Annotated in this window: 58 protein-coding genes and 1 tRNA gene (1 of these 59 only partly in view); 33 read left to right on the plus strand and 26 right to left on the minus strand. The window is 70.6% G+C overall.

Annotated elements, in window-relative coordinates; genetic code table 11:
* Window positions 1-193: 193 nt before the first annotated feature.
* Window positions 194-1,048 carry a hypothetical protein gene (locus AB0881_RS20720; RefSeq protein WP_366618847.1) on the plus strand — a complete coding sequence of 285 codons (855 nt, stop codon included), beginning with the start codon at window positions 194-196 and terminating at the stop codon, window positions 1,046-1,048.
* 35 nt (window positions 1,049-1,083) lie between these two features.
* Here AB0881_RS20720 and AB0881_RS20725 read toward each other — a convergent pair whose 3' ends face one another.
* Window positions 1,084-1,716 carry a 2'-5' RNA ligase family protein gene (locus AB0881_RS20725; protein ID WP_366618848.1) on the minus strand — a complete coding sequence of 211 codons (633 nt, stop codon included), beginning with the start codon at window positions 1,714-1,716 and terminating at the stop codon, window positions 1,084-1,086.
* A complete protein-coding gene (locus tag AB0881_RS20730) occupies window positions 1,713-3,029 on the minus strand; it encodes a hypothetical protein (RefSeq protein ID WP_366618850.1) in 1,317 nt (438 codons plus the stop codon). Before AB0881_RS20730 ends, AB0881_RS20725 begins: the two co-directional genes overlap by 4 nt.
* 673 nt (window positions 3,030-3,702) lie before the next feature.
* On the opposite strand from AB0881_RS20730, the gene AB0881_RS20735 reads away from it, so the two are divergent.
* The 10 genes from AB0881_RS20735 (at window position 3,703) to AB0881_RS20780 (ending at window position 10,866) form a co-directional block, all read left to right on the plus strand.
* Entirely contained in the window at window positions 3,703-4,095 is a 393-nt protein-coding gene (locus tag AB0881_RS20735) for a hypothetical protein (RefSeq protein ID WP_366618852.1), read from the plus strand.
* Window positions 4,096-4,162: 67 nt separating this feature from the next.
* Complete coding sequence (locus tag AB0881_RS20740; protein ID WP_366618854.1) at window positions 4,163-4,894, plus strand: GntR family transcriptional regulator; 732 nt, start codon at window positions 4,163-4,165, stop codon at window positions 4,892-4,894.
* Window positions 4,895-5,023: 129 nt separating this feature from the next.
* Complete coding sequence (locus AB0881_RS20745; protein ID WP_366618856.1) at window positions 5,024-5,452, plus strand: plasmid replication, integration and excision activator; 429 nt, start codon at window positions 5,024-5,026, stop codon at window positions 5,450-5,452.
* Window positions 5,452-5,739, plus strand: a complete 288-nt coding sequence (locus AB0881_RS20750; protein ID WP_366618858.1) for a hypothetical protein — start codon at window positions 5,452-5,454, stop codon at window positions 5,737-5,739. Before AB0881_RS20745 ends, AB0881_RS20750 begins: the two co-directional genes overlap by 1 nt.
* Window positions 5,736-6,011: a hypothetical protein gene (locus tag AB0881_RS20755; RefSeq protein WP_366618860.1), complete on the plus strand. Its 276-nt coding sequence runs from the start codon at window positions 5,736-5,738 to the stop codon at window positions 6,009-6,011. Before AB0881_RS20750 ends, AB0881_RS20755 begins: the two co-directional genes overlap by 4 nt.
* Window positions 6,008-6,217 (plus strand): hypothetical protein, encoded by a 210-nt coding sequence (locus AB0881_RS20760; protein ID WP_366618862.1) that lies wholly within the window; start codon window positions 6,008-6,010, stop codon window positions 6,215-6,217. The genes AB0881_RS20755 and AB0881_RS20760 overlap by 4 nt, the downstream gene beginning before the upstream one ends.
* A gap of 86 nt (window positions 6,218-6,303) precedes the next feature.
* On the plus strand, window positions 6,304-7,761 hold the full coding sequence (locus AB0881_RS20765; protein WP_366618864.1) for an FtsK/SpoIIIE domain-containing protein: 1,458 nt from the start codon (window positions 6,304-6,306) through the stop codon (window positions 7,759-7,761).
* The gene (locus AB0881_RS20770) at window positions 7,758-9,449 is read left to right on the plus strand and encodes a replication initiator (protein ID WP_366618866.1); all 1,692 of its coding nucleotides are present in this window, start codon (window positions 7,758-7,760) and stop codon (window positions 9,447-9,449) included. The genes AB0881_RS20765 and AB0881_RS20770 overlap by 4 nt, the downstream gene beginning before the upstream one ends.
* On the plus strand, window positions 9,446-9,694 hold the full coding sequence (locus tag AB0881_RS20775; RefSeq protein WP_366618868.1) for an excisionase family DNA-binding protein: 249 nt from the start codon (window positions 9,446-9,448) through the stop codon (window positions 9,692-9,694). Before AB0881_RS20770 ends, AB0881_RS20775 begins: the two co-directional genes overlap by 4 nt.
* A complete protein-coding gene (locus tag AB0881_RS20780) occupies window positions 9,694-10,866 on the plus strand; it encodes a tyrosine-type recombinase/integrase (protein ID WP_366618870.1) in 1,173 nt (390 codons plus the stop codon). The genes AB0881_RS20775 and AB0881_RS20780 overlap by 1 nt, the downstream gene beginning before the upstream one ends.
* 84 nt (window positions 10,867-10,950) lie before the next feature.
* On the opposite strand, the gene AB0881_RS20785 is transcribed toward AB0881_RS20780, so the two are convergent.
* Window positions 10,951-11,024: transfer RNA gene (locus tag AB0881_RS20785), tRNA-Gly, on the minus strand.
* A gap of 98 nt (window positions 11,025-11,122) precedes the next feature.
* Here AB0881_RS20785 and dcd point away from each other — a divergent pair.
* The 4 genes from dcd (at window position 11,123) to AB0881_RS20805 (ending at window position 14,914) form a co-directional block, all read left to right on the plus strand.
* Complete coding sequence (dcd, locus tag AB0881_RS20790; protein ID WP_366618872.1) at window positions 11,123-11,698, plus strand: dCTP deaminase; 576 nt, start codon at window positions 11,123-11,125, stop codon at window positions 11,696-11,698.
* 237 nt (window positions 11,699-11,935) lie between these two features.
* Window positions 11,936-13,144, plus strand: coding sequence for a glycine betaine/L-proline ABC transporter ATP-binding protein (locus AB0881_RS20795; protein ID WP_366618874.1), 1,209 nt, complete (start codon window positions 11,936-11,938; stop codon window positions 13,142-13,144).
* The gene (locus tag AB0881_RS20800) at window positions 13,134-14,003 is read left to right on the plus strand and encodes a proline/glycine betaine ABC transporter permease (protein WP_366618876.1); all 870 of its coding nucleotides are present in this window, start codon (window positions 13,134-13,136) and stop codon (window positions 14,001-14,003) included. Before AB0881_RS20795 ends, AB0881_RS20800 begins: the two co-directional genes overlap by 11 nt.
* A gap of 26 nt (window positions 14,004-14,029) precedes the next feature.
* Entirely contained in the window at window positions 14,030-14,914 is an 885-nt protein-coding gene (locus AB0881_RS20805) for a glycine betaine ABC transporter substrate-binding protein (protein ID WP_366618878.1), read from the plus strand.
* 49 nt (window positions 14,915-14,963) lie between these two features.
* Here AB0881_RS20805 and AB0881_RS20810 read toward each other — a convergent pair whose 3' ends face one another.
* Window positions 14,964-15,722, minus strand: coding sequence for a ZIP family metal transporter (locus tag AB0881_RS20810; RefSeq protein WP_366618879.1), 759 nt, complete (start codon window positions 15,720-15,722; stop codon window positions 14,964-14,966).
* Between the two features lie 80 nt (window positions 15,723-15,802).
* Window positions 15,803-16,603 (minus strand): hypothetical protein, encoded by an 801-nt coding sequence (locus tag AB0881_RS20815; RefSeq protein ID WP_366618881.1) that lies wholly within the window; start codon window positions 16,601-16,603, stop codon window positions 15,803-15,805.
* A 103-nt stretch (window positions 16,604-16,706) separates the two neighbouring features.
* On the opposite strand from AB0881_RS20815, the gene AB0881_RS20820 reads away from it, so the two are divergent.
* Complete coding sequence (locus tag AB0881_RS20820; protein ID WP_366618883.1) at window positions 16,707-18,353, plus strand: BTAD domain-containing putative transcriptional regulator; 1,647 nt, start codon at window positions 16,707-16,709, stop codon at window positions 18,351-18,353.
* Window positions 18,354-18,384: 31 nt separating this feature from the next.
* Here the strand turns inward: AB0881_RS20820 and AB0881_RS20825 are convergent, their stop codons facing one another.
* From AB0881_RS20825 to AB0881_RS20845, 5 genes are all read right to left on the minus strand, one after another.
* Window positions 18,385-20,526 carry a (Fe-S)-binding protein gene (locus AB0881_RS20825; protein ID WP_366619030.1) on the minus strand — a complete coding sequence of 714 codons (2,142 nt, stop codon included), beginning with the start codon at window positions 20,524-20,526 and terminating at the stop codon, window positions 18,385-18,387.
* Between the two features lie 320 nt (window positions 20,527-20,846).
* Window positions 20,847-21,995 (minus strand): CU044_5270 family protein, encoded by a 1,149-nt coding sequence (locus AB0881_RS20830; RefSeq protein ID WP_366618885.1) that lies wholly within the window; start codon window positions 21,993-21,995, stop codon window positions 20,847-20,849.
* On the minus strand, window positions 21,992-22,576 hold the full coding sequence (locus tag AB0881_RS20835; protein ID WP_366618887.1) for an RNA polymerase sigma factor: 585 nt from the start codon (window positions 22,574-22,576) through the stop codon (window positions 21,992-21,994). The genes AB0881_RS20830 and AB0881_RS20835 overlap by 4 nt, the downstream gene beginning before the upstream one ends.
* A gap of 82 nt (window positions 22,577-22,658) precedes the next feature.
* Entirely contained in the window at window positions 22,659-23,870 is a 1,212-nt protein-coding gene (locus tag AB0881_RS20840) for an acetyl-CoA C-acetyltransferase (protein ID WP_366618889.1), read from the minus strand.
* A 92-nt stretch (window positions 23,871-23,962) separates the two neighbouring features.
* Complete coding sequence (locus tag AB0881_RS20845) at window positions 23,963-24,862, minus strand: LysR family transcriptional regulator (protein ID WP_366618891.1); 900 nt, start codon at window positions 24,860-24,862, stop codon at window positions 23,963-23,965.
* A gap of 126 nt (window positions 24,863-24,988) precedes the next feature.
* Here AB0881_RS20845 and AB0881_RS20850 point away from each other — a divergent pair, with 126 nt between their 5' ends.
* Both AB0881_RS20850 and AB0881_RS20855 read left to right on the plus strand, forming a co-directional pair.
* A complete protein-coding gene (locus AB0881_RS20850) occupies window positions 24,989-26,509 on the plus strand; it encodes a 3-hydroxyacyl-CoA dehydrogenase (RefSeq protein WP_366618893.1) in 1,521 nt (506 codons plus the stop codon).
* Window positions 26,510-26,769: 260 nt separating this feature from the next.
* Window positions 26,770-27,339: a dihydrofolate reductase family protein gene (locus AB0881_RS20855; RefSeq protein ID WP_366618895.1), complete on the plus strand. Its 570-nt coding sequence runs from the start codon at window positions 26,770-26,772 to the stop codon at window positions 27,337-27,339.
* Here AB0881_RS20855 and AB0881_RS20860 read toward each other — a convergent pair.
* Window positions 27,318-27,881 carry a dihydrofolate reductase family protein gene (locus AB0881_RS20860; RefSeq protein ID WP_366618897.1) on the minus strand — a complete coding sequence of 188 codons (564 nt, stop codon included), beginning with the start codon at window positions 27,879-27,881 and terminating at the stop codon, window positions 27,318-27,320. The two genes, AB0881_RS20855 and AB0881_RS20860, sit on opposite strands and share 22 nt — an antisense overlap.
* Before the next feature lie 95 nt (window positions 27,882-27,976).
* Window positions 27,977-28,738: a class I SAM-dependent methyltransferase gene (locus tag AB0881_RS20865; protein ID WP_366618899.1), complete on the minus strand. Its 762-nt coding sequence runs from the start codon at window positions 28,736-28,738 to the stop codon at window positions 27,977-27,979.
* Between the two features lie 99 nt (window positions 28,739-28,837).
* On the opposite strand from AB0881_RS20865, the gene AB0881_RS20870 reads away from it, so the two are divergent.
* Both AB0881_RS20870 and AB0881_RS20875 read left to right on the plus strand, forming a co-directional pair.
* Window positions 28,838-29,419: a TetR/AcrR family transcriptional regulator gene (locus tag AB0881_RS20870; protein WP_366618901.1), complete on the plus strand. Its 582-nt coding sequence runs from the start codon at window positions 28,838-28,840 to the stop codon at window positions 29,417-29,419.
* 38 nt (window positions 29,420-29,457) lie between these two features.
* The gene (locus tag AB0881_RS20875; RefSeq protein ID WP_366618903.1) at window positions 29,458-30,594 is read left to right on the plus strand and encodes an epoxide hydrolase family protein; all 1,137 of its coding nucleotides are present in this window, start codon (window positions 29,458-29,460) and stop codon (window positions 30,592-30,594) included.
* 25 nt (window positions 30,595-30,619) lie between these two features.
* Here AB0881_RS20875 and AB0881_RS20880 read toward each other — a convergent pair whose 3' ends face one another.
* Entirely contained in the window at window positions 30,620-31,099 is a 480-nt protein-coding gene (locus tag AB0881_RS20880; RefSeq protein WP_366618905.1) for an NUDIX domain-containing protein, read from the minus strand.
* 158 nt (window positions 31,100-31,257) lie between these two features.
* On the opposite strand from AB0881_RS20880, the gene AB0881_RS20885 reads away from it, so the two are divergent.
* Window positions 31,258-31,710 (plus strand): hypothetical protein, encoded by a 453-nt coding sequence (locus tag AB0881_RS20885; RefSeq protein WP_366618907.1) that lies wholly within the window; start codon window positions 31,258-31,260, stop codon window positions 31,708-31,710.
* A 60-nt stretch (window positions 31,711-31,770) separates the two neighbouring features.
* Here the strand turns inward: AB0881_RS20885 and AB0881_RS20890 are convergent, their stop codons facing one another.
* Both AB0881_RS20890 and AB0881_RS20895 read right to left on the minus strand, forming a co-directional pair.
* Entirely contained in the window at window positions 31,771-32,361 is a 591-nt protein-coding gene (locus AB0881_RS20890; protein ID WP_366618910.1) for a histidine phosphatase family protein, read from the minus strand.
* Between the two features lie 40 nt (window positions 32,362-32,401).
* A complete protein-coding gene (locus AB0881_RS20895; protein ID WP_366618912.1) occupies window positions 32,402-33,610 on the minus strand; it encodes a PEP/pyruvate-binding domain-containing protein in 1,209 nt (402 codons plus the stop codon).
* Window positions 33,611-33,670: 60 nt separating this feature from the next.
* On the opposite strand from AB0881_RS20895, the gene AB0881_RS20900 reads away from it, so the two are divergent.
* Together AB0881_RS20900 and AB0881_RS20905 are read left to right on the plus strand one after the other, a co-directional pair.
* A complete protein-coding gene (locus AB0881_RS20900; RefSeq protein WP_366618914.1) occupies window positions 33,671-34,066 on the plus strand; it encodes a DNA-binding protein in 396 nt (131 codons plus the stop codon).
* On the plus strand, window positions 34,063-34,698 hold the full coding sequence (locus tag AB0881_RS20905) for a transcriptional regulator (protein ID WP_366618915.1): 636 nt from the start codon (window positions 34,063-34,065) through the stop codon (window positions 34,696-34,698). Before AB0881_RS20900 ends, AB0881_RS20905 begins: the two co-directional genes overlap by 4 nt.
* A 27-nt stretch (window positions 34,699-34,725) precedes the next feature.
* On the opposite strand, the gene AB0881_RS20910 is transcribed toward AB0881_RS20905, so the two are convergent.
* From AB0881_RS20910 to dnaK, 7 genes are all read right to left on the minus strand, one after another.
* A complete protein-coding gene (locus AB0881_RS20910; protein ID WP_366618917.1) occupies window positions 34,726-36,102 on the minus strand; it encodes a hypothetical protein in 1,377 nt (458 codons plus the stop codon).
* 144 nt (window positions 36,103-36,246) lie between these two features.
* On the minus strand, window positions 36,247-37,197 hold the full coding sequence (locus AB0881_RS20915) for a YafY family protein (protein ID WP_366618919.1): 951 nt from the start codon (window positions 37,195-37,197) through the stop codon (window positions 36,247-36,249).
* Between the two features lie 79 nt (window positions 37,198-37,276).
* Window positions 37,277-39,883, minus strand: a complete 2,607-nt coding sequence (gene clpB / locus AB0881_RS20920; RefSeq protein ID WP_366618921.1) for an ATP-dependent chaperone ClpB — start codon at window positions 39,881-39,883, stop codon at window positions 37,277-37,279.
* Between the two features lie 24 nt (window positions 39,884-39,907).
* Entirely contained in the window at window positions 39,908-40,360 is a 453-nt protein-coding gene (locus AB0881_RS20925; protein WP_366618923.1) for a helix-turn-helix transcriptional regulator, read from the minus strand.
* Between the two features lie 7 nt (window positions 40,361-40,367).
* Entirely contained in the window at window positions 40,368-41,543 is a 1,176-nt protein-coding gene (gene dnaJ / locus AB0881_RS20930) for a molecular chaperone DnaJ (RefSeq protein WP_366618925.1), read from the minus strand.
* A 115-nt stretch (window positions 41,544-41,658) separates the two neighbouring features.
* Window positions 41,659-42,309 (minus strand): nucleotide exchange factor GrpE, encoded by a 651-nt coding sequence (gene grpE, locus AB0881_RS20935; protein ID WP_366618927.1) that lies wholly within the window; start codon window positions 42,307-42,309, stop codon window positions 41,659-41,661.
* Entirely contained in the window at window positions 42,306-44,174 is a 1,869-nt protein-coding gene (dnaK, locus tag AB0881_RS20940; protein ID WP_366618928.1) for a molecular chaperone DnaK, read from the minus strand. Before dnaK ends, grpE begins: the two co-directional genes overlap by 4 nt.
* A 282-nt stretch (window positions 44,175-44,456) precedes the next feature.
* Between dnaK and AB0881_RS20945 the strand changes: the two genes are divergently transcribed.
* From AB0881_RS20945 to AB0881_RS20955, 3 genes are all read left to right on the plus strand, one after another.
* Window positions 44,457-45,062, plus strand: a complete 606-nt coding sequence (locus AB0881_RS20945) for an RNA polymerase sigma factor (protein WP_366618929.1) — start codon at window positions 44,457-44,459, stop codon at window positions 45,060-45,062.
* Window positions 45,059-46,201, plus strand: coding sequence for a hypothetical protein (locus tag AB0881_RS20950; protein WP_366618931.1), 1,143 nt, complete (start codon window positions 45,059-45,061; stop codon window positions 46,199-46,201). Before AB0881_RS20945 ends, AB0881_RS20950 begins: the two co-directional genes overlap by 4 nt.
* Before the next feature lie 129 nt (window positions 46,202-46,330).
* Window positions 46,331-46,915: a Uma2 family endonuclease gene (locus tag AB0881_RS20955; protein WP_366618933.1), complete on the plus strand. Its 585-nt coding sequence runs from the start codon at window positions 46,331-46,333 to the stop codon at window positions 46,913-46,915.
* Window positions 46,916-46,973: 58 nt separating this feature from the next.
* Here AB0881_RS20955 and AB0881_RS20960 read toward each other — a convergent pair whose 3' ends face one another.
* Window positions 46,974-47,321 (minus strand): hypothetical protein, encoded by a 348-nt coding sequence (locus tag AB0881_RS20960; RefSeq protein ID WP_366618934.1) that lies wholly within the window; start codon window positions 47,319-47,321, stop codon window positions 46,974-46,976.
* The gene (locus tag AB0881_RS20965) at window positions 47,318-47,614 is read right to left on the minus strand and encodes a hypothetical protein (RefSeq protein ID WP_366618936.1); all 297 of its coding nucleotides are present in this window, start codon (window positions 47,612-47,614) and stop codon (window positions 47,318-47,320) included. The genes AB0881_RS20960 and AB0881_RS20965 overlap by 4 nt, the downstream gene beginning before the upstream one ends.
* 231 nt (window positions 47,615-47,845) lie before the next feature.
* On the opposite strand from AB0881_RS20965, the gene AB0881_RS20970 reads away from it, so the two are divergent.
* From AB0881_RS20970 to AB0881_RS20990, 5 genes are all read left to right on the plus strand, one after another.
* Window positions 47,846-48,220: a hypothetical protein gene (locus tag AB0881_RS20970; RefSeq protein WP_366618938.1), complete on the plus strand. Its 375-nt coding sequence runs from the start codon at window positions 47,846-47,848 to the stop codon at window positions 48,218-48,220.
* Entirely contained in the window at window positions 48,217-48,657 is a 441-nt protein-coding gene (locus AB0881_RS20975) for a MerR family transcriptional regulator (protein WP_366618940.1), read from the plus strand. Before AB0881_RS20970 ends, AB0881_RS20975 begins: the two co-directional genes overlap by 4 nt.
* A gap of 207 nt (window positions 48,658-48,864) precedes the next feature.
* On the plus strand, window positions 48,865-50,202 hold the full coding sequence (locus AB0881_RS20980; protein WP_366618941.1) for a hypothetical protein: 1,338 nt from the start codon (window positions 48,865-48,867) through the stop codon (window positions 50,200-50,202).
* A 378-nt stretch (window positions 50,203-50,580) separates the two neighbouring features.
* Window positions 50,581-51,918 carry a hypothetical protein gene (locus AB0881_RS20985; protein ID WP_366618942.1) on the plus strand — a complete coding sequence of 446 codons (1,338 nt, stop codon included), beginning with the start codon at window positions 50,581-50,583 and terminating at the stop codon, window positions 51,916-51,918.
* 30 nt (window positions 51,919-51,948) lie between these two features.
* Complete coding sequence (locus tag AB0881_RS20990) at window positions 51,949-52,944, plus strand: hypothetical protein (protein WP_366618943.1); 996 nt, start codon at window positions 51,949-51,951, stop codon at window positions 52,942-52,944.
* A 75-nt stretch (window positions 52,945-53,019) separates the two neighbouring features.
* On the opposite strand, the gene AB0881_RS20995 is transcribed toward AB0881_RS20990, so the two are convergent.
* Window positions 53,020-53,604 (minus strand): hypothetical protein, encoded by a 585-nt coding sequence (locus AB0881_RS20995; RefSeq protein ID WP_366618945.1) that lies wholly within the window; start codon window positions 53,602-53,604, stop codon window positions 53,020-53,022.
* A 10-nt stretch (window positions 53,605-53,614) separates the two neighbouring features.
* Complete coding sequence (locus AB0881_RS21000) at window positions 53,615-54,211, minus strand: hypothetical protein (protein ID WP_366618947.1); 597 nt, start codon at window positions 54,209-54,211, stop codon at window positions 53,615-53,617.
* A gap of 210 nt (window positions 54,212-54,421) precedes the next feature.
* Between AB0881_RS21000 and AB0881_RS21005 the strand changes: the two genes are divergently transcribed.
* Window positions 54,422-54,883, plus strand: coding sequence for a hypothetical protein (locus AB0881_RS21005; RefSeq protein WP_366618949.1), 462 nt, complete (start codon window positions 54,422-54,424; stop codon window positions 54,881-54,883).
* A 94-nt stretch (window positions 54,884-54,977) separates the two neighbouring features.
* Window positions 54,978-55,140 carry the 5' portion of an NAD-dependent epimerase/dehydratase family protein gene (locus AB0881_RS21010; RefSeq protein WP_366618951.1) on the plus strand. Its footprint extends 143 nt past the window's final position, so the window shows 163 of its 306 coding nt (coding positions 1-163); it begins with the start codon at window positions 54,978-54,980; its stop codon lies off the right edge, out of view.

Raw genomic sequence — 55,140 nt, forward strand, 5'->3', positions numbered from 1 at the left:
CCGGGCCGCCGGTCGGTGACCGGCGCCCACGCCGCACGCGCCGACCGGCGGAGCCGGGCGGCCGGTGCGGCGACGCGAGCGCCGCCGCCCCTTGATCTCAAACAGCCCAATTCGGCAGGGATGTCGTTAAGGATCTTGCGAGATTGTGTCGCTGTCGCGCGACATCTACCCATCATCCGATATGATCTCAATCATGAGGCAGAGTCAGATAGATATCCTGCTAGAGAAGAGTAGAGAGCTAGAGGTTCTGGCATCAAAGATTCAAATTGCACCGCGCCGAACGGCGTCCAGGCCCTCGATCGATAGGCTAATCACAAGCTATCATGAATGGTATGCGCAGGCGCTGGACATTATTCCCGATGAATTCAAAGATCGCTTCAGGGATGAATTTGAGGGCGGCTTTTTCATTCACAAGATCAAGGCTTTTTTGGAGGCTCCTGGCGAAGCCAGTATCACATACGACCCAAAGATTTCGAGTGACGAGAATGAATACTGGGTCAATCCCTTCGAGAAAACCTTTCGCGCTCCGCTGATTCGACAGCGGCAAGTGCTGGCCGAGGTACGCCAGAAGATCGAGGGTACCGGCTCCATGAGCCAGCACATTCTATTGATTGAGCAGCTATGTAGGAACTTTCCGGAGTTCCTTGAACCTCTGCAGGACAGACCGCGAGAGCGGCCGTCGTTCATTGTGGAGGATGAATACGACGTCCAGGATGCACTTCACGCCTTGTTGCGAATCTTCTTCGATGACGTAAGGCCGGAAGACTTCGTTCCGGAGTACGGCGGAGCTAAGTCCCGCGTGGACTTCCTACTCAAAGCCGAGCGTATCGTCATTGAAGTAAAGATGACTCGAAAAGGCCTTGCAGCGAAGGAAATCGGCGAGCAGTTGATCACGGATATTGCTCGCTATAAATCCCATCCCGACTGTGGCGCGCTTGTAGCTTTTGTCTATGATCCCGACCGGAAGATCAAGAATCGAAGAGCCCTGGAAAGTGATCTCACGAGGCGCCATGATGGGCTGAGTGTCTACGTATATATAGTGCAATAGGCGCATTTACCGGCGACAACGTAGGGGCCGACTATTCAGCGGCGGCCCAAGAGTGGGGCGCGGCCTATGGGGTGCCAGTCCCATAGGCGTTCGGGGCCGCGTTGGTCGACCAAGGTTAGGGCTTCGATGGTGATGGGGCAGCTTGGGAGTTCTCGGCCGAGGGCGGAGATGATCGGTTCGGCGGGTTGCTCGGCCTCGCTGTAGACCAAGGTGGCGTGTGGAGTCCATCGACTCGGGCCCTCGGTGTGGCCTTCGCGTCCGGTAGCTTTGAGGGTGGCGGTCTGGACGGCTTCGCGGACTTGGTCCAGGTGCTCCGTGGGACGGACTGCGAGGGCGATGGCCTCTGGGTGGTAGTAGAGGCGGTCCAGCGTGACGTCAATGGGCGGGATCTTGGCGAGCAGTGCTGATGCGGTGGTGAGCATGTCTCGTTGCTGCTCGTCGGTGATCTCGTCGGATGGGCCGGCTACCAGGGTGGTGATGTGGAGCCACTCGGGCGGGGTCATGTGCAGGCCGGAGAAGCCGGCGAGTCGCTCCCGGGCGGTTCGGGCGAGGTCGCGTGCGCCTGGGTGGTCGCCAATGAGGATGTGCCAATAGATCGTGCCCTGTCCGGGGCCGGGCTCCGCGCGGTTCTGCCAACGGTTGACCATCCGCGTGGGCAGTGGACTCATGAACTCTCCTGGTCGGGATCGTCGGTCAGAGCTGCGGCGTTGAAGTCGTGGATCTGCTGCCTGAGCTGGACTGCAAGGGCACTGCCTTGGAAGCGTGGACGGCTGAGGCGGCGGTCCAGGTCCACGAGGTAGCGCGTGATGGTCGTCAGACGCATTCCGGGGTCCACCGTCATCATCTCGGCGAGTTGCTCGGCGGTGCCTTCGAGGTCGCCCTTGAGAAGGTGCGCCACTCCGGTCCCGACGCGGACTTGAGCCCAGATGGCAGGGGCGATCGGGGCGCCTGCCTCCCATGCGTTGTCGGCCATGTCGGCGGCGGCCAATGCTCCATCAAGGTCGCCTGTCCGCGTGGCCACTGACAGCGCGAAGAGGGCTCGGCGTTCGGCTGGGAAGGACCAGACCGATAGGTCAGTGGCGCTGTCGTGGACGGCTTCGGCGGACTGCTCGGCGCGGGTCACGGCTTCGCGGGCCCTGGTCTTGTCTCCGAGGAGAGCGGCGGCGTTCGCCTCGTACCACGCGAGTTGGGTCTTCATCGGGGTGAGCGGGCTGGCCTCGTAGCCTTGGCGGGCGAGGTCTGCGGCTTCGATGTAGCGGTTCTGCCATCGGGCCGTCTTCGCCAGGGCGTACCAGGCGTACGACTCGTCGGCTCCCGCCTCCCGGGCGAACATGAGCGCGGCGGCGGCGTAGTCCTCGGCGGCCTGGTCGAGATTGACGTCTCCGAAGATCACGGCGGCATGCGCGAGTAGGTCAGCGTCGATCCGCAGTAGCTCACGGGTGTGCCGGAAGCGGTGGTGACCGCCTTCCAAGAGGTGCTGCGTGCGGCGGTGGAGGTTGACCACCTCGGTGAGAAGCCGCTTGGCGGGCACCTGCGTGTGAGACGTGGCGAGAGACGATGTCGACCGGGCAAGCTGCGCGATCACCTCGTCCGTCGTGTCGCTCGCGGTGACCCAGCGAGTGAGGCGGGCGAGATCGGCGGGACTGGCCAGGTCCTCCGCGTCAGCGATGCCGGTCTCTGGTCCTGCGGGAGTGAGAGGGACGATCCCTGCGCGGGTGCGGTTCTTCTTCCGCTTGGCCGGCGGGATGAAGCCGAGTTGCTCTGCTCCTCGACCGGTGAGTTCTTGAAGGGCCCTGCGGTACGGCGGGTGCGGCCAGAGCACTTCGCCGCGTTCCCAGCGTCGCAACCGCTCCTCGTCGCACAGGAGACCCTGCTCAAGGGCCGTGGGGGTGCGGTTGAGCGCCTCGGCCATCTCCGCGCGGGTGGCGAAGTTGGCCTCTCGCCATGCAGTCAGTTGCGTGTTCGGGGTCGCGTCGGACATCCGGCCTTGCCTCGCAGGGACGCAAAAGGGGGGCGGAAAGGGGGCTGGTTGGCGGTCCTGACGGAACGTCGTGACTGGTTGTCTTCCTGACAAGCACACCGTACGACATCCGATCACAGTTGATCATGCGGTTGTCAGGAGGAAACGACCGGTGACGCGGCGACCCGAAGCGAACGAGCCGAACCGAGAGACCGTCTGCATCTCCTGCGAGGGACGTGGGTGGAAGTGGGTCTCTCCCCGTTCCGCGTTGTTGGTGCGGCGCGGAACGTCCGGCCAGGGGCCGGAGCGCGGTCGGAAGCCCTGTCGTACGTGCGGCGGTTCTCGGCGGGCTGAGGCGGCTTAGAGCTGCGGGCCGATGGCGCGGGTGCGGGCGGCTGTTGTTCGTGCCTGTTCCCCCGTGCGGGCCGAACGGGGAGGACAGTCGTGTCCCCCGCGCCATCGGTTCCGCTTCCAGACGGGGTGGTGGCGTGACACCGGCACAGGCGATCGAACGAGACTTTCCGGGCGTGTCGGCGTGGTACGGCGTTCACACGGAACGCTGGTGGGCGTTGGTGTGGGGCGGCCGATGGTGGCTGCTGGAGGCACGGACAGCGGAGCAACTGGCGGAGACGATCGCGGCGGCTCGGCGGTGGCCTGCGACCTTGGGGTTCGGTTCTGCGGGCGGGATTTCGTGGTGACCGTCTCTCCGGAGATCGAAGATGCCACGGAGGAGTACCGGCAGTGGCGGTCGGGGCTGGTCGCAGAGGCGCCGTGGTCTCCTGACGGCGAGGACGAGTTCCACGGGCCGCACGTGGCGATGCGGCGGGCAAGCTTCGAGGCGATCGAATGGCAGAAGCTCCCTGAATGGGACACGCCCGTTCGGGGGCCAGCGGCTCGGTTGCGGGTGCTGGCGCAGACCTGCGAATGCCGTGCAACGGTGCATGCGTTCTGCGCGCTGGGCGGGGCGTACTTCATCCGCCGAACGCTTCGCGGTCCTGATGGCGAGCAGTCGTGGGACTCGCCTCATACCCGGCAGCGCAAGGCAGAGCGGCTGTGGTGGCTGTTGTTGCGTGGTCAGGCCCGTTGAAGGTGTGACAGCGGTAGGCACCCGGGCTACGCTGGGACTTCTCGTATTGTCGAGCTGTTGGCAGGTCATGATGCCGGATGACGCTTCGTACGCGCCGAAGTACGTCCAGATCATAGAGACGTTGCGGCGCCGTATCGCGGACGGCACGTACGCCGTGGGCGAGTTGCTGCCCTCGGAAGCCAAGCTCCTCAAAGAGTTCGGGACCTCTCGCCCAACGGTCGTGCGAGCGTTGAACGAGATGGCGCTGCGCGGCGAGATCGAACGTGAACACGGCCGGGGCACCTTCGTGAAGGCTCCCCCTGCGTCGGCGAGCGAACACAGCCGGTCGGGGCTGAGCGTGCTGGATCGCCACGAGACGGAAGCCGCGGTGCAGCTCGTCTCGGTCGGCCGGCGGGCTGCTCCGGGCGGGATCGCAACGCTCCTTGGCCTCGCTGAGTCGGCACCTGTCCTCCTGCGTCGCCTTGTCGGCACGTACGACTCCACTCCGAGTGACCTGGTGTCGTTGTGGGTCCCCCTGGACGTTGCGCAGTCGACCGGACTGGAGCAAGAGGGGCCGCTCGCCGTGTCGGCGCGGCAACTGCTAGCCGCCGGACTGAGTGCACGTCTGGTCCGCATCGATGAACGCATCGCGGCGCGTCGTGCGACCAGCGAGGAACGCAAGTTGCTCAAGCTCGGGGCAAACGAACCCGTGCTGGTCGTGGTGGGCTCGGTGCTTGACGCTGCCCAGCGGACGGTCCTGGTAGTTGAGGTGGTCCTGCCTGGCAGCATGCACGAACTATCGGACAGCTATCCAATCTAGTGTGATTCAGATCACACGATAAGTCGAGTTGCGCTCTTTCGGATCGCCTCCTCGGCACGTAACGTCTTCCTCAGAGCTACTCGACAAGACGAGTAGGCGACAAGACGGCGAGCCGTCAGGAGTGATGTCATGGCGATTCAGGGACGGATTCCGGTGGCGTTCGGGGACGTGTTCCCGCACGGGGTGTACGCGACGGGGCCGGCGGAGCCGCTGGAGAACTTCGACACCAAGCGGCAGGAGACCGACAAGGAGAACGGGCTGCCGGTGTGGGTGGTGGACGTGTACGACGCGGACCCGGCGGCCAACCACAAGGCGTCGGCGATCAAGGTGAAGATCGCGGCGCAGGTGTGCCCGGTGGTGCCCGAAGCGGCGTTCGGGCCGTTCCGCCCGGTGGAGTTCGACGGGCTGACCGTCACCCCGTACGTGGAGGAGACCGGCCGCAAGCCCAACGGCGAGATGCGGACGCGGGTGGCCTACTCGTTCCGCGCCTCGGGTGTTCGCGCTCCCGGTAAGGGCGCGGGTCGTCCGGCCACCTCGGCGGCGAAGGACGCGGCCTGATGGCGGGCGGGCGCCGGTCGGCGCTGCTGCTGCCGGTCGACTCCACCTCGACCAGCGAGTTCCAGTCGTTCCGCTCGCGCACGCCGCTGTTCACCGTCTCGGCGGGCCGGGTGCTGGTGACGCTGGCGCTCCCGGAGCGGCTGGGCGCCTCGGACGTGGAGTTCGCGCGGTCGCTGGCCGAACAGGCGGCGGCGTACGCGACCGAGGTGGAGCGGCTGTACCGCTCGGGGCGGCGCCCCTCCTCGGGCCGCTCGTCGGGTCGGTCGGGGAAGGGGCGTGCGGCATGAGCACCTCGACCAGTGGCCACCTGAGCGTGCACATGGGGGCCAATGCGCGGGTGGAGTGCCTGACCTACACCGACACCGGGCCGATCCTGTGCGTGAGTACGCCGGGCCTCCACCTGACGGTGAACACCCGTGAGCGAGAGGCCGTGAAGTCCTTCGACGTGGACAACGCGCGGGCGCTGGTGGAGGCGGCCAGGACCTTCCTGGCCGAGTGCGAGCGTCTGCACGCCCTGCACAGCGGCCAGGACGACATCGGTTCGGAGCGTGCGGCGTGAACGCGCTCGTCCTGCTCCTGGTGCTCGGCGTGGTGGCGGGCCTGCTCGGTGCCCTGGTGCGAGCGTTCATCGGCTGGGCCGAGTCGCGGCGCGGGGCGCGGTGGTCGCACACCCTGTCCCGCTTCTGCGGCGACTCGGGCTGTGGCGTGTGCCGGTCGCGATCGCTGTCGGCCAAGGTTCCCCGGCTGGCGCGTTCGGCCGGCTGATTGAAGGTGGGGCGGCTGGAGCTGGTACCTCCGGCCGCCCCGGTTCTCTCCCCTCGAAACCCTTCAAGTGAAGAGGTGTACAGGCTATGTCCTGGGAGTTCCGCAAGCTCGGCCCCGGCGAAAACGTCGCCGTCGAAGCGCAGAAGGACCCGTTCGCCGCGCCCAAGTGGGCGCCCCCGGTGTGGCACATGCCAGAGGGCCTGGTCCTGATGGTCAACGCCGTCCGCGTCCTGGTCCGGACCGTCGTGTTCCTGGTCCGCAACATCGTCCCCGTGTCGGTCGCGGCCGGTCTGGGCTGGCTCGGCTACCGGTACGGCTGGGTCCCGCCCGTCCTCGTCCTGGCCCTGGTCCTGGTCGTCCTGACCACGTGGGCGGTCGCGGACCGTCCGTCCTTCGTCCGGTACGCGGTCCGCCCGGCGCAGTCGCGGTGGCGGCTGGTCACGGTGTACCGGCGCGACTGGCAACCGGTCCTCGTCACGGCCGGACTCACCAAGACCCACAAGGGCCGCGAGTACCTGCCCTCCCTCGTCCGCGTCCGCTCCGGCTCAACCTCGGATCGGGTGCTGGTGCGGATGCTCAAGGGGCAGGCTCCCGACGCCTGGGAACGTGTTGCGGCGAACCTGGCGCACGGCTTCGGCGCACAGCTCGTCCGCGTCCGCCAGGGCGACAAGCCGGGCCGGATCTGGCTGGAGTTCGTCCGCCGCGACGCCCTGTCCCGTCCGCTTCCCGCGCTGCCCGTGCCAGACCCGGCCGAGGTCGACTTGCGGGGCGTGGTGATCGGGCGGCAAGAGGACGGCTCACCCTGGCGGCTGCGGCTCCTCGGGACGCACGTCCTCATCGCGGGCGCGACGGGGGCCGGCAAAGGCTCGGTGATCTGGTCCACCGTCCGGGCGCTGCTGCCGCTGATGCTGGCCGGACTGGTGGAGGTCTGGGCCATCGACCCCAAGCGCATGGAACTGTCGTTCGGGCGGGCGCTGTTCGAACGCTACGGCCGCTACTCCTCCGACCCCAACGGCGGCATGGTCAAGCTGCTGGAACAGGCGGCCGAGGACATGAACGCCCGCGCCGAGGAGTTCGCGGGCCTCACGCGCGCGTTCGCCCCCTCGCATGAGCACCCGTTCCGGGTCGTGATCGTGGATGAGCTGGCGTTCCTGACCGCCTACAGCCCCGAACGCGACCTCCGCAAGCGCGCCGAGTCGGCGCTGTCGGTGCTGACCTCGCAGGGGCGCTCGGTGGGGTACTGCGTGATCGGCGCGCAGCAGGACGCCCGCAAAGAGGTCAACAACCTGCGCAACCTGTTCCCCGACCGCATCGCCCTGCGCCTGGACGAATCCGACCAGGTCGACATGGTCCTCGGCGACGGCGCCCGCGACCGCGGCGCGCTCGCTGATCAGATCTCCTCGGTGCCGGAGATCGGCGCGGGGGTGGGCTTCGTCCGGCTGGAGACCTCGCCGGATCCCGTGCGGGTGCGGGCGGCCTACGTCTCCGATGACGACATTCGCGCGATGCTCGCCCTCGGCCTCCCCGACGTGGAGGCGGCATGACCCAACTCTCCCTCGACGGCTCGCACACCGACCCGGACCCTTCGGCCGCTGAGGCTCCGACCGCGGTGGTCAAGACCCTGCCCCCGCTGGCGAAAGGGGTCCTGGAGGCGGTGGCGATCGAACACGGCGTGTGCATCCGTCCGGTCCCGATGCGGCGGGTCAACCTGCACACCGGAACGGCGGAGATGATCTATGTCCCGTGCGGGCACACGCTCTCCTCGGTCTGCCCCTCGTGCGCCGAACGCAAGCGCAAGCTGCGGGCCGTGCAGTGTCGCCAGGGCTGGCACCTGGACGCCGAACCGGTCATTGAACGCGCCGCCCCTGCCGACGACCAACGCGCGCTGATGGAACTGCGCTCCCGGGCACAGGTCGAACGGGACCAGGCGAAGGAGGCCGGTTCGGCGGCCGGTGAACCGGTGGAGTTCTGGGATCGGCTCCTGCGGGAACTCGACAGCGAGATTGAGCGCTCCGGGGTGCGCGGCACCTTGAAGACGGGTGAGCAGAAAGGTCGGCGGGCTCGGTCGACTCGGCGGCGGCAGGATGCGCCGGACCTTCCTCGGCGGCCGGTGGACGCGCGCACGGTCGGCAAGGTCTTCCAGGGCCGTGACGGGAAGACGTTCCGGCCCTCGATCTTCCTGACCCTGACGCTGGACTCCTATGGGCGAGTGCGCTCGGACGGGACTCCGGTAGACCCGGAGACCTACGACTACGCGCGGGCTGCGCGGGATGCCCTGCACTTCTCCAAGCTGATCGACCGGTTCGTGCAGAACCTGCGCCGGTTCGTCGGCTACGACGTGCAGTACTTCGCCACCGTCGAACCCCAACGACGCCTGGCGCCCCACCTGCACATGGCTATTCGCGGAACCATCTCCCGCGCGGAGCTGCGGCAAGTGGTGGCGGCCACTTATCACCAGGTGTGGTGGCCTTCGACCGATCGGGTCGTCTACTCCGGGGATCGGCTCCCGGTTTGGGACGCTGCGGCCGGTGAAGAAGGCGGTTACCTCGACCCCGAGACCGGCGCGGTGCTGCCCACGTGGGATGAGGCGCTGGACGCCATAGGCCAGGACGAGCAAGCCGAGCCCCTGCACGTGCTGCGATTCGGGCGGCAGATTGACGCACAAGGCGTCCTGGCGGACTCTCCCGAGTCGCGCAAGCTGATCGGCTACCTGACCAAGTACCTGGTCAAGGGCGTCGCCGAATGCCATGAGGCTGAGACCACCGCCCAACGTGAGCACATGGAGCGGATGGCCGAGGTCCTGCGGTACGAACCGTGCTCTCCCACCTGCGCCAACTGGCTGCGCTACGGCGTGCAGCCCAAGAACCCGCGGCGCGGTCTGACCCCCGGCTACTGCAAGGGGAAGGCGCACCGCCGTGAGCACCTGGGCTACGGGGGCCGGCGAGTGCTGGTCTCGCGCAAGTGGTCCGGCAAGACCCTGGCCGACCACAAGGCCGATCGGAAGGCGTGGGCGCTGGCTCGGCTGGCTGAGGCCGGGATCCCGGTCACCAACCCGGCCGATCCCGATGCGCAACACGTCTGGGAACGCGCCGGACCCGGCGACCCGGACGTCAAGCCGATCGAGCATCGGCTGATGCTCCTGATCAACGAACGGGTGCAACGGCGCCGCCAGCTCGACCAGGCCACCACACAGAACGACGCAGATCTTTCGGCAACTCGGGAGGCAGCGTGACCAACAGGCGCCGGACCACCCCAGACCTGGACCCCAATGACCGGCTCCTGACCTACGACCAGGCGGCCGAGATCCTCAACACCAGTCCGCGGTTCCCCCGTCGCCTGGTGGAGGAGCGGCGCATCCTCTTCGTGCGCGTCGGCCGGTTCAACCGCATCCCCGAATCCGCACTCCGAGAGTTCATCACGGCCGGTGTCGTCGAGCCGGTCACCCTCCACAGCATCACTCCTAGAAGGGCTGCCTGATGGCCGGTAAGCGTCGCTTCGGACGTGTTCGGCAACTTCCCTCCGGGCGTTGGCAGGCGCGCTACCCGGGCCCCGACGGCAAGGACTACACGGCACCGCACACCTTCCCCCGCAAACGGGATGCTGAGCAGTGGCTCACACTCAAAGAAGCCGACCTCAAGCGGGGTGACTGGCTGGACCCTGCGGCCGGCGCCGTGCCCTTCGCCACATACGCGGCCGAGTGGCTGGATGACCGGGACCTGAGTCCCAAGACCATGCAGTTGTACGAACTGCTGTTGCGGCTCCACCTCAATCCCACCTTCGGTGAGATGAGCCTCGGCGACATCACGGAAGAGACCGTTCGCAAGTGGCGGGCCGCTCGACTCAAGGCGGGGCCGAAGAGTGATCCGCCGTTCGGGCCGGTCACGGTAGCCAAGGGCTATCGCCTGCTGCGAGCCATTCTCAACACGGCCGTACGAGACAAGCGGATCAAAGAGAACCCGTGCCAGATCGCGGGCGCCGATCGGGAGTCGAGCCCTGAACGGCCGGTGCTGGGGGTGGCCGAGGTGTTCCGGATCGCTGACGCCATCGCGCCTCGGTATCGGGCGCTGGTGCTCCTCGCGACTTTCGGCAATCTGCGCTGGGGCGAGTTGGCGGGGCTCCGGCGGCGGCATCTCGACCTGGCCGCCGGGACGGTCCGGGTCGCGGAAACCGTCTATGAGCTGGGGCCGCTGGTGAAGGGGACGCCCAAGTCAGAAGCGAGCCGGCGAAAGGTCGTCCTCCCCTCGCTGATCCTCCCGGACCTGCGGAAGCACCTGGACGAGTACGCCCAACCGGGACCGAACGGGTTCGTGTTCGTCGGCGTCAAGGGCGGCCAGCTCCGGCGGAGCAACTTCTCCAAGCCTTGGGCGCGGGCCTTGGAAGCGGTCGGGCTGGAGGTCGGGGAGGTCCGCGTGCATGACCTGCGGCACACGGGCAACACGTACACGGCCGAGTCGGGCGCCTCGCTGGCGGAGATGATGAACCGGATGGGGCACTCCTCCACCCGGGCCGCGCAGGTCTACCTTCACGCGCGCCGCGAGCGTGATCGTGAGATCGCCTCGACGCTGGACAAGATGGCCAAGCGTGAGCTCAAGCGGAGCAAGAAGAAGGCCAAGAAGCGGAAGAGGGGCGAAGAGGGATCGGGCACGTAGCGGGCACGGCGGGGTGTCCAGGGCCCGTGAACGGCGAAGCCCCAGCGTCCGGAAACTCGGCCCGGACCTGGGGCTTTGTCATGCTGGAGCGGGTGACGGGAATCGAACCCGCGCTGTCAGCTTGGGAAGCTGAAGTTCTACCATTGAACTACACCCGCTTGGCGTGCGGTGGGTACCGCGCCTCGGACATCGTACCGGATGGGCGGGGGCCGGGGGGACGCTGCGAGGGGTGCGGGGAGCCGGTAGCTTTTCTGACGTGCTGCTCTCCGATCGTGACATCAGGTTCGAGCTCGAGTCCGGGCGGGTGAAGATCGACCCCTATGACCCGGGGATGGTCCAGCCGTCGAGTGTGGACGTCCGGCTGGACCGGTTCTTCCGGGTGTTCGAGAACCACAAGTACCCGCACATCGATCCGGCGGTCGAGCAGGTCGACCTGACGCGGCTGATCGAGGTGGCGGCGGACGAGGCGTTCGTGCTGCATCCCGGGGAGTTCGTGCTGGCCTCGACGTACGAGGTGTTCGCGCTGCCGGACGATCTCGCGGCGCGGCTGGAGGGGAAGAGTTCGCTGGGGCGGCTCGGGCTGCTGACGCACTCGACGGCGGGGTGGATCGATCCGGGGTTCGGCGGGCACGTGACGCTGGAGCTGTCGAACGTCGCGACGCTCCCGATCAAGCTGTGGCCGGGGATGAAGATCGGGCAGATGTGCCTCTTCAGGACCAGTTCGCCGGCGGAGTATCCGTACGGTTCGGAGAAGTACGGGTCGCGCTATCAGGATCAGCGGGGGCCCACGCCGTCGCGGTCGTACCTGAACTTTCACCGGACGCGCGTCTGAGCTTCACCGCAGGTCGGACCATGTGACGCAGATCACCAAAAGATGAAACATGCTCGCAAGGCAGGTAGTTTCGTTCGACGCGTGGTGTTGACGTCCGGTTGACCTTCTTTTGTGTGCTGCACATCTCCTTCCGGGCGCCCGCCCCACTGGCAGGACGTTCAACGAGTCAGTTTCCCTCCGCAAGGGGGAACCCGGAAGGAGAACGTGTCCATACTGCGCGCTGAAAGCGTTACCAAATTGTTCGGCCGTAAGGTCGGGGAGGCACAGCGAAAACTCGGCGCCGGCGCGGCGCCGGAGGAGGTACGGGCCCTGGGCGTGACCGCGGCCGTGGTGGACGCCACGTTCGAGGTCGAGCAGGGCGAGATCTTCGTGGTCATGGGGCTGTCGGGATCGGGGAAGTCGACCCTGATCCGGATGCTCAACGGGCTGCTGGAGCCCACGGCCGGTGTCATCGAGATCGATGGCAAGGACATCGCGAAGCTGTCCGGGAAGCCGCTGCGGACGCTGCGGCAGGACAAGGTCAGCATGGTGTTCCAGCACTTCGCGCTGTTCCCCCATCGGACGGTTCTGGAGAACGCCGCGTACGGCCTGGAGGTCCGCGGGTTCTCGAAGGAGGAACGTGCCAAGAAGGCGCGGGAGTTCCTGAGTCAGGTGGGCCTGGAGGGCTGGGAGGACAAGCTTCCCGGCCAGTTGTCGGGCGGTATGCAGCAGCGGGTCGGGCTCGCCCGGGCGCTGGCGGCGGGTACCGACATCATCCTGATGGACGAGGCGTTCAGCGCCCTCGATCCCCTTATTCGCCGGGAGATGCAGGATCTGCTCCTGGATCTGCAGTCGCGGTTGAACAAGACGGTCGTGTTCATCACGCACGACCTGAACGAGGCGATGCGGATCGGTGACCGGATCGCGGTGATGCGGGAAGGCCGCATCGTGCAGATCGGGACCGCCGAGGAGATTCTCACCGATCCGGCCAATGACTATGTCGCGCAGTTCGTCGCGGACGTCGACCGGACGCGGGTGCTGACCGCGGCTTCGGTGATGGAGAACCCGCTGGTGACCGTTCCGGCCAATACCGGGCCGCGGACGGCGCTGCGGACGATGCGCGAGCACCAGACGTCGGCGGCGTTCGTGGTGGGCCGCGACCGGAAGCTGATCGGCAAGGTGACCGGTACCGCGGTGGCCGACGCGGTGCAGGACGGGGTGCAGACCCTGGACGAGCTGATCGATCCCGAGGGGCTGGAGCCGGTGAGCCCGGACACCCCCGTGGCCGATCTGTTCGCCCGGTGTGCGGAGAGCGACCTGCCGGTGCCGGTCGCCGGTGAGGACGGCGTGCTGCTGGGGGTCATCCCCCGGGTCACGCTGCTGGCGGCGCTGGGTGCGATCAACACCCATGTCACCGACGTGATCACGGACGAGGTCAGCAAGGAGGGCAGTGCCGTTGACGCTTGATGTGGAGCTGCCCCGCGTGCCCGTGGGCGACTGGTTCGACAGCGCCGTCACGTGGCTGACCGACAACCTCGGGTGGCTGTTCGACGCGATCGGCACCGCCGTCGAGGGGACGGTCGAGGGGCTCGTGAGCCTGCTGACCAGCCCGCCCGCGCTGGTGCTGACCGCGGTGTTCGCGCTGATCGCGCTGGTGCTGAGCGGGTGGCGGCTGGGGCTGTTCACGCTGCTCGGGTTCGCGCTGATCGAGAGCATGGAGCTGTGGGAGCCGGCGATGGACTCGCTGGCGCTGGTGCTGGTCGCCGCCCTGGTGGCGGTGCTGATCGCGATCCCGCTGGGGATAGCGGCGGCGCGCAACGACATGGTGAGCAGCATCGTGCGGCCCGTCCTGGACCTGATGCAGACGATGCCGGCGTTCGTCTACCTGATCCCGGCGATCTTCTTCTTCAGCATCGGCGTGGTGCCGGGCGTGGTGGCCACCGTGATCTTCGCGCTGCCGCCCGGGGTGCGCCTGACCGAGCTGGGCATCCGCGGTGTGGACGCGGAGATGGTGGAGGCCGGCGAGGCGTTCGGTACGCCCCCCGGCCGGATCCTGGTCCGTATCCAGATCCCGCTGGCGATGCCGTCGATCATGGCCGGCATCAACCAGCTGATCATGCTGGCGCTGTCGATGGTCGTCATCGCCGGGATGGTCGGCGCGGGCGGTCTGGGCAACGAGGTGCTGGAGGGCATCCAGCGGGTCGACATCGCCCAGGGCTTCGAGGGCGGCGTGGCCGTGGTGGTGCTGGCCATCTTCCTGGACCGGATCACCAGTGCGCTGAGCAAGCGCACGGCCGTGGCGCGCGCCAAGGCCCAGGTCGCCTGACGTCTAGAGAGAGGAACGTTCCGAGTATGCGCTTCAAATTCATGGGTGTGGCCGCGGCGGCGCTCGCGCTGTCGCTGGGCCTGTCGGCCTGCGGCGGCGGGGACTCCGGTTCCGGCGGCGAGGGTGACAAGAAGCTGACCATCGGCATGGTGGCCGGCTGGGCGGAGGGCGAGGCCGCCACCGCGCTGTGGGAGAAGATGCTGGAGGACAAGGGCTACGAGGTCGACGTCAAGACGCTCGACGCGGGCCCGCTCTACGCCGGCATGGCGAAGGGCGACATCGACCTGTACCTCGACGCCTGGCTGCCGGGTACCCACGAGGACTACTGGAAGCAGTACGGCGACAAGCTCGAGAAGATCGGCATCTGGTACGACAACGCCCCGCTGACGATCGCGGTGCCGAACTACTCCCCGCTGAAGTCGCTGGAGGACCTCAAGGGCAAGGGCTCCACCTACGGCGGCAAGATCATCGGCATCGAGAAGAGCTCCGGGCTCTACCGCGTGTCCAAGGAGGACATGCTGCCCGCGTACGGTCTCGAGGGCGAGTACGAGGTGACCACCTCGTCGACGGCGGCGATGCTCGCGGAGCTGAAGAAGGCCACCGACGCCAAGAAGGACATCGTCGTGACGCTGTGGCGTCCGCACTGGGCGTACGCCAAGTTCCCGATCCGCGACCTCGCGGACCCGAAGGGCGCGATGGGCAAGCCCGACGCGATGAACATCGTCGGTCGTGAGGGCTTCGCGAAGGACCAGGCCGAGGTCGCCGGCTGGCTGAAGAAGTTCAAGATGAACGACCAGCAGCTGGGCACCCTTGAGGACCTGATGGAGAACAAGCACAAGGGCAAGCCGGAGCAGGCCGTCAACGAGTGGCTGCAGGCGAACCCGAACTTCGCCAAGGGCATCACCGGCTGACGCCTGGGCGAACGAGTGGAAGGGCCGTCCGATCCGTTCGGGCGGCCCTTCACTCTGCCAGGCCGACGATGAGCAGGACGGCCAGCACGCCGAGGCCGGTGGCGCCGAGCGTCAGGGCGCGCGGGTGGCGGCTGTGCGCCTCGGGGAGGATCTCGGCGGCCGCCAGGTAGAGCAGGACGCCCGCGAAGAAGCCGAGGTAGGGCCCGAGCACCCCGTCCGGTACGGCGACCACCGAGCCCGCGGCGGCCCCGGCGATGGGGGCGAGGGCGTCGGCGAACAGGAGCACCAGCGCGGGACGGCGGTCGGCGCGGTTCAGCGAGGCCGCGGTGAACGTGTTGAAGCCGTCGGCGAAGTCGTGCGCGATCACCGCCAGCGCGACGAAGACCCCCGTACCGGTCCCGGCCTGGAAGCCGAGGCCGATGCTGAGGCCGTCGATGAAGCTGTGCGCGACGAGCGCGCAGGCCGCGAGGATCCCCGCGCGTCCCGCGCCCGCGTGCCCGTGGCCGTGGCCGTGGGGGTGCTCGTGCGGGGCGTACTCCCCCTCGTGCGCCTGGTGGATCGCCGCGGCCTGCTCGGTGACGTGCAGCAGCAGGAACCCCAGCGCGAACCCGACCATCGGCCCGGGCACGCCCAGCGGCCCGCCGGGGGACTGCTCCAGCGACTCCGGTACGAGGTCGAACGCGACCACGCCGAGGATCAGCCCGCCGGCCAGGCCCAGTACGAGGTGCCGGCGGTCCCGTACGCGCATGGCGACGAGGCCCCCGGTCAGGGTCATCAGGAACGCGACCACCGCGAGGACCAGCGCCATGTGCCGGTCCTACCAGGCGATCCCGGCGTACGGGGCGGACCCGCGCCGATCCTGGAGATCCCTTGACCGGGGGCGCCGCGTCATCCCAGCTCGGCGGCGTCGATCACCTCGCCGGGCGGCGGCGGCCTGAGGTCGACGCGGCCGCCGTACTCGACGAAGTCCAGCCGGTTGCGCGGCCCGGCGTCCAGCCGCAGCAGGTACGGCCGGCCGCGGGTCGCGACGTGGACCTGCTCGCCGTCCGGGCCGGTCAGCGCCACGGCGGGGACGCCGCCGACGTTCCCGGCCGCGCCCTTGGCCCAGCCGCCGCCCGCGGACGCCACCATCTCGCGCAGCAGGTCCGACAGGTCGGAGAAGGACGCGAGCTCGGCGAAGTCCGGGTCCTTGGAGGTCGTCTTCACATACTTGCCGGACATGAGCGTCACCGCGCTCCGGCCCCCGATGCTCTTCAGGAACCTGTCGTCGCCCTTGAAGTAGACGGTGGAGCCGATGCGGGTCAGCTCGATGTTCTGGTCGCCGAGCCGCATCGTCCCGGCCGCGCGCTTTTTCCCCGCGAACCGGAAGTCCAGCGCGACCTCGTCGCCGCCCTCCTTGAAACCGCCCTTGAGCCGGACGGACGGCGCCCCGGCGGTCGCCTCGCGGGCCCGCTTGAGGATCTCCGCGGGGGCGAGCCTCTCGACCCCGTTGGCGGCCTCGGTGGGCGACGCGGGCGCCGACGCGGGCGCGGTGGCCTTCTTCTGGACGGCGCCCGTGCCGCCGCCGGCGTCGCAGCCGGCGGTGAGCGCGAGCCCCAGCGCGACCGGCACCGCCGCCAGTCCCGCGGCCTTCGTGGTGAGCATCCCGAAACCCCCTGTTTCGACGTTCGCTGTCGTCAGAAGCGTCATGGGTGCCGATGCGAAAGCTCTGTCGTTATGCTGCGGTTCACTGCCGTACGGCTGACGGGGAGCCGCGCCCTCGCCGCCGCGGCGGTGAGCGGAGGTGGTGAGGGTGGCCGAGGACGCCGCCGCGCCGCGCTTCGAGATCCTGGGCCCGCTGCGCGCCTGGTGCGGCGGCCGGGAGCTCGACCTGGGCCCGGGCAAGCAGCGGGCCGTCCTGGCCGTCCTGCTGCTGCACGCCAACCGGCCGGTGTCCACGACCGCGATCGTGGACGCGGTGTGGGGGGACGAGCCGCCCGACAACGGGGCGAACGTCGTCCAGAAGTACGTGGCCGGATTGCGCCGCGTGCTGGAGCCGGACCGCTCGCCGCGCGCGCCGTCGGCGCTGCTGGCGCTGACCCCCGCCGGGTACGTCCTGCACGTCCCGCCGGACGGCCTGGACTCCGAGGTCTTCCAGAAGCGGGTCCGCGCCGCCCTGGCCGTACGGTCGGGCGGCGAGCCGGCCGAGGCGGCCGTACGGCTGCGCGAGGCGCTGGCGCTGTGGCGGGAGGCGCCGCTGGCGGGGCTGGACGGCACGGTGTTCGACGCGGCCAGGGAACGGCTCGTGGAGGAGCGCGCGGCGGCGCTGGAGGCGTGCGCGGAGATCGAGCTGGAGCTGGGCCGGCACCAGCGGCTCGTTCCGGAGCTGATCCGGCTGGTCGCGGACTTCCCGCTCCGGGAGGGGCCGCGCTACCTGCTGATCCTGGCGCTGTACCGGTGCGGCAGGCAGGCGGAGGCGCTGGCGGCGTACCGGGACGCGCGCGCGTTCCTGGCCGAGGAGTTCGGGGTGGAGCCCGGCGAGCGGCTCCAGGGCCTCCATCTGGCGATCCTGCGGTCCGATCCCGGCCTGCTGGCCTGGGCGCCCGTGGACGGCAGCGGCGCCGGAAGCGGCCAGGCCGCCGGGACGGCGGCGCCGGAGGGCCCGGAACGGTACGAGGCTCTCCCGGGCACCGGATCCGCCGGTCCCTCGCCGGAGCCCGCCGGATACGGACACGGGCCGCCCGGCCACCACGGCGTCCACCCGCGGGAGCTCCGGCTGCCCGCGCCGGTGCGCGCCCTGCTCATCGCCACGCCGCTGCTGACCTGCGGTGGACTGGGCTGGGTGGCGGTGGCGTTCTGCGCGGCCTGGCGGCGGAGCGTCCTGACCGCGCTGGCGGCGGCGGGCTACCTGGCGCTGACCGTGTTCGCCTGGATCACGCTGGGCAGCGGGGACGAGAACGTCCTGCGGCCGATCGACGACGCGGCGATGATCGCCGGCCTGCTCGGGGCGGGCGGCGCGACGGTGCACCTCGCGCTGCTCACGAGCGGCCCGGGGACGGGACGGGCACCGGCCTCCCCCGCCCCGGCGGTGGTGGACATGATCGAGCGGCGGGCGCGGCGCGAGCAGGCGCGCGTCCTGCTGCTGCACCATCCCGCCGCGGCCGCGGAGCTGCGCGTCGGGCGCCCCGACCTGCCGCGGACGTTCGACGACGGCGGGCTGGTGGACGTCAACGCGGTGCCCGAGTACGTCCTGGCGGCGCTGCCGGGCCTGGACCCGTACCACGCGAAGCTGATCGTGGCCATGCGGGACGCGCAGGGCCCGTACGCGTCCATCGACGACCTCATCGGCCGCGGCGTCGTACCGGCGCACGTCCTGCGCGCCCTGCACGAGGTACTGGTCGCAGTACCGCGGCCTGTGGACACGCCGCCGCCCATAACGGAGAAGGCCCCCGGCGCCTAACGCGCCAGGGGCCTTCCACGTACGGTCGCCGTCACTCGGCGGGGACGGGCTCCTTCTCCGGGGCCGCGCCCTCGCCCTTGATCGAGCGGATGAGCAGCTGGGAGACGTCCACGACCTCCAGCGACTCCTTGGCGTCGCCGGAGTTCTTCTTCTCGTTGATCGCGTCGCCGAGCATGACCAGGCAGAACGGGCACGCGGTGGAGACGGTGTCGGGGTTGGTGGTCAGCGCCTCGTCCACCCGCTCGGTGTTGATGCGCTTGCCGATCCGCTCCTCCATCCACATCCGGGCGCCGCCGGCGCCGCAGCAGAAGCCGCGGTCCTTGTGCCGGTGCATCTCCTGCGTCTTGACGCCGGGGACCTTGGCCATGATGTCGCGCGGCTGCTTGTAGACCTTGTTGTGGCGGCCCAGGAAGCAGGGGTCGTGGTAGGTGATGTTCTCCTCGATCGGGGTGACCGGGGTGAGCCTGCCCTCCTCGACCAGGTGCGCGAGCAGCTGGGTGTGGTGGACGACCTCGTACTCGCCGCCGATCTGCGGGTACTCGTTCGCCAGGGTGTTGAAGCAGTGCGGGCAGGTCGCCACGATCTTCTTGGCGCCGGCCTCGTTGAGCGTCTCGACGTTCTGCTGGCCGAGCATTTGGAAGACGAACTCCATGCCCAGCCGGCGGGCCGGGTCACCGGTGCAGGCCTCCATCGGGCCGAGCACGGCGAACTTGACGCCCGCGATGTGCAGCAGCTCGGCGACCGCCTTGGTGGTCTTCTTGGCCCGGTCCTCCAGGGCGCCGGCGCAGCCGACCCAGAAGAGGTACTCGGTGTCCTCGGGCATCTTCTCGTCGACGACCTCGACCTCGAAGTCCAGCTCCTCGATCCACTCGAGGCGCTTCATCTCGGACATGCCCCACGGGTTGCCCTTGTTCTCGAGGTTCTTCAGCATGACGCCGGCCTCGCTCGGGAACGAGGACTCGATCATCACCTGGAAGCGGCGCATGTCGAGGATGTGGTCGATGTGCTCGATGTCCACCGGGCACTGCTCGACGCAGGCGCCGCAGTTGGTGCACGACCACAGCACGTCGGGGTGGATGACGCCGTCCTCGGCGACGAGCTCCTTGTCCACCTGCATCGCAAGCTTCTGCTCGTCGGTGAACTGCGCCCGTGCTTCTTCGTCGGCGAGCATGTACGGGGCCTTGGCGAACGCGTGGTCGCGCAGCTCCAGCACGACCATCTTCGGCGACAGCGGCTTGCCGGTGTTCCAGGCGGGGCACTGCGACTGGCAACGCCCGCACTCGGTGCAGGTGGCCATGTCGAGGAAGCCCTTCCAGGTGAAGTCCTCGATCTTGCCGCGGCCGAAGGTGTCCTCGTCCGGGTCGGCCTCCTCGAAGTCGAGGGGCTTGCCCTTGCTCATCATCGGCTGGACGGCGCCGAGGCCGTCCGGGCGGCGCTTGAACATGACGTTCAGCGGCGCGATGAAGATGTGCAGGTGCTTGGAGTTGACGACGATCACCAGGAAGATCAGCGCGACCGCGATGTGCGCCAGCAGGAAGAACGCCTCCAGGCCGACCATCAGGCCGGACTCGGGGTCGCCGATGTTCTTCAGCAGCTGGCCGGTGCCGTAGGAGGCGTAGGCGGCCTTGCCGTAGGAGAAGTTCTCGTTCGCGACCTCCATGCCGCGGAACGCGAACATCGTCCAGATCACGTTGAAGATCATGAAGAGGATCAGCCACGCGCCGCCGGTGTGCGAGCCCTTGAACCGCGACTGCCGGTCCAGCTTCTTCGGCGAGTTCCTGACCCGGATGACCGCGAAGACGATCAGGCCGAGCAGGCAGGCCAGCGCGATGGTGTCCTGGACGAACCCGATCGGGCCCCAGGTCTGCAGGAACGGGATGTGCGCGTGCAGCCCGAACAGCAGCTGGACGGCCGCCTCGCCGTACACGGTGGCGAGCAGGAAGAAGGCCCACATGACCGCGAAGTGGGCGGCGCCGGCCACGGTCCACTTCAGCAGCTTGCGCTGCCCGAGGACCTCGGTGACCTGGCCCTCGATGTCACCCTTCTTGTCCCGCTTGACCTGCAGGACCCGGTCGGGGTCCGGCTGGCCGGTCTTGAAGAGATCCCATAGGAACTTCACTCGCCGGCCGGCCAGCGCTAGCGCCACCGCCGTACCGACGAGCCCAACGATCAACGTGATCGTGTACTGCAAGGTTCCGTCCTCCTGAGGTACGGGCGTCGGCTGTCAGCGTAGGGCTCGCGTCTGACTGCACTTCATCCGGGCCCCGAATACTACTCGGCAGTAGCTTATGTGATGTCCAATAGTCCCGCCCGGCCGAGTTCGCAACGTCAGATCGCTATATATACGCGCCGTGTTACCCAGGGCAAACACCGGCCCGCCCACTGGGACCGACCACAACGCGACCGGCGGGCCGCTGGGAAAGCGACCCGCCGGTCCCGCTCACCGCACGCGCGGCGCGGCCTTCCTCACACCCCTCCTGGCATTCCGGGCGTTCAGGGCAGGGACGGCGCCTGCGGGGCCTGGTCCGTCCAGCCCGCGCCGAGGTAAAGAGTCGTCCTCTCCTTACCCAAGCCGCCCTTGCCGCCCTTGGCGCCCTTCACCTTGCTCGCCACGTGCTCGGACAGCACCAGCGAGGTGCGCTGGTCGATGATCAGCCGGCTGGTGGTGGTCGCACCGGCGCCCGGCACGGTGATCGTGAACGCGACGCCGGGGCGGTTGCGCGCGTCCACGGCCTTGCCCTCGGCCTTGACGATCGACATTCCGGCCAGCGCGCGGAACGCGGCCGCGCGCACCTTGGGCGGAACGGGCGCCTCGGTCAGCAGGGAGATCAGCTTGCCGGCCGCGAACGCCTGCCTGGCCTGCTCGTTCGTGGCGACCAGCCTCCCGTCGGCACCGTCCGACAGCGCGCGCTTCTCGGCCAGCGTCCGCAGCTTCACCGGGTCGGCGGGCAGGTTCTCCAGGTCGGCGAACGTGGGCTTCGGACCCGCGATCGGCACGTGCATGGCGAGCTTCCCCGACATCTTGACCAGGCGTCCCGGACCCGGCTTGGTCTGCACGTACACCGGGGCCTTGTCCACCGTGTCGCCGGTTCCCAGGTTCCATCGGGCGGGCGTGCCGTCGAGCCGCCAGGCCTTCTCGTCGGCGGGCGTCCGCGGCCGGGCCCCCGCCGTCCGCTGCCCGCTCCACTCCGTCCCGTTCCGCGCGAGCCACGTCTCGCGGATGCGCGCGTCCAGGACCGTGTACCGGCGCGCGTCCGGCCCGACCTGGACGGGGATCAGGTACATCCGCTTGACCCGCCAGAACTTCCCGGTCGCCGGGGCCGCCTCCGCCTTCTCGGCGGCGGCGAGCAGGACCGTACGGGCGTCCAGGGGCGCCTCCCCGGCCTGCCCCGGGGCCCCGCCGCCGCCCGCGCCGCCGCCGGTCATCGTGGTGACGACCAGCGTCGCGGCCGCCGCGACGCCGACCAGGCCCGCCCCGCCCCAGACCGGCCGCGCGACCCGCGCCCGCCGCTTGGAGCGCTGCGGGGCCGCCCGCATGGCCCGGCCCAGCTCGGCGGCCCGGGTGTCCGGGTCGACCGGCGCGGCCGGGTCCAGTTCGGCGGGACGGGCCTCCGCCAGCGTCCTCAGCACGTCTCGGCTCACGACATCTCCTCACTGACGATCCCGGCGCGGGGACGGGCGGGCGCCGCGGCCCGGCCCGGTGAATCCTCGACGGCGCGCATCAGCCGCTTGCGGGCCCGGTGCAGCCGTACGCGGAGGGTGGCGGCCGTGCAGCCGACGACCTTGGCGGCCTCGCGCGGCGAGAGCCCCTGCCAGGCGACCAGGATCAGGATCTCCCGGTCGGCCTCGGGGATCGCGGCCATGGCGCGCAGCACGGCGAGCCGCTCGGCCACCCCCTCGGCGATGTCGCGCTCGGCGGACCGCTCCAGGCCGCCCTCCCAGCCGCGCAGCTCGGCCGCGAACGACGCGCGGCGCGCCTCCTCGCGGTAGCGGTCGCGCAGCACGTTCCGGGCGACGCCGAGCAGCCAGGGCAGCGCCGGATCGGGCATGTCGCCGATCCGCCGCCACGCGACCGTGAACGTCTCGCTCACCACCTCGTCCGCGGCCTGCCGCCCCACGCGGCTGACCGCGTACGCCCACACGCGCTGCCGGCACGCGTCGTAGACCGCGGTGAAGCGCCCGGCGTCCCGGGGATCCCCGGGCCCTCCGGCCTCATCGGTCATTCGCCCGCACCTCCGTCCGTCCCTCGCCTCTGGTGTGTTGACACCAGGTAGTGGGACGGGAGGAGTGATCGTTACCGGAGGATCAGGAAATTCTCTCGAAGACGGCCGCGAGGCCCTGGCCGCCGCCGATGCACATGGTCTCCAGGCCGTACCGGACCTCGCGGCGGTCCATCTCGCGGGCCAGCGTCGCCAGGATGCGGGCGCCGGTCGCGCCGACGGGGTGGCCCAGGGAGATGCCGGAGCCGTTCACGTTGAGGCGGTCGAAGTCGCCGTCCTTGAAGTCCCACTCGCGCAGCACGGCGAGGACCTGGGCGGCGAACGCCTCGTTCAGCTCGATGAGGTCCATGTCGGCCAGGGTGAGCCCGGCGCGCTCCAGGGCCTTGGCGGTCGCGGGGACGGGCCCGATGCCCATCGTGCGAGGCGGCACGCCGGCCTGCGCCCAGGAGACGAGCCGGACGAGCGGGCGCAGCCCCAGCTCGGCGGCGCGCTCGGGGGTCGTGACGACGCAGACGGCGGCGGCGTCGTTCTGGCCGCTGGCGTTCCCGGCGGTGACGGTGGCCTGGTCGTCGGCCTTGCCGAGGACGGGACGCAGCCTGCCGAGGCTCTCGACGGTCGTGTCGGCGCGCGGGTGCTCGTCGGTGTCCACGACGGTGTCGCCCTTCCGGGACCGTACGGTCACCGGCACGATCTCCTCCGCGAACCGGCCGTCGCGCTGGGCGGCCACGGCGCGCTCGTGCGACATGACGGCGAGCCGGTCCTGCTCCTCGCGCGCGATGCCGTACTCGCGGCGCAGGTTCTCGGCCGTCTCCAGCATGCCGCCGGGCACCGGGTGGTTCTGGCCGCCGGCGGTGACCCGTCCCTGGGCGAGGGCGTCGTGCAGCTCCAGCGCGGCGCCGCGGATCCCCCAGCGCGCCTGCGTCGTGTAGAACGGCGCGTTGCTCATGCTCTCGGCGCCGCCCGCGATCACCAGGTCGCTCGCGCCGGTCTGGACCTGCATGGCCGCGTTCAGGACGGCCTGGAGGCCCGAGCCGCAGCGCCGGTCGAGCTGGCTGCCGCCGACCTCGATCGGCAGCCCGGCGTCCAGCGCGGCCACCCGGCCGATGGCGGGGGCGTCGGAGTTGGGGTTGCACTGGCCGAGGATCACTTCGTCGACCGCGCTCCCCGGCAGGCCGGTGCGCTCCACCAGCGCCCGGATCACGGTGGCCGCCAGCTCGGCCGGCGGCACCGTCTTGAACGCCCCGCCGAACCGCCCGATCGGGGTCCGTACCGGCTCGCAGATCACCGCTTCGCGCATCTCTCGCTCCTCAACCTCAGCTCCCTGACGAGGATAGGCGGCCCCGACCGATCTCCACTCAGACCGGATCCGGCATGCAGTGAGACGTTCGGCTAATCAATCACTGGCGTGGGCAGCACCTCCTCGGCGACCGCGAGGACCGAACGCAGCGCCGCCGAGGGGTTGTCGGCGCGCCAGGCGAGCGCCAGCTCCAGCACGTTCGGCTCGCCCGCCAGCGGCCGGTAGACCGTGCCGGGGATGCGGATGTGCTGGACCGACGAGACCGTCAGCGTGACCCCGACCCCGGCCCCGACCAGCGCCAGGATCGTGTACGAGTCGGGCGCCTCCTGGACGATCCGCGGCTGGAACCCGGCCGCGACGCAGGCGTGCACCAGCGCGTCCCGCACCGCCGAGCCGCGCGTGCCCGGGAACGTCACGAACGGCTCCCCGGCCAGGTCGGGCAGCCTGATCTCGTGGTGGCGGGCCAGCGGATGCTCGGCGGGTAGCGCGGCGACGAGGAACTCCCGCTCGATCAGCCGTACCGCCACCCCCTCGCGGCGCACCGGCAGCCGGACGAAGCCCAGGTCGTCCTCGCCGTCGGCGACCCTCGCCAGCGCCTCGCCGGAGTACGTCTGGCCGCGCAGCACCAGCTCGATGCCGGGGTGGCGGGCCCGTACGGCCTTGGTGAGCACGGGCAGCGTCTCGTGGCTGCTGGCGCCGGCGAACCCGACGCCCACCCGGCCGACCTCGCCGCGCCCGCCCGCCTGCGCGGCCCGCCGGGCGACGTCCAGGTCGGCGAGCACCTTCCGGGCCGGTTCCAGGAACGCCTGCCCCGCCGAGGTGAGCCGTACCGAACGGGTGCTGCGCTCGAACAGCTGCACGCCCAGCTCGCTCTCCAGCTGGCGGATCTGCTGGCTGAGCGGCGGCTGGGCGATGTGCAGCCGCGCGGCGGCCCGGCCGAAGTGCAGCTCCTCGGCCACGGCCACGAACCCGGCGAGATGGCGGAACTCCATAGCGTCGATTATGACGCCGTACGTCTGGATCTGAATGCGACTCTGTATCGAGTCCTCTTGAAAGCGGCACCCCGAATGGGATTCCATCGGGGGACCTCGTTGAGAGGAAGAAAGAGGAGGCGGCGCATGGAGCGGTGGACGGCCGAGAACCCCGGCACGGTACGGGTGATCGGTACCGGCGTGATGGGGCGCGGGATCGCGCAGCTCGCGGCGGCCGGCGGGCTGACCGTCGAGCTGGCCGACATGCGCGCCGAGGCCGTGGCGAGCGCCGCCGACCACGTCGCGGCGATGTACGGCAGGCTCGTGGCCAAGGGCCGGATGACCGAGGAGGCCGCCCGGGCCGCCACGGCGCGGCTCCGTCCGATCGGCGACCCGCTCGCGCCCGCCGCCGGCTGCGACCTGATCGTCGAGGCGGTGCGGGAGGACCTGGAGACCAAGCGGGAGCTGTTCGCGGCGCTGGAGAAGGTCTGCGGCGAGCGGACCGTGCTGGCCACCAACACCAGCTCCCTGTCGGTCACCGCGATCGGCTCCGCCCTGGCTGACCCGAGCCGCCTCGCCGGGCTGCACTTCTTCAACCCGGTGCCGCTGATGCGGCTGGTCGAGGTCGTCCCCGGCGCCCGTACGGCCGGCTGGATCCCCGGTGCGCTGCTCGACCTCGTCCGGCGGCTGGGCCACAAGCCCGTGCTCGCCCCGGACGCCCCCGGCTTCCTCGTCAACCACGCCGGCCGCGGCCTGGTCACCGAGGCCGTGCAGATCCTCGCCGAGGCGGCGGCCGAGCCCGTGGACGTCGACCGGATCGCCCGCGAGGCGCTCGGGTTGAAGATGGGGCCGTTCGAGCTGCTCGACCTCACCGGCCTGGACGTCTCGCACGCGGTGATGGAGAGCATCTGGAACGGCTTCTACGGCGACCCCCGGCTGCGTCCCGGGCACCTCACGCGCACGCGCGTGGAGGCGGGGCTGTTCGGCCGTAAGACGGGCGAAGGCTTCTACACGTACGTGGACGGCGCCAAGCAGGAGCCCGCCGAGCCTCCCGTTCCTCCGGTGCCTCCCCGTCCCGTCTGGGTCCACGACTCCGGCGCGCTGCGGAACCTGCTGCCGGATGTGGAGACCGGTGCGCGCCCCACCGCGGACGCCATCGTGCTCGTCACCCCGTACGGGCAGAGCGCCCTCGCCTGCGCCCAGGCGAACGGCCTCCCCGTGGAGCGGACCCTCGGCGTGGACCCGCTGGGCGATTTCGAGGGCCGCCTGACCCTGTCGGTGCATCCGGGCGTGGATCCGTCCGCCGGGCAGGCCGCGCTCGCGGTCCTCGCCGCCACCGGGCGGCCCGTCACGGTCGTCCGGGACACGCCCGCTCCCGTGGCGCAGCGGCTCCTGGCCTCGGTCGTCAACGTCGCCTCCGGGATAGCCGAACAGCGGCTCGCCCGCCCTCAGGACATCAACACGGCCGTACGGCTCGGCCTGGGCTACCCGTACGGTCCCCTGGAGTGGGGCGATCGCGTCGGGGCCACCACCGTCCTCCGCATCCTCCGGGGCATGCACGACGCCACCGGAGACCCGCGCTACCGCCCGAGCCTTTGGCTGACCGAACGCGCCGCCCTAGGACTCCCGCTCTCCGAGGCCGGCACCGCTCCAGGCGACCTCCGCTGAACGGGGCCGCAACACGTACGCGGCCGTAAGGGCGGCGGCCAGCGTCACCGCTCCTGCGAAACCACGGGCGCCGCCTGGATGGACTCCCTCGGCCCGTATCTGGCCCGGTTGGACGCCGAGCGGCCCCGGCTGGCCGCGCACATCCGCGCTTCACGTTCGGCCTGGAGTCCGTCCTCGACGGGCTGGCCGCGCGGCTGCGATGAATTCCGGCGTCCCGGCCGGTCCGCCTACCTGACGTCCCCGACGACCCCAGGAGCGACATGGGCAGGCTCATCTACTCGATGAACACCTCGATCGACGGCTACATCGAGGACCGCCGCGGAAGCATCGACTTCTCGGCGCCCGACGAGGAGGTCCACCGCCTCGCGAACGAGCACACCCGCGACACCGCCGCGTTCCTCTTCGGCCGCCGCCTCTACGAGATGATGGAGGGGCCGTGGCGGGAGATCGCCGCGCAGCCGGACGCCTCCGACGTGGAGGCCGAGTTCGCCCGCCTCTACCTGGACACGCCCAGGTACGTCTTCTCCGACACCCTCCGCGAGGTTCCCGACGGCGTCACCCTCGTGCGCCGCAAGGACGCGGTGGCGGAGGTGAAGCGCCTCAAGGAGGAGATCGACGGCGCGCTCGACCTCGGCGGGCCGGAGCTGGCCGCGTCCATGGCCGACCTGATCGACGAGTTCCGGCTGTTCGCGATGCCCGTGCTGGTCGGCGGCGGCAAGCCGTACCTCCCGGTCGGCGAGGGGCTCCGCCTCGTCCTCGCCGAGCACCGCGTCTTCCCCTCCGGGACCGTGTACCGCCGCTACGTCCGTCAGGAGCGCACCGGCTCGTAGTGCAGCCCGAGGATCCCGCAGTCGAACGTCCGCGAGGACACCAGGCGGAACCGCCGGTTGCCGCCCGTGCCGGGGAACACCGGGATCCCCGCGCCGATCGCCGTCGGGTTGACGAACAGGTGCAGCTCGTCGAGCAGCCCCTCGGCGATCAGCGCCCGGACCAGCGTGCCGCCCCCGTACGTGATGATGTCCCCGCCCGGCCCGGACTTGAGCCCGCCGATGCTCTCCGCCAGGTCCCCGCCGGCGACGACCGCGTTCCGCCAGGGCGACTCGGTCAGCGAGTTGGAGATCACCACGCGGGGCGTGTCGTTCATCCAGTCGATCGACTCCTGCGTCTCGCCCTCGGGCCCCGACTCCCAGGCGGGGATGAACCCCTCCGCGAGCTTCCGTCCCAGCACGATCGTGTCGACGGACTCGGTGAGGGCGTCCACGTAGGCGTTCATGTCGTCGGTCCACGGGACCGTCAGCCAGTCCATCTCGCCGTTCGGGCCGCCCATGTAGCCGTCGATGGTGGTCTGCACCTGGAGCTTGAACTTCCGCATGTCCGCTTCCTTCCGGCCGGCGGGCCCTCGCGGGCCCGCCCCCTCGATGTGCCTTCAGGTTGGCGGATACCCCCTACGGACGGCTTGCGGCTTCCCTACGGCCCCTGAACCGCGGCCGTAGCCGCGAACGTCGCGTAGTCCATCGTGAACGCGCCGCCCACCGCGTCGATCGCGGCGCCGACACCGTCCAGCACCTCCGCCAGCTTCTCCGGCGCGAGCCCCGTCACCGCGCCGTGCGTGGGCAGCTGGTCGAGCCACTCGTCCCGCGTGAAGGACCTCGTCCAGTCGAAGCGCCACTGCTCCGGCTCGCCGAAGCCGCCCGCCGCCCTGATCCCGTCGGCGGCCTTCGTGTAGAACCCCTGGTAGAGGTCCAGGACCCGGGCGTCCGGCCGGACGTCGAGCGGCGAGTCGGGCGCCACCCGCCGGTAGACCGTCCAGAACGCCTCGGCCACCTCGGCCGGCAGCTGGAACGCGTGGCCGAAGACCGCGAGCCGGCCGCCGGGACGCAGCACGCCCGCCGCCTTCGCCGCGCCCGCGACCGGGTCCACCCAGTGCCACGCCGTCCCGGCGACGACCGCGTCGAACCGGCGGCCGGCGGGGTCCCAGTCCTCGAACGTCGCCACCTCCGCCGCGACCCCGGTGCGCCGCGCGAACTCCGCCATCCGCGCGTCCGGATCGACGCCCAGAACGGTGCAGCCGGCGGCCTGGAACTGGCGGGCCGCGATGCCGGTGCCGGTGCCGACGTCGAGGACGTCCGGGCCGGGGATCGCGGCCACGATCCGCTCGACCATGGCGTCCGGGTAGGGGAGGCGGGTGCGGTCGTAGCGCTCGGCGTCGGCGCCGAACGATTCGGCCATCTGCCTGGCGCGATGGGGCTCTGGCTGCTCTCTCGATACAGTGGGCATGTGCCCACCCTAGTGGGCGCTTGCCCACTTTGGAAGGGAACGGGACGCGCGGTGCCCACAGGAGTGCACATCCGGGACGTACGCGAACAGCTCTTCGACGCCGCCGAGCGCGTCCTGCTCCGGGACGGCCCCAGCGGCCTGACCAGCCGCGCCGTCACCACGGAGGCGGGCTGCGCCAAGGGCGTCCTGCACCGCCACTTCGCCGACTTCGACGCGTTCCTCGCCGAACTCGTCCTCGACCGGGTGAACCGCATGGACGCCCAGGCCGCCGCCCTCCGCGACTCCGCCGGAACCGGCACCGTCGCCGGCAACCTCGCCGGCGCGCTCACCGCCCTGTTCGGCTCGGTCGCCGTGGCGATCGTCGCCCTCATCACGTTCCGGGACGAGCTGCGCGCCCGCCTCCGCGAGACCCGGCCGGCGGGCATCCCGATCCTGACCGAGGCCACCGTCATGATCGCCGACTACCTCACCGCCGAACGCGACCTCGGCCGCCTCGCGCCCGACGCCGACATCGACGCCCTCGCCCCGACCCTGATCGGCGCGGGCCACCTCCTCTTCGCCGACCGCACCGGCCCCCCGCCGGACGCCGCCGCCGTCCACAGAACGGTGACCACCGTCATCGGCGACCGCTAGGACTGTTCCTGTCCTAGCAGGTCCGTAGCGTGTTCCCCATGACGCAGATCAGCCCGTTCCGCATCGACGTCCCGCAGTCCGCGCTCGACGACCTGAACGACCGGCTCGCCCGCACCCGCTGGCCCGACGAGCTGCCCGGCGTCGGCTGGTCGTACGGCATCCCGGTCTCGTACGTGCGGCGGCTCGCCGAGTACTGGCGCAGCGGCTACGACTGGCGGCGGCACGAGGCGGCGCTCAACGAGTACCCGCAGTTCACCACCGAGATCGACGGCCAGAACATCCACTTCCTTCACGTGCGGTCGCCCGAGCCCGGCGCGCTGCCGCTGATCATCACCCATGGCTGGCCCGGCTCGATCGTCGAGTTCATGAAGATCATCGGCCCGCTCACCGATCCCCGCGCCCACGGCGGCGACCCCGCCGACGCCTTCCACGTCGTCGCCCCGTCCATCCCCGGCTTCGGCTTCTCCGGCCCCACCCGCGAGACCGGCTGGAACCCGTCCCGCGTCGCCCGCGCCTGGGCCGAGCTGATGAGCCGCCTCGGCTACGAGCGCTACGGCGCTCAGGGCGGCGACACCGGCGCGGTCGTCTCCCCCGAACTCGGCCGGGTCGCCCCCGACCACGTCGCCGGCGTCCACGTCAACGGCGCGCTCGGCTTCCCCACGTTCGACCCCGCCGAGACGGAGGGCCTCACCGAGAAGGAACTGGCCCGCCTGCGGATCTACGGCGAGACCGACCACTCCGGCTACGCGATCATCCAGTCCACCCGGCCGCAGACGGTCGCCTTCGGCCTGCACGACTCCCCCGCCGCCCAGCTCGCCTGGATCGCGGAGAAGTTCAAGGAGTGGACCGACCCCGCCCACGACCTGCCCGAGGACGCGGTCGACCGCGACCAGATGCTCACCGACGTGACGCTGTACTGGCTGACCGGCACCGCCGCCTCGTCCGCCCGCCTCTACAAGGAAGGCGCGGCGCAGTGGGGAAGCCCGGTCGAACGCTCCGAGATCCCGCACGGCGTCGCGGTCTTCCCCGGCGACGGCGGCGTCCGCCGCATCGCCGAGCGCGAGCACAACGTGATCCACTGGTCGGAGTTCGACCGGGGCGGCCACTTCGCCGCCATGGAGACCCCCGGCCTGCTGACCGACGACATCAGGTCCTTCTTCCGCAAACTCCGCTGACCGCACTAGGGGAGAAGCAGGAGCTTCAGTCGCCGGTTGTTCGGGTGGTCCAGAGGGGGTTGATGTGGGGGAGCCATGCGTCCTGGTGGTCGGCCAGTGGGCGGGGTAGGGGGAGGCGTGTGAAGCGGCAGGCGAACGTCAGGCCGGAGTCGGCGTCGTCGCCGGAGACCGTGTGGTGCCAGGCGTCCGGGGCTGTGGCGGGGGCCTGGAGGTGGAAGTAGGTGGTCCTGCGGGGCTGCCGGGTGTCGGGGTGGGGCTTGTCCTCCACGGCGAGGCGCCGTACCACGGTGGCTGTGAGCAGGCCGGTCTCCTCGGCTACCTCGCGCAGTACGGCTCGTTCCAGGTCCTCGTCCGGGTGGACGCCGCCGGCGGGGATCTGGGTGCCTGCCTGGGGGAGGCCGACGTGGTCGAAGACCAGGAGTTCGGGGACGGTGCGCTGCCTGATGACGTACGCGGCGACGCGGGTCCTGGGGCGGCCGGGCGTGCTGGAGTCGATCTCGATCACCTGCTGGAGTCGTCCGGGGATGCGGATTCACGAGGCGGCGGGGGTCCCTACGATCGCAGCAGCGGACGGAGGGAGTGGGGATGACGTTCCGGCGGCATATGGAGCGAGAGGTTCTGCGGGCGCTCTCGGAGTTTCCGGATGAGGACGGGATTTACGTCGTGACGTTCCGGATCGACAGCGAGGACCAGGATTCACGGCGCCCCTATCTGGCGGTCGGCTACAGCACCGAAGGGCAGGTCGCGCAGGTGAGCCCGGCGGAGGCGTGGGAGGCGCGCTGGAGTTACGCCTACTTTCCTCCGTCGGGGTTGGAGGGCGTCCGCACGGCGGGGAACGATCCGGAAGGTGCCGGGCTGTTCCGGCGTGAGGCCGAGGAGCTGGGGTTCTGGGACGACGAGGAACGGCTCGACGGGCGTTTCCGCGAGCTGTGCGTCGATCTGGCACGGTGGCTCCACGCGGAAGGGCACCTCGTGAAGGCGCTCGGACGGCCGCTGCCGATCGTCCTGTACGACATGTTCGACCCCGACGCGATGTTCGCGATGACCAGGGACGCGAATCCGGCCGAGCTGGTCGAGGAGTTCCTGGCGGAGGATCCCGAGGCTCAGAACGCCTAGGGGCCGCGGCCTCACAGCCGGGAGGTCAGCACGGCGATCTCGGGCGCCGGGCCGGCCGTCTCATGGCCGTATGGCGTCGGGGAAGCCGGTCCAGCGCAGGTCGGGCGGAAGGTGGCTCATGTCGTTGAACATCACGAGCGTCGGCGGCAGGCCGGGACGGTGGTCGATGACCGTCAGCGCGGCGTTGGAGCTGTTCAGGCCGAGCCATCGGGACGGCGGCGCGTCCAGGGCGTGCCGCACCAGCCACGCGATCGGGTAGGCGTGCGTCACCAGGACCTCGTGGGTGTCGTCCCCCGTGGACGTCGCGAACCGGGCGACCAGGGCTTCGGCGAGCCGGTGGCCCGAGGCGGCCTCGGCCTCGTCGTAGCCGTCGAAGAAGCCGGCCCAGGACGGGGGCGTCTCGGCGGGCCGGGGAACGTACGGCACATGGTCGATGAGTTCCGCGGCCTCGGCGACGGGCGCGTCCCGCAGGTGCCGGGCGAGTTCGTGGGCGGCGGCCGCGGCGCGCGGTAGCGGGGAGTGCCACACGGCGTCGACGGGCAGGGCGGCGAGCCGTTCGCCGAGCAGGCCCATCTGCCTGCGGCCGGTGTCGGTGAGGTTCCCGAACGCGTCGGCCGCGCCGTGGCGTGCCAGGTAGAGGTGTCGCGTCATGGGCTGCTGGGGCGCGGTGCCCGTCTCCTGTTCCGTTGGGTCATGCCTCGGCCGGCGTGACGGTGCCGGTGGCGCCGTCGATGATGACGGGGCCGCCGTCGTGGAGCCGGTTCGTCGCGTCCGGGATCCCGAGGACCGCGGGGATGCCGTTCTCGCGGGCGACGATCGCGGCGTGGGAGAGCACGCCTCCGGTCTCGGTGACGACACCGGCGGCGATGCGCAGCAGCGGCGTCCAGGCGGGGTCGGTGAAGGGGCAGACGATGATGTCGCCGGGACGCGCGCGTGTGAAGTCGCGGGGGCCGCGGATGATCCTGGCGGTGCCGGTCACGACCCCGTGGCCGCCGGGTGTCCCGCTGAGCGTGGACGCGGCGGTCTCGGTACGTCCGGCGGGCCATTCGGGGAGCGCGGCGGTGACCGGCCGTGCCTGGAGGATCCAGGTGCGTCCACCGGCGATCGCCCACTCGACGTCCTGCGGTCCGCCGCGCTCGGCGGTGATCTCCCTGCCCAGTTCGGCGAGCCGTACGGCGGTCGCGTCGTCGATCGCCGGGCGGTCGCGGGCACCGGCCGGCACGTCGGACGTGACGAGCCGCCCGCCGCGCCGGTCGAGGCGGGTCCGCTTGTGCGCGACGGCGCGGGTGACGGACCCGCCGGCGGTGACACGGTAGGCGTCGGGGGTGACGGTGCCGCCGACGACGCTGGGCCCCAGGCCCCAGGACGCCTCGATGCGAGTGGCGCCGTGCGCGTCGCCGGAGGTGAACATGACCCCGGACGCTTCGGCGTCCAGATGGCGCTGCACGAGGACGGCCATGGCGAGATCGTCGTACGTGCCGGAGCCCCGGTAGTCGACCGCGCGCGAAGTGAACAGCGAGGCCCAGCAGGCGCGCACGGCGTCGGCGACCGCGCCGGCCCCGCGCACGGCGAGGAAGCTGTCGTGCTGACCGGCCGCCGACGTCCGGCCGGTGTCCTCGTACGCGGCGGACGATCTCACCGCGACGGGCGGATCGCCGAGGCCGTCGAGGGCGCGTCCGAGCGCGCCGGTCAGGGCGGCGCCGACCGGCCGGGACTCGATCGCCCGCCGTACGGCGCCGGGACGGTCCGCGACGTCCAGGTCGCGGACGGCGGCGCGGTACGCGGCGAACGGCACGACGAAGCCGTCGGGGACCGGCAGCCCGGCGCGGAGCAGCGCGCCGAGCGCGCCGGCCTTGCCTCCGCACGTACCGGCGCCGGCCGAGGCGAGGGGCACGATCACATTCGGCTCGCTTTCAACGAAAAGTTGACAACACTTCGTTGATTGTGGAGCATGAAGGGCATGTCACGCAAGCAGGACTCCTCTCCCACCGAGCGCGCGGACCACGCCCAGGCCGACCGCGAGCGCGAAGCGAGCGCGCACCTTCTGCGCCTCGGCGCGGACGAGCTCGACCCCCGCCCCTGGCGCCCCGCGCCGGTCCCGCCCTCGGCGGTCGACCTCATCCAGTTCGCCGTCTGGCGCAACGCCGACCTGGGCCCGGACGACGTCCTGAGCGCGCTGGCCCTCGTCCCCGCCGCGCGCGCAGAGATCGACGGGCTCGAGTCCGCCCTGCTGTTCACCGCTCGGAGCGCCGGGGCGACCTGGGCGCAGATAGCGGACGCGATGGGGTTCAACTCGCCCCAGGCGTGCCAGCAGCACTTCACCCGCCTGACCGCGCGTCAGGACGCCGGCTCGTGACCCGCGACTCTCCGGCCGGCCTGCTGGTCCTGCACGCGGTGCGCGTCACCGGGTTCGCCGACACCCCGGTGATCGCGCGGCGGTACGGGCTCGACCTGGTCGAGACCAAGGAGCTGCTGCGCGACGCCGAGGCGCGCGGCTGGGTCGAGCACACCGCCTTCGCCGGCACCGCCGGCTGGTCGCTGACCGAAGCGGGCCGCGCCGAGAACGAGCGCCTGCTCGCGGCCGAACTCGCGCGTGTCGGCGGCGCCGACGAGGTCCGGGACGTCTTCCGCCGCTTCCTCCCGCTGAACGCCCTCCTGCTGAGCGCCTGCACCGACTGGCAGCTCCGGCCCGCCGACGGCGACCGGCTCGCCGTCAACGACCACAGCGATCCGGAGTGGGACGCCGGCGTCCTCCACGAGCTCGCCGGCATCTCGCGCGCGCTCACGCCGCTGACCGACCGGCTCGGGAACGTCCTGACACGGCTGCGCGGCTACGACGTCCGGTTCGCCGCGGCCCTGGCCCGCGCCCGGGCCGGGGACAACGACTGGGTGGACCGCACCGACGTCGACTCCTGCCATCGCGTCTGGTTCGAGCTCCACGAGGACCTCCTCGCCACGCTCGGCCTGCACCGGAGCGCGCCGCAGTGACCTGACCGCGGGCGCGCCCCGGTCCCGCTAGTCGCGCGGGACGAACAGGCGGATGTCGTCCACGTACGCGGAGCCCTCGTAGTAGTTCAGGTGCGGGTCGCCGATGATGAACGAGTCGGGGTACGCCGAGCCCTTGGGCCAGGTGTGCTCCGTGGTGTACGTCCCGGCGGGCCCGGTGTGGGTGAGGCGGCGGTCGAAGCGGCCGTCGTACTCGCCGGGCGTCTGGTTGTAGTGCCAGATCGGCCGGCCGTCCTCCACGAACCGGTGGTGGACGCGCAGCGTGGTCTGCCCGCTGTGGAGGAACGGCCCGCTCATCTCGAGGGTGTAGCCGGACCGGTCGCGTTCCACGGCGAAGCGGTAGGACGACTCCGGCATCAGCTCCGGACGGATCTCGGCGCTGGTGAGGTGCCCGTGGAACCGGCCGCCCGGCCCGTACGGCTCGTCCATGGACACGTTCCCGCACCTGGTCTTGATGTAGTACTCGTTGCTGATGTTGTTGTTCGCGGCCTCGCGGAACTTGTCGCCGCGCACGAACAGGGCGTTGACCCCGTTGAACGTGCCGTCGAAGGTGCGGCGGATCCGGCCGGTCCGCGGGTCGCAGGTCCCGGCGTTCTTCCAGCGCTCGTCGTCGCTGTAGTAGCCGTCCATGATGACCTTGCGCCGGTAGTGGATGCCGGGGTTGCCGTGCGGTGCCGGGGTCGCGTAGTCGAGGATCGTCAGGTAGTAGAACCCGTTCTCGCGGGTCACGTCCGGGTATTCGCAGCGGGACTTGCCGGGCAGCGCGCCCTGGAACGTCCATGGGAAGCGCGTCTTGCAGGGCTCCCGGGTGTAGCCGTTGTGCTTGCCGTCGTAGTCGAACGTGCCGTGCCGCTTGCCGCCGAAGTCGATCCCGCGCAGCGTCATCTCGACGCGGTAGCGCGGCGGCAGCGGGCGGGTCGGGCGGATCAGCACGCCGGCGTCCCAGCCGGGCTCGGAGATCCGCGCGACCTTCTGGCCGTCCGGCAGCCCGGCGGTCGACAGGCCGGGCCGCGAGTCGGGACGGCCGTCGCGGTCCTTGTCGACGGCGGCGACCTCGGCGGTGAGCCATCCCTTGCTGCCGAACGCGACGCGCTTGCGGAACACGTTCAGGGAGGCGAGCCGCTTCTTGAACAGGGGCCCGCTGATCTTCGTCCAGGCCTCGCCGTCGTCGTCGAACGCGTCGACGTGCCACGGGCTGCGCCGCCCCTGGGGGTCCAGCCGCCACTTCGCGCCGTCCACGCGCAGCGGACGGTCGAAGCCCTCGTGCGCGACCAGCTTCCAGCGCTCCGCCGTCCCGGCGGGCGCCGGCCAGGTCGAGACGGCGGCGGCAGCGGCGGTCGCGCCCCCGGCCACCGCCACGATCACCTTGCGGTACGTCCTCACCACGCGCCTCCCCCGAGCAGCACGGCTCCTGCCGCCGGACGTTACGGCCGGCGGCGCGGCGGGGCGGCGCCCGACGCGGGGGCTTGCCCGTTCCTTGGCCGTACCTAGGCCGGGCCGATCTCCGGACGCGAGGGCGGCCGGCGGGGGCTACGGGCACGCGTCCCGCAGGCGGCCGGCGAGCGTGCGGATGTGGCCGATCAGCTCGGGCGGCTCGTGCACGGTGAACGGAGCGCCGATGAGCCCGACGTACAGCGCCAGCTCGTCGAGCGAGTCGGACCCGCAGGTCAGCGTGCACGTGTCCGGGTCGAGCGGCTCGACCGTACCGGCCGTCGGCGGGATGCGCTCGGCGACCGCCGCGGCCGGCGCGCGGACCGTGAAGCGGGCCTGGTAGCGGTACGGCGCGCTGGACACGCCGCGCGAGGTGTAGCCCGCGAGGTCCTCGGCGGGCGGCTCGCGCGGGACGAAGCGCGGGCCGTTCGGGGTGCGGAGTTCGATCCGGTCGACGCGGAACGTCCGCCAGGCGTCGCGCCCGTTGTCGTACGCGATCAGGTACCAGCGGCGGCCGGTGGCCACGAGCCGGTACGGCTCCACCGCGCGGGGCGTGGTGGAGCCGTCGTGGGCGCGGTAGTCGAACCGCAGCCCCTCATGGTCGCGGCAGGCGGCCGCGATGGCGGTGAGGGTCTCGGCGGCGACCTGCGGGCCGCCGGCCGGCATCGCGACCGTCATGGACTCCAGCGTCCGGACGCGGTGCCGCAGCCGGGACGGGAGCACCCGCTCCAGCTTGGCCAGCGCCCGTACGGAGGTCTCCGCGATGCCGGTCACGGTGCCGGACGCGGCGGTGCGCAGCCCCACGGCGACGGCCACCGCCTCCTCGTCGTCGAGCAGCAGCGGCGGCAGCTCCGTCCCGGCGCCGAGCCGGTAGCCGGGGACGCCGGCGGTGGCGTCCACGGGGTAGCCGAGTTCGCGCAGCCGGTCGATGTCCCGGCGGACGGTGCGCGGCGTGACGCCCAGCCGGTCGGCCAGCTCCGGGCCGGACCAGTGGCGGTACGTCTGGAGGAGCGACAGCAGCTTCAGCAGGCGAGCGGACGTTTCCAGCACGCCCCCATGCTGCCGCACCCCTAGGACGATTCCCGTCCTAGGGGTGCGGCGGGGCGCCGCCCGGCCTCTCGGCGTGGGCTCAGGACTTCGACAGCGTCAGGCCGCTCGCCGGGGCGACCGTGAGGGCGTCGGCGGCCTCGTCCAGATCGACGACCACCTCGTCCCCGTCGCGGACCTCGCCGGCGAGCAGCTCGCGGGCCAGCTGGTCGCCGATCGCCGTCTGCACGAGGCGGCGCAGCGGCCGCGCCCCGTACAGCGGGTCGTAGCCGGTCAGGGCCAGCCACTCGCGGGCGGCCTCGGTCACCGTCAGCGTGAGCTGCCGGTCGGCCAGGCGCGCCGCGAGCCGCTCCACCTGGAGATCGACGATCCGGGTCAGCTCCCGCGTCGACAGCGCGTCGAAGAGGATCACGTCGTCCAGCCGGTTGAGGAACTCCGGCTTGAACGCGGCGCGCACCGCGGTCATGACGGCGTCCTTCTTCGCGCCGTTCTCCATCGTCGGGTCGACGAGGAACTGCGACCCGAGGTTGGAGGTCATGATCAGGATGGTGTTGCGGAAGTCGACCGTACGGCCCTGGCCGTCGGTGAGGCGCCCGTCGTCGAGGACCTGGAGGAGGATGTCGAAGACCTCCGGGTGGGCCTTCTCCACCTCGTCCAGCAGGACCGCGCTGTACGGGCGGCGCCGCACGGCCTCGGTGAGCTGGCCGCCCTCCTCGTACCCGACGTATCCGGGCGGGGCGCCGACGAGGCGGGCCACCGAGTGCTTCTCGGAGTACTCGCTCATGTCGATGCGGGTGATCGCCCGCTCGTCGTCGAACAGGAACTCCGCGAGCGCCTTGGCCAGCTCGGTCTTGCCGACGCCGGTCGGGCCGAGGAAGAGGAACGAGCCGATCGGCCGGTCCGGGTCGGAGATGCCGGCGCGGGCGCGGCGCACCGCGTCCGACACGGTGCGGACGGCGGCCTCCTGGCCGATCAGCCGCTGCCCCAGCTCGTCCTCCATGCGCAGCAGCTTGGCCGTCTCGCCTTCGAGGAGGCGGCCGGCGGGGATGCCGGTCCAGGACGCGACCACGTCGGCGACGTCGTCCGGCCCGACCTCCTCCTTGACCATCGCGTCGCGGTTCTCGCCGTCGGCCTGCTCGGACGCCTCCTGGAGCTGCTTCTCCAGCGCCGGGATCTCGCCGTACGACAGCCGCGCCGAGGTCTCCAGGTCGCCGTCGCGCTGGGCGCGCTCGGCCTCGCCGCGGAGCTGGTCGATGCGCTCCTTGATCTCGCCGACCCGGTTCAGCCCGGCCTTCTCCCGCTCCCACCGGCCGACCAGGGCGTTCAGCTGCTCCTGGCGGTCGGCGAGGTCGCGGCGGAGCCGTTCGAGGCGCTGCCTGGACGCCTCGTCGGTCTCCTTGCCGATCGCCATCTCCTCCATCTTGAGGCGGTCGACGGAGCGCTGCAGCTCGTCGATCTCCACCGGACGGGAGTCGATCTCCATCCGCAGCCGGGACGCCGACTCGTCCACCAGGTCGATCGCCTTGTCGGGCAGGAAGCGGGACGTGATGTAGCGGTCGGAGAGGGTCGCCGCGGCGACGAGGGCCGAGTCGTTGATCTGCACCTTGTGGTGCGCCTCGTACCGGCCCTTGAGCCCGCGCAGGATCGCGACCGTGTCCTCGACCGTCGGCTCGCCGACCATGACCTGCTGGAACCGGCGCTCCAGCGCCGGGTCCTTCTCGATCCGCTCGCGGTACTCGTCCAGCGTCGTCGCGCCGATCATGCGCAGCTCGCCGCGCGCCAGCATCGGCTTCAGCATGTTGCCGGCGTCCATCGCGCCCTCGGCCGCGCCCGCCCCGACGACGGTGTGCAGCTCGTCGATGAACGTGACGACCTGCCCGTCGCTCTCCTTGATCTCATTCAGGACGGCCTTCAGCCGCTCCTCGAACTCGCCGCGGTACTTCGCGCCCGCGACCATCGCGCCGAGGTCCAGCGACACCAGCCGCTTGCCGCGCAGCGACTCGGGCACGTCGCCCGCGATGATGCGCTGCGCCAGGCCCTCGACGACGGCGGTCTTGCCGACGCCGGGCTCGCCGATCAGCACCGGGTTGTTCTTGGTACGGCGCGACAGCACCTGCACCACCCGGCGGATCTCCGCGTCCCGGCCGATCACCGGGTCGAGCCGCCCGTCGCGGGCGGCGGCGGTGAGGTCGACGCCGTACTTCTCCAGCGACTGGTACGTGTCCTCGGGGTTCTCGCTGGTCACGCGCGCGTGCCCGCGGACCTTCTCGAACGCCTCCAGCAGCGCCTGCGGCGTCGCGCCGGCCTCCTTCAGCAGCCCCGCGGCCGGGCCCCCGTCGGCGGCCAGGCCGACGAGCAGGTGCTCGGTCGAGACGTACTCGTCCTCCAGCTGCTTGGCGCGGTTGGCCGCCGTGTTCACCGCGACGATCGTCTGCCGCGCCATCTGCGGCGACGAGACGGTCGAACCGGCCGCCTTCGGCATGTTCGCCAGCTGCTCCTCGGCGCGCCGGCGCAGCGCCTGCCAGTCCGTGCCGACCGCCTCCAGCAGCGGTACGGCCGTCCCCTCGGGCTGGCCGATCAGCGCCACCAGCAGGTGCTGGGGCTCCACCTGGGGGTGTCCCTCGGCCGCCGCCCGGCGGACCGCGACCGACACCGCCTCCTGGCTCTTCTGCGTGAGCTTGTAATCCATCTCCGTCTTCCCCGTCCCCCCGGGTCAGTCCCTCTTGTGGTCGCGTTCCTGCCACACCACGACGCTGGTGTGGCGGATCGGCACCAGATCGCCGCCCGGAGCGCCACCGGCGTCGCCGCGCCGCCGCTGCTGCGCCAGGCGCGCCGCGACGGCACGGGTGGACTCGAGTTCGTTCGCCAGCTCCTCCAGAGCCGCGTGCGCCTTCGCCAGCTCGTCGCGGAGCATGACGTTGTCGCGCTGCAGTTCGAGGATGTGCTTGATGCCCGACAGGTTGATGCCCTCCTCCTGCGAGAGCCGCTGGATCTCGCGGAGCTGGACGATGTCGCGCATGGAGTAGCGGCGGCCCCGCCCGGCCGTGCGGCCGGGCGAGACCAGCCCCAGCCGGTCGTACGTGCGCAGCGTCTGCGGATGCAGGCCGGACAGCTGGGCGGCCACCGAGATCACGTAGACCGGCGTGTCGTCGCCGAACGGATCCATGGCTCGTTCACTCCTCCCGGGCCTGCTGGAGCAGCTCGCCGCGCAGGTCCTCGCCGGACCCGGAGTCGCGGAGCCGCTCCAGGGCCTCGCGCGTCTGGTCGTCGAGCTTCTGCGGCACCTGGACGTCCACCGTCACCAGCAGGTCGCCCTTGGTGCCGTCGCGCCGGGGCGCGCCCCGGCCGCGGACGCGGAACGTCCGGCCGTTCGGCGTGCCCTCCGGCAGCCGCAGCGTCACCGGCTGCCCCTGGAACGTCGGCACCCGGATCTCGGCGCCCAGCGCCGCCTCCGGGAACGTCACCGGCACCGACATCGTCAGGTTGTCGCCGCTCCGGCCGAACACCTTGTGCGGCCGGACCTTGATGTGCACGTACAGGTCGCCGGCCGGGCCGCCGCCCTCGCCCGGCGCGCCCTTGCCCTTCAGCCGGATCTTCTGGCCGTCGGCCACGCCCGCCGGGATCCGCGCCTGGATCGTCCGGGTACCGGTGGCCCGGCCGCTGCCGTGGCAGTTCGGGCACGGGTCGTCCACCACCAGGCCGCGGCCGCGGCACTCGCGGCACGGCTCCTGGAAGCCGAAGTTGCCCAGGTTGCGGGTCTCGTGCCCGGTGCCCTCGCAGTTGGGGCACACCCGCGGGACGGTGCCGGCCTTGGCGCCGGTGCCGCGGCAGTTCGGGCAGGCGGCCTCGCTGGTCAGCTTCAGCGGCACGGTCACGCCGTTCAGCGCGCGGCCGAACGACAGCGTCACCTCGGTCTCGACGTCCTGGCCGCGGCGCCCCCGGCGCGCACCGGCGGTCGTGCGGGTGCCCCCGCCGCCGCGGTTGAACAGCCCCCCGAACAGGTCCCCGAGCCGGTCGCCGGCGCCCCCCGCGCCGCCGCCCTGCTGGCCCTGCCCGAACAGGTCCCCCAGGTCGAAGCCGAAGCCCTCGCCCTGGCGGCCGCCGCGGAACCCGCCCGGCATCGACCGGACCGAGTCGTACTCCTTGCGGCGCTTCTCGTCCGAGAGGACGTCGTACGCCTCGGAGACCTCCTTGAAGCGGTCCTCCGCGTCGGTGTCGCCCTTGTTGGCGTCCGGGTGGTACTTGCGGGCCAGCTTCCGGTAGGACTTCTTGATCTCGTCCTGGGAGGCGTTCTTCGCGACACCGAGGACCTTGTAGTAGTCCTTCTCCAGGTAGTCCTTGGTGCTCACGGCGCCCCGCTCTCCCTCTTCTCGTGCCCTGCGTCAAGTCGTTCGTGGCCGGGGCGGCCCGGCCCGGGCCGGGCCGCCCCGGTGTCGCCCATCCCGGAGTCCGAGCGGATCCGGATCAGGACTCGTCGGCGGGGGCCTCGCCGCCGCCCGCCTCGGGCTCGGCCACCGCGACCCGCGCGGGCCGCAGCACCCGCTCGCCGATCCGGTAGCCGGGCTGGAGTACGTCCGAGACACTGGTCTCGGTGACGTCCGGCGAGAACGCGTGCATCAGCGCCTCGTGCACGGTCGGGTCGAAGGGCTCGCCCTTCTCGCCGTACCGCTCCAGGCCGAGCTTGCCGGTCACGGCCTCCAGCGCCTCGGCGACCGACTTGAACCCGCCGACCAGCTCCTCGTGGTCGCGGGCCCGGCCGATGTCGTCCAGGATCGGGAGCAGCTCGTTCAGCACGTTGGCCAGGGCCTGCTCGCGGACCGCGACCCGGTCCCGCTCGACCCGCCGGCGGTAGTTGTCGTACTCCGCCTTGAGCCGCTGCAGGTCCAGGGTGCGCTCGTCGAGCTGGGCCTGGAGCGCGGCCGCCTCGGGTCCCGCCTCCGGCGCCGTAGCGCCGGCCGGCGCACCGCCCTGCCCGGGGCCGGGCGGCGGCGCCGGGGCGGCCGGCGCCTCCGCCGGCTCCCGGACCGCGCCCGTCTCCGGGTCGATGCGCCGCTTGTCGCGGATCACCGGGCCCTCGCGCTCCTCGCCCTCGCCCTTGTTGGGAGGGGTCGTCACGCGGCACCGTCCTTCTTGTCCTTGTCGTCGTCCACGATCTCGGCGTCCACGACCTCGTCGTCCTGCGCGGTGTCGCCGCCCTGCGCGTCGGCCGTCGGGCCGGCGTCGCCGGCCTGCGCGCCCGCCTCGGGGTTCTGGGCGTACATCGCGGCGCCCATCTTCTGGCTGACCTGGGCCAGCTTCTCGGCGCTGGTGCGGATCGCGTCGACGTCGGTGCCTTCGAGGTTCTTCTTGACCTCGGCGACGGCCTCCTCGACCTCGGTCTTGAGCTCGGCGGGGACCTTCTCGTCGTTCTCGCGCAGGAACTTCTCGGTGGAGTAGGCGAGGGTGTCGGCCTGGTTGCGGACCTCGGCCTCCTCCTTGCGCCGGCGGTCCTCCTCGGCGTACTCCTCGGCCTCGCGCATCATCTTGTCGATGTCGTCCTTCGGCAGCGCCGAGCCGCCCGTGATGACCATCGACTGCTCACGGCCGGTGCCCTGGTCCTTCGCGGAGACGTTGACGATGCCGTTGGCGTCGATGTCGAACGTCACCTCGATCTGCGGGACGCCGCGCGGCGCCGGGGGCAGGCCGGTGAGCTGGAAGGTGCCGAGCTTCTTGTTGTACGCGGCGATCTCGCGCTCGCCCTGGAAGACCTGGATCTCCACGGACGGCTGGTTGTCGTCGGCCGTGGTGAAGGTCTCCGAGCGCTTGGTCGGGATCGTGGTGTTCCGCTCGATGATCTTGGTGAAGATGCCGCCCTTGGTCTCGATGCCGAGGCTGAGCGGGGTGACGTCGAGCAGCAGGACGTCCTTGACCTCGCCCTTGAGCACACCGGCCTGCAGGCTGGCGCCGATCGCGACGACCTCGTCGGGGTTGACGCCCTTGTTGGGCTCCTTGCCCCCGGTCAGCTCCTTGACCATCTCCGACACCGCGGGCATCCGGGTCGAGCCGCCCACCAGCACCACCTGGTTGATGTCGGACAGCTTGATGTTGGCGTCCTTGAGCACCTGCTGGAACGGCGCCTTGGTCCGCTCCAGCAGATCGGCCGTCATCCGCTGGAACTCCGCCCGCGTCAACTTCTCGTCCAGATGCAGCGGACCCTCCGCCGACGCGGTGATGTACGGCAGATTGATCTGCGTCTCCGACGACGACGACAGCTCGATCTTGGCCTTCTCCGCCGCCTCCCGCAGCCGCTGCAGCGCCATCTTGTCCTTGGCCAGATCCACCCCGTTGGCGTTCTTGAACCGCTCCACCAGCCAGTCCACGACCTTGGAGTCCCAGTCGTCACCGCCCAGGTGGTTGTCACCCGAGGTCGACTTGACCTCCACCACCCCGTCCCCGACCTCCAGCAGCGACACGTCGAACGTGCCGCCGCCCAGGTCGAACACCAGGATCGTGGCCTCGTTCTCCTTCTCCAGGTGATAGGCCAGCGCGGCCGAGGTCGGCTCGTTGATGATCCGCAGCACGTTCAGCCCGGCGATCTGCCCGGCCTCCTTGGTCGCCTGCCGCTGATGATCGGAGAAGTACGCCGGCACGGTGATCACCGCATCGGTCACCTTCTCCCCCAGGTAGGCCTCGGCGTCGCGCTTGAGCTTCTGCAGCACGAACGCGCTGATCTGCTGCGGCGTGAAATCCTTACCGTCGATCGAGGTCTTCCAGTCGGTGCCCATCTCCCGCTTGACCGACCGGATCGTGCGATCGACATTGGTCACCGCCTGCCGCTTGGCGACCTCACCGACCAGCACCTCACCGTTCTTGGCGAACGCCACCACCGACGGCGTGGTCCGCGACCCCTCCGCGTTGGCGATCACGGTGGGCTCGCCGCCCTCCAGAATCGCGACGACCGAGTTGGTCGTCCCCAGGTCGATACCGACCGCACGTGCCATGATCTCTCGTCCTCCGTGGTGGTCTTTCGCTTCCGTATGAACGCCCGGCCGCACCCGCTCCCCCCACGGGGCGCGGCCGGGTCGAGTCTCTGCTCGCTAGGGTGCCCCGCGGCATCCTCACTGTCAAATCACTTGAGTCGAGGAGACTCAACTTTGCTGACGCCTTCTACAACAGGACGGATGAGCCCTCTATTCCGGTTCCCTGGGACGCCCCTCGCGAAGGCAAATCATCGGTACGGATGAGTACGGGGTGACCGTCCTCCCCCATGAGAAGGACCTCGCATGACACCAAGCCAAGCCCCGGGCGACGACCCGCCACCCGGGGACGCGGAGCTGATCGAGGGGTCGCGGCAAGAGCCCGAGCTGTTCGCCGAGCTGTTCCACCGCTACTTCGACGAGATCCACGGCTATGTCGCCCGGCGGCTCGGCACCGACGCCGCCGACGACATAGCCGCCGAGACGTTCCTGGCCGCGTTCCGCCGCCGGGACCGCTTCGACCCGGCGAGAGGCGCCGTACGGCCCTGGCTGTACGGCATCGCCACCAACCTCGTCGGCCTGCACCGCCGCGCCGAGCGCCGCCGCTACCGAGCCCTCGCCCGTACCCCGGCCGACGGCGCCGCGCCGGGCCACGACGACCGCGTCGCCGCCTGGGTGACCGCGGGCGGGGCCGGCGGCGAACTGGCCAGGGCCCTCGCCCGGCTGTCGCCCGGCGAGCGCGACGTCCTGCTGCTGATCGCCCTCGCGGACTTCACGTACGACGAGGTCGCCGCGGCCCTGGACCTCAAGAACGGAACGGTGGCCTCCCGCCTTAACCGCGCCCGCAAGAAGCTGCGCGAGGCCCTGGACGGCGTCAACCCGATGCTCATCGCCGAGGAGTCGACTGCATGAACGAGACGAAGACGGTCCGCGACCTCCTTCCGGAGCCGCCGCCCCCGTCCGAACGCGCGACCGGGGCCGCTTTCAGGGCGCTGCAGGACGAGATCGCCGGACGCGGCGGCGCGCGCCGCACCCGGCGGCTCCCGTTCGGCCGGCTCCAGCTCGCCCTCACCGGCCTGGTCGCCGCGGGCGCCGCCGCCACCGTCGCCGTCGCCGCGCTGGGGGGCGGCGGGACGGTGGCGCCGCAGCCGGGCGCCGACGGATCCGCGCGTTCGATCCTGCTCGCCGCGGCCGAGCAGGCGGCCCAGGAACCCGAGGGGCGCTACTGGCGCGTCCAGACGATCGACGGCCAGGCGTACCGCGTCGGCAAGGGCGCCGGCGGCTACACCATCCTCGGGCACCAGTCGCAGTGGGACCGGTGGACGGCCCGTTCCACCTCCGACACCGACGTCCACTACGCCCGCGACCTGGGCGCCAAGCCGCTGACCCTGGCCGACAAGGCGGCCTGGCTCAAGGCCGGCTCGCCGGCGACCATGCGCGTGTGGTCGGACGACCGCTGGACGACCCTCAGCACCGTTCCGGGCAGGACCCCCGGCGCGCGCTCCGGCGGCTGGACGGCCGACAAGACCGACCCGGCCCGGAAGAAGCTGATGAACAAGAAGCGCGACGAGCGCTGCGCCCGGCCGGGCGACCCGTCGCTCCGGTGGAGCTGCCACGCGCGCAAGCAGGCCCCCGGCGACTGGCTGCACACCGCCGAGGACCCGAAGCAGGTCAAAGCGGTGCTCGGCACGGGCGACGCCGGAGGCCGCCTCATGGCCGGCTACGACTTCCTCACCCATCGGCCCGCCACACCGAAGGTCCGGGCCGCCGCCTTCCGCGCCCTGGCCGACGTCTCCGGCGTCCGCTCGATCGGCGAGGTCACCGACGACCGCGGCCGTACCGGCATCGGGCTGGCCGCCCGCGGCACCGCGGCCGGCACCGTGTACGACTACCAGCTCATCCTGAAGCCCGGCACGTACGAGCTCCTCGCCGGCCGCCGCGTCGTGGTGAAGCCCGGCGGAAAGATGGCCGGGATGCGCCCCGGCGACGTCCTCAGCCGCGAGCTCGTCCTCAGCGCCGGCTGGACGGACAAGTCCCCACGCCACCCCTGAACGCGACGGCCCGGTTCACCCCCCACCCACGAACCGGGCCCGTCCGTTCCTTGAGAAGGTTCAGGTGAATGCGCCGAAGTTACGCTGGGCTGAGTACCCGTACCGACTCGACCGGAGGCACCAGGAGCCATGCCCGCGATGACTCTGCCATTGCCGTCCGGTGACACCTGGACTCGGGCAGACTACGAGGCGCTGCCCGAAGACCTCCCAGTACGTGTGAGGCTCATCCACGGACAACTCGTCGTGAGCCCACGGCCCCGCCCGATCCACCGGCGCATCGCGCGGCGTCTGGCGACCCGTATCGAAGACGCGGCCCCTGACGCCTGGCAGGTCGACACGGATGTGGACGTGCTCCTGGACGACGACGAAGTGGAGCCGGTCGAGATCGCCCCCGACATCGTCGTCTACTCGGCCGAACACGACCCGTACGAACGTCCCATTCACGCAGAGTCGGTCACCCTCGTCGCCGAGGTGGTGTCACCGTCGACCAAGCGGAAGGACCGGCGGATGCAGCCGGCTCTGTATGCGGGGACGGGCATCCGGCACTACTGGCGGGTGGAAACCGACCAGACCGCACCGGCGTTCGCCGTCTACACCTACGAACTCGACGACGCCACCGGTGGATACGTCGCGACCGGCGTACACCACGGCCGCATCACCGCAACGCAGCCCTTCGCCCTCGACATCGACCTCAAGACCGTCCACGAACGCTGACACCACGGGCAAGCCACAGGGCACCAGGCCCGGCATCGGACATGTCCAAGGGCCCGGTTCACAACCCCAGCATCCGCCGTAGCAGGGATCGCCGTTTGGGCGGTGTCTGGCGCGCTGGGCCCCGCGGGGGTCTCGAAGGTGCGGGTCTCGGCCTCGGCGGCGCGGGGGTGCGCGCGTACCTCGGAACGCCCCGCCACCGGCCGAGCTCCTCCAGGCGGCGTCCCAGCTCGGCGGGGGAGGCGGCCTCGATCAGCCGGTCGCGCCCGTACCGGTCGCGGACCACCGCCCACCAGGAGCCGGTGTACTCGCCCCGCCACGCGCACACTCCCGGGAACCGGCGCGTCAGCTCGGCCAGGACCCGTTCCGGATTCAGCTCCAGCACCGTCCACGGCGCCGCGGCGGTCATCGTCCGGCTCCGTGGGAGCGTTCACCCAGGTACTCCAGCACGCGCAGCGCGGCGTCCGTCACCCGGTCGGCGGGCGCGATCGGCCAGCCCCACGACGTCCAGAACCACATCCGCCCGCCGTCCTCGGCCCGCTCCCGGCAGGTGACCGTGTCGCTCACCACCGTGCAGCAGCCCCGGACCTGCGGATTGCTCACCCTGAGGCCGCCCGCGTCCCGTTCCACAGTGAAGCCGCACGCGGTCAGGAAGTCGCCGAGCACTGCGAGCGGCCCGGTCTCGGTCGTACGATCGCCCATGGGTCCGACCTCCGTTGTCGGATCAAGGCCCCGGGCAAACGGTGCTGCAACACCGTCCGGGGCCGCTTTGTCTCTGGAGCGGGCAAGCACGCCCGCCGTCACCCAGTGAAGCGCCTCGGCACCGCAGAGTCACCGTGATAGGGACGGATAAGCGCGGATACGCAGCGCATCCGCGAATATCCGCCGCCCGGCTTGCATCCGGTACCTGGGTACAGGCTTACCGTCGAAGGCATGGACCTACAGCGGGTGCCGGACGACGCAGGTCAGGACATGGAATGGACGCCGCGCGCGTGCACGCTGCCGACCGCCGAGCGGCCGCTGCGGCTGGCGGAGTTCGACGCGCTGTTCGCCGAAGCGGTGACCCGGGTGCGGCCCACGGGTCCAGGCCAGGTGCGCCTGGAACTGCGCCCCGACCCGGCGGTCGCCGCACGAGCGGCCGAACTGGCCACCCGCGAGACCGGGTGCTGCTCCTTCTTCACCTTCACCCTGACCACCACCGGCGGCGCGCTAGCTCTGGACGTCACCGTCGACGAGCCGCACATCGAGGTACTGGACGCGCTGGCCGCCCGCGCCGCCGACAGGAGCACCGCGGGGACGCGGCCATGACCACCGGCGGCCGGTTGCGCAGCGGGCAGGTCGCGGCCGCGGCCGGAGTGAACCAGCAGACGCTGCGCTACTACGAGCGCCGCGGCCTCCTGAACGAGCCGGACCGCACCCCCGGCGGGCACCGGCTGTATCCCGCCGAGGCGGTGACGACGCTGCGTGTCATCAAGACCGCGCAACGGCTCGGCTTCACCCTGGACGAGGTAGCCGAACTCCTGGAGGCCGGCACCCACCGCCACCGGCGCCCTGACACCGGCCTGCGCGACCGCGCTCACACCAAGCTCACCGAGGTCGAAGCCAGAATCACCGGCCTCCAGGCCATCGCGGCCACACTGCGCCAGGCCCTGGCCGCCGGGTGCGACGACCTCCTCACCTGCGCCGCCGAGCAGGACTGCCCCCTGCCGTTCACCGACCTGGCCAACACCGGAGAGGCGCCGTGATGGCGAACGGATAAGCACGGACGCACCGCGTATCCGCGCTTATCCGCTGACCACGGCGAGCCCGCCTGTCCCGGCGGCAAGCAAACCCTCCCGCCGTCACTTCACGAAATAGTCCCGCGACTCACAGTCACCGTGATACGTACAGGTGAGCGCGGAAACGGCCTGCGTATCCGCGGATATCCGCAGATCACACGGAGGGTTGAGGCCATGCCAGCCCGCGACACCACCCGTACCGCCGCAATACTGCGCAACCGCCACAACACCGGCGGCTACACCGTCACCGGCCTCGCCGAACGCATCCGCGAGGTCGCCCCTGAACAGATCAGGCGAGAGCTCCCCAGCCGCCGAGACCTCGAACGCACCATCCGCGGCCACGAAGCGGGCGAGCATTCCGTCGGCCCCCGATACCGGCTCCTGTACGCCCTCGCGTACGGCACCACCGAGGACGAGCTTTTCGCCCCCTCCGAGTCAGAACAATCCGGACGGGGTAGCCATCAAGGCACAGACACTCCTCACGATTGGGACGAGATGGAGCGTCGACGCCTGCTGCTGGCGGCCCTCGGACTGGGCGCCGGCACGTTCGCCTCATCCGGAGAAGCCGTACGCCAACTGCTCGACCTCGCCGTGGACAGCGAGTCCCGCTCCATCGACGACTGGGTGATGACCTGCGTCGACCAGCTCCACGGCCTCCGCACCCGCCCGCCGCTCCAGGTACGCGAGAGCTTGAGCGTCGAACTGCTGGCCCTTCACCGCCAACTGAAGACTACGCGGGACAAGGACGTCCCCGAATTGCACCGGATCGCGGCGGCGCTCTCCACACTCCACGCGAACGTCCTGACCCGCCTGGGCGAGCACGGCCCCGCACTCCAATGGTGGCGCACGGCCAAGGCGGCCGCCGACGCGTCCGGCTACCTCGACGTACGCATGATGGTCCGTACCGAGGAAGCCGGTTTCGGCCTCTACGGCCAGCGCGACCTGCGAACCGTTTTCCGACTGGTGAACGCCGCAGAGCGACTCGCAGGCGACCGCCCTTCCTTCTGGAAGGCCGATCTATCAGGCACCCGAGCGAAGGCTCTCTCCCTCCTCGGCCGCCACGACGAAGCCCAGCGAGCACTGCACCTGTTCGTGCACTACGACGGAACGGATGGCCGCGCGAGCGTCTTCCCGACTCTCTGGACCTTCGACCAGCCGCACTTCGCGGAGAGCTGGGTCTACGGGGGCGCGGGGAAGGAGGCCGAGGCGGGCAGGGCTCGCGAGATCGTGCTCAGTCACAACCGTCCCGGCGAATACCTGTACATGACCAACGTCAAGCTCCACGCCGCCCGCTGCACCATCGTGAACGGCGGGATCGACGAGGGCGCTCGGATGGCGGCGGGCATACTCGATGCACTACCGATCCCGTACCGCAGCCAGTTGATCACCGAGACCGGCAAGGCCGTGCTCGGCACCATTCCGGGAGAGAAAAGGACGCGGCCCGCCGTACGGGAATTCGCAGAGCTCCTCGTGAAAACCGCTCCCGCTCCGAACGCCCTCCCCACAGCCTGAACCGCCGCACACTTGACGGTTTCGCGTACGTGTACGTCCAGGTCGCCGACCACATCGCCGCGCGCATCGCCGCCAGTGAACTGAAGCCCGGCCGCCTCCCCGCCAAGCGCGACCTCGCCGTGGAGTACGGCGTCGCCTGCGATCCGCGGGGCCCTGTAAGAACGCGGCCTCATCCTGACCGTGATGGGCTGCGGCACCCTCGTGGCCACGGCGCCATACACCGTCCAGGGCCGCCTCACCTCGGGAGCAAGCAACATCTCCCCGTCGTTACTTCACGAAAGGACGTCGCGACTCACAGTGACCGTGATACGTACAGGTGAGCGCGGAAACGGCCTGCGTATCCGCGGATATCCGCAGATCACACGGAGGGTTGAGGCCATGCCAGCCCGCGACACCACCCGTACCGCCGCAATACTGCGCAACCGCCGCAACACCGGCGGCTACACCGTCACCGGCCTCGCCGAACGCATCCGCGAAGTCGCTCCCGAGCGGATCCGACGAGAACTCCCCAAACCCCGAGATCTCGAACGAACGATCCGCGGCCACGAGGCCGCCGACCACGGCGTCGGGCCCCGCTATCGCCTCCTGTACGCCCTCGCGTACGGCACGACCGAGAACGAACTCTTCACCTATTCCGAGTCAGAATCACCCGACCTGGGTAGCGTCCAAAAGACGGACACTCCCCACGATTGGGGCGAGATGGAGCGTCGACGCCTGCTGCAGTTGGCCATCCTCAGCGTGGGTGCGGGAGGGTTCGCATCGCTCGGGGAGACGGCGCGCCAATTGCTGGACGCCGCCCTGACCAGCGCACCGCGCGGCATCGACGACTGGTATCTCGCCTGCGCCGACCACCTCTACGCCCTCCGTACGCGCCCACCGCAGGAGGCCCGCGAAGACCTCGTCCTCGACCTTTTCGCCCTCCAGCGGCAGATTCAGGGTGCGGGCGACGAGGACACCACGGAACTGCTGCGCGTACTGGCCGCCCTGTCGACCCTGCACGGCAACATCCTGACCCGGCTCGGGGAGCACGGTGCGGCGATCCGCTGGTGGCGTACGGGCCGGACGACGGCCGACGCCACCGGGGACCTTGACCTGCGCCTCATGGTCCGGCGCTCGGAGGCGGGCGCCGGTCTCTACGGGCAGCGCGATCCGGCGACCGTGCTGCACCTCACGCGCCAGGTCCAGCAGATCGCGGGAAGCCGTCCTTCTCTCGGCGTGGCCCTCATCGCCGGTACGCAGGCGAAGGCGCTCTCCCTCCTCGGCAGGCATGCGGAGGCCAAGCGAGTGCTGCGCGGATTCGTGAACGCCGCCCCCGACGACTGGCCTTCGGATCTCATCCCCGCCTACTGGACCAGCGACCAGATCCGCTTCACCCAGAGCTGGGTCCATGCGGCGGCCGGCGAGGAGCAAGCGGCGGACACCGCGCGGGACCAGGTCCTGGCCCACCCGTTCCTCGACTACCAGTACATCGCGAACGTCCGGCTTCACGAGGCCCTCTGCACGGTCGCGACCGGCGGTGTCGACCAGGGCGCCCGGCAGGCCGCCGCCATTCTTGACGGGCTGCCGGGCTCGTACCGCAGCCAGATGATCACTGAGACCGGCAGAACGGTCCTGCGCGCCGTGCCTGCGGAAAAGCGGGAACGGCCCGCCGTGCGCGAGTTCGCCGACGTCCTCACCAGGACTGCCCCCGCGCCGCAGGTCGCGTCCGCGACCTGAGCAGAAACGGCACCTTTCGATTGGGACGAGATGGAGCGTCGCCTACTGCTGCTGGCCGCCCTCGGGTTGAGTGCCGGAGCGGTCGCTTCGCCCGGAGTATCCGTTCGCGACCTGCTCACCCTGGCCCTGAACAGCAGGGCCCGATCCGTCGAGGACTGGGAACTGGCCTGCGACGACCATCTGCACGCGCTGCGCACCCGTCCGCCCGTACAGGTACGGAACGACCTCATGGTGGACCTGCTCGCGCTCCAGCGGCAGCTCCATGCCGCCGGTGAAGACGACCGCGATCTCCAGCTTGTCGTGGCCGCGCTCTCGACCCTGCACGCGGCCGCGCTGACGCGTCTCGGCGAGCACGGCTCCGCGATCCAGTGGTGGCGTACCGCGAAGGCCGCGGCCGATGTGTCCGGGGACCTCGAACTTCGCCTCGGCATCCGCGCCACGGAAGCGGGTCACGGCTTGTACGGCCAGCGTGACGCGGGGACCGTCCTGCGGCTCACTCAGAGCGCCCAGCAGATCGCGGGGCGGGCACCGTCCACGGGCATGGCCCTGGTCGCCTGCTCGCAGGCGAAAGCCCTCGCCCTTCTCGGTCGTCGCGGGGAAGCTCGCCGCGTACTGAACACCTACCGCGACCTGGCCGCCACAGCGCCCGCCCCGAAAGGCGTCATGCCGGGTTACTGGAACAACGGGCATCTGCATTTCGCCGAGAACATGGTCTTCGCCGGGGTCGGCGACGAGAAGCAGGCGTCCCGCGCTAGCGAACTCGTGCTGGCCTCGTCCAATCCGGACTACCAGGTATCCGTCCAGGTGCGCCTGCACGACGCGCTCTGCACGGCGGTGGCCGGCGGCATCGACCAGGGCGCCCGGCAGGCCGCCGAGATTCTCGACGGGCTGCCGGGCTCGTACCGCAGCCAGATGATCACTGAGACCGGCAGAACGGTCCTGCGCGCCGTCCCTGCGGATAAGCGGGAGCGGCCCGCTGTGCGCGAGTTCGCCGAGATTCTTGTCAGGTCTGCCCCTACCTCCTGAACCACGCCGACCGTGCGTGACCTCCGTGAGCACTTCGTCCCACGGGCTGGAAACCTTGTGGCGCAACGGGGCTCGTTACTCCATGTGGAGTGTGAACGGCGGGTCGGCCAGGTAGTCGCCCGTCCAGGTGAAGATGTCTCCGTTCCGGACGATCCCGAGGCAGCCGGACACGGAGGAGGCGGTGAGGGACGCGCTGCCGGTGCCGTCGAGGTGCAGTTCCGCGGTCTCGTTGTCGTAGGTGCCCGGGATCGAGCCGGTGAACGAGGCGCTGCAGGCCGGTCCGTTGAGGTGCAGCGAGATGTTCGTCAGAACGACGTTGTTGACGTCGGGGTCCGCTGTCGGGGAGATGGCGGTGAGTTCCCAGGTGTTGCTCACGTACATCTCGAACACCATGCCGAACGGACCGCCGCATCTGGTGAATCCCTGGTCGTTCAGTAAGGCGATTCGCGGGTCGGGCCTGTTGATGAGCGCGCCGCCCATGTAGTGCTCCTCGCAGGCCAGCGTCGCGCCTCCGGGGGATACGAGCGACACCGAGAGCCCGCTGAACCAGACCAGGGTGCCGTGGGGTTCGGAGATGATCCAGCCGGTGGCCGAGGCGGGGCGGATCGTGAGGGAGAGGGCCGCGGCGAGCGCGGTCAGCAAGATAACGATGCGTCTCATGATGCGGCGCCTACTGGTAGATGAGGGTGAACGGCGGATCGGCCTCGTAGTCGGCCGTGATGCCGACCGAGGAACCGTTCGTGACGAGGCCGAGGCACCCTGAGACGTTGGACGCGGTCAGGTACATGCCGTCGCCGAAGCTCAGAACGGCTCCATTGTTGTAGTAGACGCCCGGAATCGCGCCGGTGAGCCTTGCGGAGCACCCCGCACCGCTGAGGTGCATTTCCACGTTCACCAACTCGACATTGTTTCTATCGGGGTCACTGGTCATGGAAACGGCGTTGAGGTCCCATACATCGCTGCCCGCACTCACGGTCATCGTGAGGCCCAGCGGACCGGTGCAGTTGGTGAATGCGTGGCTTTCGAGCTCGGCGAACTTCACCGGCGCCGGATCGGCGAGCGTGCCGTACATGGAGTGCTGGGCACAGGTCAGGAACGTGCCCCCGCTCGAACTGAACACGACCCCGAGTCCTCTGAACTCGACGGGCGTCCCGTGGGGTTCGGAGATGACCCAGCCGGCGGCGGACGCCGGCTGGATCGCGAGGGAGAGGGCCGCGGCGAGCGCGGTCAGCAGAATGGAGATGCGTCTGATGATCGCTCGTACCATGCTTCGATCCCTTCCAGGAGTGGAAAGGCGCGACCCGAGCGGGAGGGTTCGCTCCATGCCGTTTCCGTGAAGCTACGTCGGTTCGGCGAGGCGAGCAAGAAGTGTTTTTGTAATTGTCACATCCGGAGTGTCTTTTAGCGTTTGGTGCTAACAGTCCAAGATGAGGGGTGGCGTGCGGGAGCTCTGTGGTGCGGCTGGCATCATGCCGGGGTGGACATCGCGTTCTTTATCGCGTCCAACGACGCGATCGCCGCTTCGGCGCGAGCCCGGGGGCCGTGGCCGGCGATGCCCTCGGTGGTCTGCCATGACTTCTACCCGGACGACGCGGTCGTGACGTGGCAGGCGTATTTCGACGATCTGCCGGGCGGCGTCCCGCCGCAGGAGGAGCTTTTCCACTCGGGCAAGGGCGCCTGGCCTCGTTACGTCGCGCCCATCGTCAACGACGGCACCGGGGTGTTCGTCCTGCCGGAGAAGCTGGTCCGCGCGCTGGCCAGGGCCACCGCGGACCAGTTGCGTGACCTGGCGGAACTCTGGGCCGAGCGACTCCGGCTGGAGGACGGCGACGACATGACCGATGACGATCCGCTGGAGATCCTGCAGGGCGTGGCGCAGCTTGCGCGGACCGCCGTCCAGGCCGGGGACGGCAGTGGTGTCTACTGCTGGCATTACTGACGCATGAGTGAGCCACATCACACGGCGAGTGGTCACGGCGGAAGGGGGCCGGCCGTCCTGATTCCGGTACATCCACGGAACGTCAGGAGTGGTCATGCGAGTTCTCGTCGCCGGAGCCACCGGGGTCGTCGGCCGGCAGCTGGTCCCGTTGCTGGGCAGCACCGGGCATGAGGTGATCGCGCTGTCCCGTTCCGGGCGGGCGGAGGCGGGGGTGGAGGCTGAGCCTGACCATCGACGGCTTCCACCAGATCGTCACC

This window comes from Spirillospora sp. NPDC029432 (assembly GCF_040703975.1).
Taxonomy (GTDB): Bacteria; Actinomycetota; Actinomycetes; order Streptosporangiales; family Streptosporangiaceae; genus Spirillospora.

Bases quoted from the DNA above. Each gene is read 5' to 3' on its own strand.
- AB0881_RS20865 (WP_366618899.1), bottom strand. From the start codon at position 28,738: ATGGCCGAATCGTTCGGCGCCGACGCCGAGCGCTACGACCGCACCCGC.
- AB0881_RS20730 (WP_366618850.1), bottom strand. From the start codon at position 3,029: ATGTCCGACGCGACCCCGAACACGCAACTGACTGCATGGCGAGAGGCC.
- AB0881_RS20855 (WP_366618895.1), top strand. From the start codon at position 26,770: ATGGGCAGGCTCATCTACTCGATGAACACCTCGATCGACGGCTACATC.
- AB0881_RS20725 (WP_366618848.1), bottom strand. From the start codon at position 1,716: ATGAGTCCACTGCCCACGCGGATGGTCAACCGTTGGCAGAACCGCGCG.
- AB0881_RS20765 (WP_366618864.1), top strand. From the start codon at position 6,304: ATGTCCTGGGAGTTCCGCAAGCTCGGCCCCGGCGAAAACGTCGCCGTC.
- AB0881_RS20810 (WP_366618879.1), bottom strand. From the start codon at position 15,722: ATGGCGCTGGTCCTCGCGGTGGTCGCGTTCCTGATGACCCTGACCGGG.
- AB0881_RS20745 (WP_366618856.1), top strand. From the start codon at position 5,024: ATGGCGATTCAGGGACGGATTCCGGTGGCGTTCGGGGACGTGTTCCCG.
- AB0881_RS20840 (WP_366618889.1), bottom strand. From the start codon at position 23,870: ATGCGCGAAGCGGTGATCTGCGAGCCGGTACGGACCCCGATCGGGCGG.
- AB0881_RS20950 (WP_366618931.1), top strand. From the start codon at position 45,059: ATGAACGAGACGAAGACGGTCCGCGACCTCCTTCCGGAGCCGCCGCCC.
- AB0881_RS20980 (WP_366618941.1), top strand. From the start codon at position 48,865: ATGCCAGCCCGCGACACCACCCGTACCGCCGCAATACTGCGCAACCGC.
- AB0881_RS20945 (WP_366618929.1), top strand. From the start codon at position 44,457: ATGACACCAAGCCAAGCCCCGGGCGACGACCCGCCACCCGGGGACGCG.
- AB0881_RS20755 (WP_366618860.1), top strand. From the start codon at position 5,736: ATGAGCACCTCGACCAGTGGCCACCTGAGCGTGCACATGGGGGCCAAT.
- AB0881_RS20850 (WP_366618893.1), top strand. From the start codon at position 24,989: ATGGAGCGGTGGACGGCCGAGAACCCCGGCACGGTACGGGTGATCGGT.
- AB0881_RS20805 (WP_366618878.1), top strand. From the start codon at position 14,030: ATGCGCTTCAAATTCATGGGTGTGGCCGCGGCGGCGCTCGCGCTGTCG.
- AB0881_RS20925 (WP_366618923.1), bottom strand. From the start codon at position 40,360: ATGGATCCGTTCGGCGACGACACGCCGGTCTACGTGATCTCGGTGGCC.
- AB0881_RS21000 (WP_366618947.1), bottom strand. From the start codon at position 54,211: ATGGTACGAGCGATCATCAGACGCATCTCCATTCTGCTGACCGCGCTC.
- AB0881_RS20740 (WP_366618854.1), top strand. From the start codon at position 4,163: ATGATGCCGGATGACGCTTCGTACGCGCCGAAGTACGTCCAGATCATA.
- AB0881_RS20965 (WP_366618936.1), bottom strand. From the start codon at position 47,614: ATGGGCGATCGTACGACCGAGACCGGGCCGCTCGCAGTGCTCGGCGAC.
- AB0881_RS20970 (WP_366618938.1), top strand. From the start codon at position 47,846: ATGGACCTACAGCGGGTGCCGGACGACGCAGGTCAGGACATGGAATGG.
- AB0881_RS20890 (WP_366618910.1), bottom strand. From the start codon at position 32,361: ATGACGCGACACCTCTACCTGGCACGCCACGGCGCGGCCGACGCGTTC.
- AB0881_RS20990 (WP_366618943.1), top strand. From the start codon at position 51,949: ATGGAGCGTCGCCTACTGCTGCTGGCCGCCCTCGGGTTGAGTGCCGGA.
- AB0881_RS20780 (WP_366618870.1), top strand. From the start codon at position 9,694: ATGGCCGGTAAGCGTCGCTTCGGACGTGTTCGGCAACTTCCCTCCGGG.
- AB0881_RS20995 (WP_366618945.1), bottom strand. From the start codon at position 53,604: ATGAGACGCATCGTTATCTTGCTGACCGCGCTCGCCGCGGCCCTCTCC.
- AB0881_RS20770 (WP_366618866.1), top strand. From the start codon at position 7,758: ATGACCCAACTCTCCCTCGACGGCTCGCACACCGACCCGGACCCTTCG.
- clpB (WP_366618921.1), bottom strand. From the start codon at position 39,883: ATGGATTACAAGCTCACGCAGAAGAGCCAGGAGGCGGTGTCGGTCGCG.
- AB0881_RS20975 (WP_366618940.1), top strand. From the start codon at position 48,217: ATGACCACCGGCGGCCGGTTGCGCAGCGGGCAGGTCGCGGCCGCGGCC.
- AB0881_RS20985 (WP_366618942.1), top strand. From the start codon at position 50,581: ATGCCAGCCCGCGACACCACCCGTACCGCCGCAATACTGCGCAACCGC.
- dnaK (WP_366618928.1), bottom strand. From the start codon at position 44,174: ATGGCACGTGCGGTCGGTATCGACCTGGGGACGACCAACTCGGTCGTC.
- AB0881_RS20900 (WP_366618914.1), top strand. From the start codon at position 33,671: ATGTCACGCAAGCAGGACTCCTCTCCCACCGAGCGCGCGGACCACGCC.
- AB0881_RS20845 (WP_366618891.1), bottom strand. From the start codon at position 24,862: ATGGAGTTCCGCCATCTCGCCGGGTTCGTGGCCGTGGCCGAGGAGCTG.
- AB0881_RS20815 (WP_366618881.1), bottom strand. From the start codon at position 16,603: ATGACGCTTCTGACGACAGCGAACGTCGAAACAGGGGGTTTCGGGATG.
- AB0881_RS20875 (WP_366618903.1), top strand. From the start codon at position 29,458: ATGACGCAGATCAGCCCGTTCCGCATCGACGTCCCGCAGTCCGCGCTC.
- AB0881_RS20750 (WP_366618858.1), top strand. From the start codon at position 5,452: ATGGCGGGCGGGCGCCGGTCGGCGCTGCTGCTGCCGGTCGACTCCACC.
- AB0881_RS20835 (WP_366618887.1), bottom strand. From the start codon at position 22,576: ATGACCGATGAGGCCGGAGGGCCCGGGGATCCCCGGGACGCCGGGCGC.
- AB0881_RS20720 (WP_366618847.1), top strand. From the start codon at position 194: ATGAGGCAGAGTCAGATAGATATCCTGCTAGAGAAGAGTAGAGAGCTA.
- AB0881_RS20960 (WP_366618934.1), bottom strand. From the start codon at position 47,321: ATGACCGCCGCGGCGCCGTGGACGGTGCTGGAGCTGAATCCGGAACGG.
- AB0881_RS20860 (WP_366618897.1), bottom strand. From the start codon at position 27,881: ATGCGGAAGTTCAAGCTCCAGGTGCAGACCACCATCGACGGCTACATG.
- AB0881_RS20955 (WP_366618933.1), top strand. From the start codon at position 46,331: ATGCCCGCGATGACTCTGCCATTGCCGTCCGGTGACACCTGGACTCGG.